The organism is uncultured Aquimonas sp., from assembly GCF_937888285.1.
In the GTDB taxonomy this organism is placed as follows: domain Bacteria; phylum Pseudomonadota; class Gammaproteobacteria; order Xanthomonadales; family Xanthomonadaceae; genus Aquimonas.
The window spans coordinates 1-52,921 of the sequence record NZ_CALART010000105.1; the positions used below are offsets into that span (position 1 = coordinate 1).

General features: G+C 68.1%; 63 protein-coding genes and 1 tRNA gene (1 of these 64 cut by a window edge). 27 read left to right on the forward strand and 37 right to left on the reverse strand.

Annotated elements, in window-relative coordinates:
- The first annotated feature begins 174 nt into the window (after positions 1-174).
- The 3 genes from panB to pgi all read left to right on the forward strand — a co-directional run bounded on the left by panB (position 175) and on the right by pgi (position 3,763).
- A complete protein-coding gene (panB, locus tag Q0654_RS18540; RefSeq protein WP_298856480.1) occupies positions 175-1,002 on the forward strand; it encodes a 3-methyl-2-oxobutanoate hydroxymethyltransferase in 828 nt (275 codons plus the stop codon).
- On the forward strand, positions 999-1,880 hold the full coding sequence (gene panC / locus Q0654_RS18545; protein ID WP_298856482.1) for a pantoate--beta-alanine ligase: 882 nt from the start codon (positions 999-1,001) through the stop codon (positions 1,878-1,880). The genes panB and panC overlap by 4 nt, the downstream gene beginning before the upstream one ends.
- A 374-nt stretch (positions 1,881-2,254) precedes the next feature.
- Entirely contained in the window at positions 2,255-3,763 is a 1,509-nt protein-coding gene (gene pgi, locus Q0654_RS18550; protein WP_298856483.1) for a glucose-6-phosphate isomerase, read from the forward strand.
- Here pgi and queG read toward each other — a convergent pair.
- Positions 3,744-4,844 carry a tRNA epoxyqueuosine(34) reductase QueG gene (gene queG, locus Q0654_RS18555; protein ID WP_298856484.1) on the reverse strand — a complete coding sequence of 367 codons (1,101 nt, stop codon included), beginning with the start codon at positions 4,842-4,844 and terminating at the stop codon, positions 3,744-3,746. The two genes, pgi and queG, sit on opposite strands and share 20 nt — an antisense overlap.
- A gap of 156 nt (positions 4,845-5,000) precedes the next feature.
- Between queG and ccoN the strand changes: the two genes are divergently transcribed.
- From ccoN to Q0654_RS18585, 6 genes are all read left to right on the forward strand, one after another.
- On the forward strand, positions 5,001-6,449 hold the full coding sequence (ccoN, locus tag Q0654_RS18560; protein WP_298856485.1) for a cytochrome-c oxidase, cbb3-type subunit I: 1,449 nt from the start codon (positions 5,001-5,003) through the stop codon (positions 6,447-6,449).
- 11 nt (positions 6,450-6,460) lie between these two features.
- Entirely contained in the window at positions 6,461-7,108 is a 648-nt protein-coding gene (ccoO, locus tag Q0654_RS18565) for a cytochrome-c oxidase, cbb3-type subunit II (RefSeq protein ID WP_298856486.1), read from the forward strand.
- Positions 7,105-7,287 (forward strand): cbb3-type cytochrome c oxidase subunit 3, encoded by a 183-nt coding sequence (locus Q0654_RS18570; RefSeq protein ID WP_298856487.1) that lies wholly within the window; start codon positions 7,105-7,107, stop codon positions 7,285-7,287. Before ccoO ends, Q0654_RS18570 begins: the two co-directional genes overlap by 4 nt.
- Positions 7,284-8,198: a cytochrome-c oxidase, cbb3-type subunit III gene (gene ccoP / locus Q0654_RS18575; RefSeq protein ID WP_298856488.1), complete on the forward strand. Its 915-nt coding sequence runs from the start codon at positions 7,284-7,286 to the stop codon at positions 8,196-8,198. The genes Q0654_RS18570 and ccoP overlap by 4 nt, the downstream gene beginning before the upstream one ends.
- Before the next feature lie 143 nt (positions 8,199-8,341).
- Positions 8,342-8,641, forward strand: a complete 300-nt coding sequence (locus Q0654_RS18580; RefSeq protein WP_298856489.1) for a hypothetical protein — start codon at positions 8,342-8,344, stop codon at positions 8,639-8,641.
- 3 nt (positions 8,642-8,644) lie between these two features.
- Positions 8,645-10,198 carry a 4Fe-4S dicluster domain-containing protein gene (locus Q0654_RS18585; RefSeq protein ID WP_298856490.1) on the forward strand — a complete coding sequence of 518 codons (1,554 nt, stop codon included), beginning with the start codon at positions 8,645-8,647 and terminating at the stop codon, positions 10,196-10,198.
- Positions 10,199-10,467: 269 nt separating this feature from the next.
- Here Q0654_RS18585 and Q0654_RS18590 read toward each other — a convergent pair whose 3' ends face one another.
- From Q0654_RS18590 to Q0654_RS18670, 17 genes are all read right to left on the reverse strand, one after another.
- Positions 10,468-11,640, reverse strand: coding sequence for a S8 family peptidase (locus Q0654_RS18590; RefSeq protein ID WP_298856491.1), 1,173 nt, complete (start codon positions 11,638-11,640; stop codon positions 10,468-10,470).
- A 750-nt stretch (positions 11,641-12,390) separates the two neighbouring features.
- Positions 12,391-12,660, reverse strand: a complete 270-nt coding sequence (locus Q0654_RS18595; protein ID WP_298856492.1) for a hypothetical protein — start codon at positions 12,658-12,660, stop codon at positions 12,391-12,393.
- A 265-nt stretch (positions 12,661-12,925) separates the two neighbouring features.
- Positions 12,926-14,062: a phage major capsid protein gene (locus Q0654_RS18600; RefSeq protein ID WP_298856493.1), complete on the reverse strand. Its 1,137-nt coding sequence runs from the start codon at positions 14,060-14,062 to the stop codon at positions 12,926-12,928.
- Positions 14,063-14,314: 252 nt separating this feature from the next.
- Complete coding sequence (locus Q0654_RS18605) at positions 14,315-14,761, reverse strand: hypothetical protein (protein ID WP_298856494.1); 447 nt, start codon at positions 14,759-14,761, stop codon at positions 14,315-14,317.
- Positions 14,758-15,309 (reverse strand): hypothetical protein, encoded by a 552-nt coding sequence (locus Q0654_RS18610; RefSeq protein WP_298856495.1) that lies wholly within the window; start codon positions 15,307-15,309, stop codon positions 14,758-14,760. The genes Q0654_RS18605 and Q0654_RS18610 overlap by 4 nt, the downstream gene beginning before the upstream one ends.
- A 256-nt stretch (positions 15,310-15,565) precedes the next feature.
- Positions 15,566-17,089, reverse strand: a complete 1,524-nt coding sequence (locus tag Q0654_RS18615) for a phage/plasmid primase, P4 family (RefSeq protein ID WP_298856496.1) — start codon at positions 17,087-17,089, stop codon at positions 15,566-15,568.
- A complete protein-coding gene (locus tag Q0654_RS18620) occupies positions 17,086-17,517 on the reverse strand; it encodes a hypothetical protein (protein WP_298856497.1) in 432 nt (143 codons plus the stop codon). The genes Q0654_RS18615 and Q0654_RS18620 overlap by 4 nt, the downstream gene beginning before the upstream one ends.
- Positions 17,514-17,738 carry a hypothetical protein gene (locus Q0654_RS18625; RefSeq protein WP_298856498.1) on the reverse strand — a complete coding sequence of 75 codons (225 nt, stop codon included), beginning with the start codon at positions 17,736-17,738 and terminating at the stop codon, positions 17,514-17,516. Before Q0654_RS18625 ends, Q0654_RS18620 begins: the two co-directional genes overlap by 4 nt.
- Positions 17,738-18,007, reverse strand: coding sequence for a hypothetical protein (locus tag Q0654_RS18630; RefSeq protein WP_298856499.1), 270 nt, complete (start codon positions 18,005-18,007; stop codon positions 17,738-17,740). Before Q0654_RS18630 ends, Q0654_RS18625 begins: the two co-directional genes overlap by 1 nt.
- Positions 18,004-18,261 carry a hypothetical protein gene (locus tag Q0654_RS18635; RefSeq protein WP_298856500.1) on the reverse strand — a complete coding sequence of 86 codons (258 nt, stop codon included), beginning with the start codon at positions 18,259-18,261 and terminating at the stop codon, positions 18,004-18,006. Before Q0654_RS18635 ends, Q0654_RS18630 begins: the two co-directional genes overlap by 4 nt.
- A complete protein-coding gene (locus Q0654_RS18640; protein ID WP_298856501.1) occupies positions 18,258-18,476 on the reverse strand; it encodes a hypothetical protein in 219 nt (72 codons plus the stop codon). The genes Q0654_RS18635 and Q0654_RS18640 overlap by 4 nt, the downstream gene beginning before the upstream one ends.
- Entirely contained in the window at positions 18,473-18,712 is a 240-nt protein-coding gene (locus tag Q0654_RS18645; RefSeq protein ID WP_298856502.1) for a hypothetical protein, read from the reverse strand. The genes Q0654_RS18640 and Q0654_RS18645 overlap by 4 nt, the downstream gene beginning before the upstream one ends.
- A complete protein-coding gene (locus tag Q0654_RS18650; RefSeq protein ID WP_298856503.1) occupies positions 18,709-19,143 on the reverse strand; it encodes a hypothetical protein in 435 nt (144 codons plus the stop codon). The genes Q0654_RS18645 and Q0654_RS18650 overlap by 4 nt, the downstream gene beginning before the upstream one ends.
- On the reverse strand, positions 19,140-19,325 hold the full coding sequence (locus tag Q0654_RS18655) for a hypothetical protein (RefSeq protein ID WP_298856504.1): 186 nt from the start codon (positions 19,323-19,325) through the stop codon (positions 19,140-19,142). The genes Q0654_RS18650 and Q0654_RS18655 overlap by 4 nt, the downstream gene beginning before the upstream one ends.
- A 338-nt stretch (positions 19,326-19,663) precedes the next feature.
- Positions 19,664-19,876 (reverse strand): AlpA family phage regulatory protein, encoded by a 213-nt coding sequence (locus Q0654_RS18660; RefSeq protein ID WP_298856505.1) that lies wholly within the window; start codon positions 19,874-19,876, stop codon positions 19,664-19,666.
- Between the two features lie 226 nt (positions 19,877-20,102).
- The gene (locus Q0654_RS18665; protein WP_298856506.1) at positions 20,103-21,287 is read right to left on the reverse strand and encodes an integrase arm-type DNA-binding domain-containing protein; all 1,185 of its coding nucleotides are present in this window, start codon (positions 21,285-21,287) and stop codon (positions 20,103-20,105) included.
- Between the two features lie 174 nt (positions 21,288-21,461).
- A tRNA-Phe gene (locus tag Q0654_RS18670) sits at positions 21,462-21,537 on the reverse strand.
- A 234-nt stretch (positions 21,538-21,771) separates the two neighbouring features.
- Here Q0654_RS18670 and Q0654_RS18675 point away from each other — a divergent pair.
- From Q0654_RS18675 to Q0654_RS18715, 9 genes are all read left to right on the forward strand, one after another.
- Positions 21,772-22,194 carry a DUF6491 family protein gene (locus tag Q0654_RS18675; protein ID WP_298856507.1) on the forward strand — a complete coding sequence of 141 codons (423 nt, stop codon included), beginning with the start codon at positions 21,772-21,774 and terminating at the stop codon, positions 22,192-22,194.
- A gap of 84 nt (positions 22,195-22,278) precedes the next feature.
- Positions 22,279-23,187, forward strand: a complete 909-nt coding sequence (rfbD, locus tag Q0654_RS18680) for a dTDP-4-dehydrorhamnose reductase (RefSeq protein WP_298856508.1) — start codon at positions 22,279-22,281, stop codon at positions 23,185-23,187.
- 192 nt (positions 23,188-23,379) lie between these two features.
- Positions 23,380-23,838 carry an SUF system Fe-S cluster assembly regulator gene (locus Q0654_RS18685; RefSeq protein WP_298856509.1) on the forward strand — a complete coding sequence of 153 codons (459 nt, stop codon included), beginning with the start codon at positions 23,380-23,382 and terminating at the stop codon, positions 23,836-23,838.
- 40 nt (positions 23,839-23,878) lie between these two features.
- Positions 23,879-25,318, forward strand: coding sequence for a Fe-S cluster assembly protein SufB (gene sufB / locus Q0654_RS18690; RefSeq protein ID WP_298856510.1), 1,440 nt, complete (start codon positions 23,879-23,881; stop codon positions 25,316-25,318).
- A complete protein-coding gene (locus tag Q0654_RS18695; RefSeq protein WP_298856511.1) occupies positions 25,315-25,701 on the forward strand; it encodes a hypothetical protein in 387 nt (128 codons plus the stop codon). The genes sufB and Q0654_RS18695 overlap by 4 nt, the downstream gene beginning before the upstream one ends.
- 8 nt (positions 25,702-25,709) lie before the next feature.
- Complete coding sequence (sufC, locus tag Q0654_RS18700; protein WP_298856512.1) at positions 25,710-26,471, forward strand: Fe-S cluster assembly ATPase SufC; 762 nt, start codon at positions 25,710-25,712, stop codon at positions 26,469-26,471.
- Positions 26,471-27,763, forward strand: coding sequence for a Fe-S cluster assembly protein SufD (gene sufD, locus Q0654_RS18705; RefSeq protein WP_298856513.1), 1,293 nt, complete (start codon positions 26,471-26,473; stop codon positions 27,761-27,763). The genes sufC and sufD overlap by 1 nt, the downstream gene beginning before the upstream one ends.
- Entirely contained in the window at positions 27,760-29,001 is a 1,242-nt protein-coding gene (locus Q0654_RS18710) for a cysteine desulfurase (RefSeq protein WP_298856514.1), read from the forward strand. Before sufD ends, Q0654_RS18710 begins: the two co-directional genes overlap by 4 nt.
- A 98-nt stretch (positions 29,002-29,099) precedes the next feature.
- Entirely contained in the window at positions 29,100-29,549 is a 450-nt protein-coding gene (locus Q0654_RS18715; protein WP_298856515.1) for an iron-sulfur cluster assembly scaffold protein, read from the forward strand.
- Positions 29,550-30,098: 549 nt separating this feature from the next.
- Here Q0654_RS18715 and Q0654_RS18720 read toward each other — a convergent pair.
- Together Q0654_RS18720 and Q0654_RS18725 are read right to left on the reverse strand one after the other, a co-directional pair.
- On the reverse strand, positions 30,099-30,557 hold the full coding sequence (locus Q0654_RS18720) for a hypothetical protein (RefSeq protein ID WP_298856516.1): 459 nt from the start codon (positions 30,555-30,557) through the stop codon (positions 30,099-30,101).
- The gene (locus Q0654_RS18725; RefSeq protein WP_298856517.1) at positions 30,554-31,126 is read right to left on the reverse strand and encodes a sigma-70 family RNA polymerase sigma factor; all 573 of its coding nucleotides are present in this window, start codon (positions 31,124-31,126) and stop codon (positions 30,554-30,556) included. The genes Q0654_RS18720 and Q0654_RS18725 overlap by 4 nt, the downstream gene beginning before the upstream one ends.
- 143 nt (positions 31,127-31,269) lie before the next feature.
- Here Q0654_RS18725 and Q0654_RS18730 point away from each other — a divergent pair, with 143 nt between their 5' ends.
- Both Q0654_RS18730 and Q0654_RS18735 read left to right on the forward strand, forming a co-directional pair.
- The gene (locus tag Q0654_RS18730; RefSeq protein WP_298856518.1) at positions 31,270-31,602 is read left to right on the forward strand and encodes a DUF6249 domain-containing protein; all 333 of its coding nucleotides are present in this window, start codon (positions 31,270-31,272) and stop codon (positions 31,600-31,602) included.
- A 3-nt stretch (positions 31,603-31,605) separates the two neighbouring features.
- Complete coding sequence (locus tag Q0654_RS18735; protein ID WP_298856519.1) at positions 31,606-31,746, forward strand: hypothetical protein; 141 nt, start codon at positions 31,606-31,608, stop codon at positions 31,744-31,746.
- 33 nt (positions 31,747-31,779) lie between these two features.
- On the opposite strand, the gene ptsP is transcribed toward Q0654_RS18735, so the two are convergent.
- From ptsP to Q0654_RS18800, 13 genes are all read right to left on the reverse strand, one after another.
- Positions 31,780-33,498: a phosphoenolpyruvate--protein phosphotransferase gene (gene ptsP, locus Q0654_RS18740; RefSeq protein WP_298856520.1), complete on the reverse strand. Its 1,719-nt coding sequence runs from the start codon at positions 33,496-33,498 to the stop codon at positions 31,780-31,782.
- Positions 33,498-33,767, reverse strand: coding sequence for an HPr family phosphocarrier protein (locus Q0654_RS18745; protein WP_298856521.1), 270 nt, complete (start codon positions 33,765-33,767; stop codon positions 33,498-33,500). Before Q0654_RS18745 ends, ptsP begins: the two co-directional genes overlap by 1 nt.
- Positions 33,760-34,152, reverse strand: coding sequence for a PTS sugar transporter subunit IIA (locus Q0654_RS18750; RefSeq protein WP_298856522.1), 393 nt, complete (start codon positions 34,150-34,152; stop codon positions 33,760-33,762). The genes Q0654_RS18745 and Q0654_RS18750 overlap by 8 nt, the downstream gene beginning before the upstream one ends.
- 91 nt (positions 34,153-34,243) lie before the next feature.
- A complete protein-coding gene (rapZ, locus tag Q0654_RS18755) occupies positions 34,244-35,143 on the reverse strand; it encodes an RNase adapter RapZ (RefSeq protein ID WP_298856524.1) in 900 nt (299 codons plus the stop codon).
- The gene (hprK, locus tag Q0654_RS18760; RefSeq protein ID WP_298856525.1) at positions 35,140-36,090 is read right to left on the reverse strand and encodes an HPr(Ser) kinase/phosphatase; all 951 of its coding nucleotides are present in this window, start codon (positions 36,088-36,090) and stop codon (positions 35,140-35,142) included. Before hprK ends, rapZ begins: the two co-directional genes overlap by 4 nt.
- A 16-nt stretch (positions 36,091-36,106) precedes the next feature.
- Complete coding sequence (locus Q0654_RS18765) at positions 36,107-36,577, reverse strand: PTS sugar transporter subunit IIA (RefSeq protein ID WP_298856526.1); 471 nt, start codon at positions 36,575-36,577, stop codon at positions 36,107-36,109.
- 61 nt (positions 36,578-36,638) lie between these two features.
- Positions 36,639-36,965, reverse strand: a complete 327-nt coding sequence (gene raiA / locus Q0654_RS18770) for a ribosome-associated translation inhibitor RaiA (protein ID WP_298856527.1) — start codon at positions 36,963-36,965, stop codon at positions 36,639-36,641.
- A 276-nt stretch (positions 36,966-37,241) separates the two neighbouring features.
- Positions 37,242-38,699 carry an RNA polymerase factor sigma-54 gene (locus tag Q0654_RS18775; protein ID WP_298856528.1) on the reverse strand — a complete coding sequence of 486 codons (1,458 nt, stop codon included), beginning with the start codon at positions 38,697-38,699 and terminating at the stop codon, positions 37,242-37,244.
- Complete coding sequence (lptB, locus tag Q0654_RS18780) at positions 38,699-39,418, reverse strand: LPS export ABC transporter ATP-binding protein (RefSeq protein WP_298856529.1); 720 nt, start codon at positions 39,416-39,418, stop codon at positions 38,699-38,701. Before lptB ends, Q0654_RS18775 begins: the two co-directional genes overlap by 1 nt.
- Positions 39,418-39,957, reverse strand: coding sequence for a lipopolysaccharide transport periplasmic protein LptA (gene lptA / locus Q0654_RS18785; RefSeq protein WP_298856530.1), 540 nt, complete (start codon positions 39,955-39,957; stop codon positions 39,418-39,420). Before lptA ends, lptB begins: the two co-directional genes overlap by 1 nt.
- A complete protein-coding gene (gene lptC, locus Q0654_RS18790) occupies positions 39,938-40,504 on the reverse strand; it encodes an LPS export ABC transporter periplasmic protein LptC (protein ID WP_298856531.1) in 567 nt (188 codons plus the stop codon). The genes lptA and lptC overlap by 20 nt, the downstream gene beginning before the upstream one ends.
- 8 nt (positions 40,505-40,512) lie before the next feature.
- Entirely contained in the window at positions 40,513-41,067 is a 555-nt protein-coding gene (locus Q0654_RS18795) for an HAD hydrolase family protein (protein WP_298856532.1), read from the reverse strand.
- On the reverse strand, positions 41,057-42,079 hold the full coding sequence (locus Q0654_RS18800; protein WP_298856533.1) for a KpsF/GutQ family sugar-phosphate isomerase: 1,023 nt from the start codon (positions 42,077-42,079) through the stop codon (positions 41,057-41,059). Before Q0654_RS18800 ends, Q0654_RS18795 begins: the two co-directional genes overlap by 11 nt.
- A gap of 215 nt (positions 42,080-42,294) precedes the next feature.
- Between Q0654_RS18800 and Q0654_RS18805 the strand changes: the two genes are divergently transcribed.
- Positions 42,295-42,531, forward strand: a complete 237-nt coding sequence (locus Q0654_RS18805) for a BolA family protein (RefSeq protein WP_298856534.1) — start codon at positions 42,295-42,297, stop codon at positions 42,529-42,531.
- 4 nt (positions 42,532-42,535) lie between these two features.
- Positions 42,536-43,792, forward strand: coding sequence for a UDP-N-acetylglucosamine 1-carboxyvinyltransferase (murA, locus tag Q0654_RS18810; RefSeq protein WP_298856536.1), 1,257 nt, complete (start codon positions 42,536-42,538; stop codon positions 43,790-43,792).
- A gap of 451 nt (positions 43,793-44,243) precedes the next feature.
- Here murA and Q0654_RS18815 read toward each other — a convergent pair whose 3' ends face one another.
- Both Q0654_RS18815 and Q0654_RS18820 read right to left on the reverse strand, forming a co-directional pair.
- A complete protein-coding gene (locus tag Q0654_RS18815; RefSeq protein WP_298856537.1) occupies positions 44,244-45,002 on the reverse strand; it encodes a hypothetical protein in 759 nt (252 codons plus the stop codon).
- Between the two features lie 2 nt (positions 45,003-45,004).
- Positions 45,005-46,603 (reverse strand): electron transfer flavoprotein-ubiquinone oxidoreductase, encoded by a 1,599-nt coding sequence (locus Q0654_RS18820; RefSeq protein WP_298856538.1) that lies wholly within the window; start codon positions 46,601-46,603, stop codon positions 45,005-45,007.
- A 154-nt stretch (positions 46,604-46,757) separates the two neighbouring features.
- Here Q0654_RS18820 and Q0654_RS18825 point away from each other — a divergent pair, with 154 nt between their 5' ends.
- Both Q0654_RS18825 and Q0654_RS18830 read left to right on the forward strand, forming a co-directional pair.
- Positions 46,758-47,357, forward strand: a complete 600-nt coding sequence (locus Q0654_RS18825) for an alpha-ketoglutarate-dependent dioxygenase AlkB (RefSeq protein ID WP_298856539.1) — start codon at positions 46,758-46,760, stop codon at positions 47,355-47,357.
- Between the two features lie 147 nt (positions 47,358-47,504).
- On the forward strand, positions 47,505-48,347 hold the full coding sequence (locus tag Q0654_RS18830; protein ID WP_298856540.1) for a hypothetical protein: 843 nt from the start codon (positions 47,505-47,507) through the stop codon (positions 48,345-48,347).
- 146 nt (positions 48,348-48,493) lie between these two features.
- On the opposite strand, the gene Q0654_RS18835 is transcribed toward Q0654_RS18830, so the two are convergent.
- A complete protein-coding gene (locus Q0654_RS18835; RefSeq protein ID WP_298856541.1) occupies positions 48,494-49,378 on the reverse strand; it encodes a DMT family transporter in 885 nt (294 codons plus the stop codon).
- A 115-nt stretch (positions 49,379-49,493) separates the two neighbouring features.
- Between Q0654_RS18835 and Q0654_RS18840 the strand changes: the two genes are divergently transcribed.
- Positions 49,494-50,738: a threonine/serine exporter family protein gene (locus Q0654_RS18840; RefSeq protein WP_298856542.1), complete on the forward strand. Its 1,245-nt coding sequence runs from the start codon at positions 49,494-49,496 to the stop codon at positions 50,736-50,738.
- A 161-nt stretch (positions 50,739-50,899) separates the two neighbouring features.
- On the opposite strand, the gene Q0654_RS18845 is transcribed toward Q0654_RS18840, so the two are convergent.
- Positions 50,900-51,280, reverse strand: coding sequence for an H-NS histone family protein (locus tag Q0654_RS18845; protein WP_298856543.1), 381 nt, complete (start codon positions 51,278-51,280; stop codon positions 50,900-50,902).
- Positions 51,281-51,677: 397 nt separating this feature from the next.
- Between Q0654_RS18845 and Q0654_RS18850 the strand changes: the two genes are divergently transcribed.
- Entirely contained in the window at positions 51,678-52,493 is an 816-nt protein-coding gene (locus tag Q0654_RS18850) for an SDR family oxidoreductase (protein ID WP_298856544.1), read from the forward strand.
- On the forward strand, positions 52,493-52,921 hold the beginning of the coding sequence (locus Q0654_RS18855; RefSeq protein WP_298856545.1) for a phosphotransferase. It continues 636 nt past the right edge of the window; 429 of the gene's 1,065 nt are visible here — the first part of the coding sequence; its start codon is at positions 52,493-52,495; its stop codon lies off the right edge, out of view. Before Q0654_RS18850 ends, Q0654_RS18855 begins: the two co-directional genes overlap by 1 nt.

Sequence of the window (52,921 nt, forward strand, 5' to 3'; positions counted from 1 at the left end):
ACGGCCTGCTGCGCTCATGTGCTGCCACTTCACGGACGGTGCCGCAAGTGTAGCCGATTATGTAGACACACTCTGAGACCTGCGATCAAGCTGCGCGCGACCAAGCGCTGTGCTCGTCACCTCGGGCGAGTGGGCTCCGGTAGCATGGCGGCCCGATGTCTTCGAGGTTGAACCATGTACAGCTCGGAACCCGGTGCGCCGACCGCGAGCCCTTTGTCCGTCCCCAGCTTTCGCCGGATGAAGTCGCAGGCGCAGCGAATCGTCTGCCTGACCGCCTATGACGCCAGTTTCGCTTCGGCGATGGATGCCGCAGGCATCGACCTGGTGCTGGTGGGCGACTCGCTGGGCATGGTCGTGCAAGGGCATGCGAGTACCCTGCCGGTGACCGTCGACCAGATGGTCTATCACAGCGCGGCCGTTGCCCGCGGCCTGCGCCGGGCCGTGCTGATGGCCGATCTGCCCTACCAGAGCTACGCCACGCCGCAGCGGGCCCTGGACTCGGCCGCGCGCCTGCAGGCCGAGGGCCAGGCGGCCATCATCAAGCTGGAGGGTGCGGGACACGTGCTCGACAGCATCGAGTTCCTGACCGCGCGCGACATTCCGGTGTGCGCGCATCTCGGGCTCACGCCGCAGTCGGTGCTCAAGCTGGGCGGCTATCGCGTGCAGGGACGCGACGCGGAAGCAGCCCAGCGACTGCGCGAGGACGCGCGACGGGTGGCCGAGGCAGGCGCAGAACTGCTGGTGCTCGAATGTGTTCCTGCCGGGCTCGCGGCGGAGATCACCCGTGACATCGCGATTCCCACCATTGGCATCGGTGCAGGGCCGGACTGTGACGGCCAGGTGCTGGTGATGCACGACCTGCTCGGAGTCACGCCCGGTCGGCGGCCGCGCTTCGTCAAGGATTTCCTCGCCGGCGCAGGCACCGTGGAGGCGGCCTTCCTTGCCTACGCGGAAGCCGTGCGCTCAGGCAGCTTTCCCGCACCGGAGCACTGCTTCCAATGAGTCTTGAGCGCATCGAGGATGTCGCCGCCTTGCGTGAGCGGGTCGCCGGCTGGCGCCGGCAGGGGCAAAGCATTGGCTTCGTGCCCACCATGGGCAACCTGCACCGCGGCCATCTGGCGCTGATCGCGCAGGCTCGCGAACAGGCTGACCGCGTGGTCTGCAGCATCTTCGTCAACCCGACCCAGTTCGGCCCGAACGAGGACTACGCTCGCTATCCGCGCACGCTGGAAGCGGATGCCGCGGCGCTGGCTGCAGGCGGCTGCGACCTGCTGTTCCTGCCTTCGGTGCAGGCGATGTATCCGCTGGGCGTGGAGCGGACCGTGCGCGTCGAGGTGCCCGGGCTGTCCGACGTGCTGTGCGGGGCGTTCCGGCCGGGCCATTTCGCGGGTGTGGCCACCGTCGTTGCGCGCCTGTTCAACCAGGTGCAGCCCGATCTCGCCGTGTTCGGTCGCAAGGACTATCAACAGCTTGCCGTGATCCGTCACTTGGCCGCCGATCTCGCGTTTCCGATCCGCATCCTTGCCGGCGCAACAGTGCGTGAGCCGGATGGACTGGCGATGAGCTCGCGCAACCAGTACCTGCAGCCGGCCGAGCGAGCGACGGCGGCGCGCATCCACGCCATCCTGCTGGGCATGCGTGAGCGTCTTGCCGCGGGAGCCACCGTCGCCGGGATCGAGGCCTGGGCGAGTGGCGAGCTCGCGAGCGCCGGTTTCCGGGTCGACTACGCGGTGCTGCGCCGACCCGACCAGCTCGCTGAGGTCGCAGTGGCCGGGGAAGGCGAGTGGGTGGCCTTGATCGCCGCCCGACTCGGCGGCACACGCCTGATCGACAACATCGAGTTCTCGCTGCCGAATGGTGGAGCTGGCCCGGAGTTGTAAAAAAACATCGGGCCTGTTGTTTTTTCTCTTCGACGGGGGTAATCTCACACCCGTCTCCGAAGACAGACGCGACTGAAAGGCGCTGGAGTCCAAGGAGCAGCAGGGCGTATCGCTAGGTAATCGTCACTCCGTTTCCACCCTCGCAGGCCATCCCGCGAGGGTTTTTTTTGCCCTGAAGAAGGCGGCTCTCAATAGAATCAGTGGCTTGCGTTTGCCGCAGCATGTGCCTTGGCGCCAAGTTGCCTGGCCCCGGTTTCAGCTCTGTTGCGTGGGCGCAACGATATTCGGGCGCCGGGACGATCCAGTAGCAGACCGCATCGCCTGAAATCGGCTGCTAGGCTGTTGGCCTCGTCCGACATACACGCGCATCGCCCATGTCCATCGACCAGTCGCTGCTGGCTTCCCACGCGCACCGCCTGCAGGCGACTCCGCTGGCCCAACTCTTCGCTGACCCGGGCCGCGCCGAGCGTCTGCTGCTCCAGGCCGACGGGCTCAGCCTTGACCTCGGTCGCCAGCGCCTCGACGCGTCTGCGCTCGATGCCTTGCTGGCCGAGGCGCAGCGGCTGGATCTGCCCTCCCGGATGCGCGCCCTGATCGAGGGTGAAACCGTCAACCCCACGGAGGCGCGGCCCGCCCTGCACACCGCGCTGCGCTCCGATCTCGGCACCAGCGCAGCAGCGCGCGCCGCACATGCCGAAGCGCTGGCGGCACGTGAGCGCGTGGAAGCCCTGAGCGCCGAATTGGAGCAAGGCACCGTCACTGACATCGTCAGCGTTGGCATCGGCGGTTCCGATCTCGGGCCCCGGCTGGTGGTCGATGCGCTGGCCGAGCAGGGCTCGGGGCGTTTCCGGGTCCACTTCCTCGCCAACGTCGACGGCCACGCTGCGGCGCGGCTGCTGCGCGGTCTGGATCCATCGCGTACCGCCGTGCTGCTGGTGTCCAAGAGCTTCGGTACCCAGGAAACGCTGTTGAACGGCCGGCTGCTGAGGGCCTGGCTGGGCGACGATGCGCGCCTTTATGCGATTACCGCGAATACCGCGCGGGCGACCGAATTCGGCATCCCGCGCGATCGCGTGCTGCCGATGTGGGACTGGGTCGGCGGACGCTACTCGCTGTGGTCCGCCGTGGGGTGGCCGATTCGCCTGGCGCTGGGGCGCGCCGGCTTCGAGTCCCTGCTCGCCGGTGCCGCGGCCATCGATGCGCACGCGCTGGCAGCACCGCCAGAGCGCAACGTCGCGCTTCTGCATGCCCTGCTTGCGGTGTGGAACCGCAATGCGCTGGCCATTCCGTCATTCGCCGTGCTGCCCTATGACGATCGTCTCGGCCTGCTGCCGGCCTACCTGCAGCAGCTGGTGATGGAAAGCCTGGGCAAACGTGTCCGCCTGGATGGCAGCAGCGTGGACGCCGACACCGTTCCGGTGGTCTGGGGTGGGGTGGGCAGCAACAGCCAGCATTCCTTCTTCCAGGCCCTGCATCAGGGAACCCAGGTCGTCGCCTGCGACTTCATCGGGGTGATCGCACCCGATCACGCGCACGCCGACAATCACCGTGCGCTGCTGTCCAACCTGCTTGCGCAGAGCGAAGCGCTGGCCTGCGGCCATCCAAGTGCGGATCCGCATCGGCATTACCCCGGCGGCCGACCGAGCAGCCTGATCCTGCTGGATCGACTGCAGGCGCGAAGCCTGGGCGCCCTGCTGGCCCTGTACGAGCACTCGGTCTACCTGCAGTCGGTGCTGTGGGGTGTGAATGCCTTCGATCAATGGGGCGTGGAGCTGGGCAAGCAGCTGGCCGACCAGCTGCTGCCGGCGCTCTCAGGCAACACCGTGGCCGGTGACGCGCTGACCCGGGCCGTGCTGCAGCGGATCAGGCGGGCGCAGCGCTGAGCGTCTGCTGGCGGTCCAGCGCCCAGGCCACGTGTTCGCGCACGAGTTCGGACGGGTGTGAGGCCCGTGCCAGCAGCGCGGCTCGCACCTCAGGTGAGGGCGGCGCATTGCCCAGGGCGATGGCGATGTTGCGCAGCCACCGCTCGTAGCCGATACGTCGTATGGCCGAGCCTTCGGTCCGCTGAAAGAACGCTTCCTCGCTCCAGCCGAACAGCTCGATCAGGCTGGCGGCGTCCAGCGCATGGCGCGCGCGGAAGTCCGGCTCGGCGGTGAGCCTTGCGAACTTGTTCCAGGGGCAGGCCAGCTGGCAGTCGTCGCAGCCGTAGATGCGGTTGCCCATGGCGGTACGGAACTCCAGCGGAATCGCTCCGTGCAGCTCGATGGTCAGGTAGGAGATGCAGCGGCGGGCGTCGACCCGGTAGGGTGCGACGATGGCCGCGGTCGGACAGGCGGCCAGGCAGCGGGTACAGGTGCCGCAGTGGTTCCTCGCGGGCACATCGATCGCCAGCGGCAGGTCGGTGAGGATCTCGCCCAGGAAGAACCACGAGCCCGACTTCGAGTCGATCAGGTTGCTGTGCTTGCCGATCCAGCCGAGGCCCGCATTGCGTGCCAGCGCCTTCTCCAGCACGGGCGCGGAGTCGGTGAACACCCGGTAGCCGAACGGGCCCACGCTCGCGGCGATGCGGTCGGCCAGTTTCTGCAGTCGGTTGCGCATCAGCTTGTGGTAATCGCGGCCCAGCGCATAGCGCGAGATGTAGCCGAGCTGCGGGTCGGCCAGCACGGCTTCGGCGTCGGCCTGGCCTTCGGGCAGGTAGTCCATGCGCACCGAGATCACGCGCAGGGTGCCGGGCACCAGCTCCTGCGGCCGCGAGCGCAGCGTGCCGTGGCGCTGCATGTAGTCCATCTCGCCGTGGCAGCCAGCCTGCAGCCAGTCGAGCAGGTGGCGCTCGTCTTCGCCAAGGTCGATGCCGCTCACCCCGACCGCGTTGAAGCCCAGCGCGCGCGCCCAGCAATCGAGCTCTGCGCGCTCGACCAAGGTCGGCTTGCCGCGGTCCGCGAAGTCATGAATGGGGGCTTCCATCGCGCCAGTATAGGGCCGCAAAACGCAGTCGCATCAGTCGCTTGCCAGACGCTGCAGGCAGCGGCGCCGCGCCGTCCGAAACCAGTTGACTCTGATCAACCGCGACCGAATGTCGCACCGCCACACTTCGCCCGACTCAACACAGGGGCCGCCCCCATGGCGATGGCGATAGACAAGACCGCGTACTACAACGACAAGGTGGTGCGCCAGTTCGCGGTGATGACCGTGATCTGGGGCATCGTGGGCATGCTGGTGGGCGTGATCATCGCCGCCCAGCTCTACTGGCCGGATCTCACCGCCGGCATCGAGTGGCTGTCCTACGGCCGCCTGCGCCCGCTGCACACCAATGCGGTGATCTTCGCCTTCGGTGGCTCGGCGCTGTTCGCGACCAGCTACTACATCGTGCAGCGCACCTGCCATGTGCGCCTGTTCGCGGAGAAGCTCGCGGCATTCACTTTCTGGGGCTGGCAGCTGGTCATCGTGCTGGCTGCCATCACCCTGCCGCTGGGCCTGACCCAGGGCAAGGAGTACGCCGAGCTCGAGTGGCCGATCGACTGGCTGATCACGGTGATCTGGGTGGCCTACGGCATCAGCTTCTTCGGCACCATCGTCAAGCGCCGCGTCAAGCACATCTACGTGGCCAACTGGTTCTTCGCGGCCTACATCATCACGATCGCGGTGCTGCACATCGGCAACAACCTCGCGCTGCCGGCCGGGCCCTTCAAGAGCTACGGCATCCTCAGTGGCTCGGTCGATGCCATGACCCAGTGGTGGTACGGCCACAACGCGGTGGGCTTCTTCCTGACCGCGGCTTTCCTCGGAATGATGTACTACTTCATTCCAAAGCAGGTCGGCCGCCCGGTGTTCTCCTACCGGCTGTCGATCGTGCACTTCTGGGCCCTGATCGCGATCTACATGTGGGCCGGCCCGCACCATCTGCAGTACACGGCGCTGCCGGATTGGGCGCAGAGCCTTGGCATGGTGTTCTCGCTGGTGCTGCTGGCGCCGTCCTGGGGCGGCATGATCAACGGCATGATGACCCTCTCGGGTGCCTGGCATAAGTTGCGCACCGATCCAATCATCAAGTTCCTCATCGTGGCCCTGTCGTTCTACGGCATGAGCACCTTCGAGGGCCCCATGATGTCGATCAAGACGGTCAACTCGCTGAGCCACTACACCGACTGGACGATCGGCCACGTGCATTCCGGCGCGCTGGGCTGGGTGGCGATGATCACGGTCGGCTCGCTGTATGCGCTGCTGCCGCGCCTGCTCGGCCTGACCTCGATGTACTCGGTCAAGCTGATCGACACCCACTTCTGGGTGCACACCATCGGCGTGGTGTTCTACATCGCCTCGATGTGGATCGCCGGCGTCATGCAGGGCCTGATGTGGCGCGCCACCAACGAGGACGGCACGCTGACCTACACCTTCGTGGAATCGCTGGTGGCGACCTATCCGTACTACCTGATCCGCCTGCTGGGTGGCCTGCTGGTGCTGGGCGGCATGCTGATCATGGCCTGGAACGTCTACAAGACCTATCAGCTGGCAAAGAGGGTCGAGGACCAGCCGGTCATCGAGCCCGCCGCCGAACCCGCCCACGCCTGAGGCCGACCGACATGAGCAACAATTTCCACGAGAAGGTCGAGAAGAACGTCGGCCTGATGGGCATCCTGATCGCGGTGGCGATCTCCTTCGGCGGCCTGTCACAGATCATCCCGCTGATGTTCCAGGCCGAAGCGGTCGAGCCATTGCCGGGGGTCAAGCCCTATCCCGCGCTGGAGCTGGCCGGTCGTGACGTCTATGTCCGCGAGGGCTGCTACAACTGCCATTCGCAGATGATCCGCACCTTGCGCTACGAGACCGAACGCTATGGCCACTACTCGCTGGCCGGCGAGTCGGTCTACGACCGACCCTTCCAATGGGGCAGCAAGCGCACCGGTCCTGACCTGGCCCGCGTCGGCGGTCGCTACAGCGACGACTGGCATCGTGTGCACCTGATCAACCCGCGCGACGTGGTTCCCGAGTCGAACATGCCGGCCTATCCCTGGCTGGCCGAGCGGGCAGTGAACCCGCAGACCCTGGTCAGGCACATGCGTACGCTGCAGACCATCGGCGATCCGTACACCGACGAGGAGATCGAGGGCGCCACTGCGGCCGTCGCCGGCAAGACCGAGCTGGATGCCGTGGTCGCGTACCTGCAGGGCCTTGGCAAGCATGCGCCGCGACCGGGTGCGGCAGTGGCGCAGCAGGCGGGTGCGCCATGAGCCAGGGCACCTTCTCCGGCCTGCTGACGGTGTTCCTGTTCGCGGCCTTCATCGTCGGCGTCCTCTGGGCCTATAGCGGCAAACGCAAGGCCGAGTTCGATGCCGCTGCACAGCTTCCGCTGGAGGACGGCGAGCCGCCGGTCCGCCACGCACAACGCAAGAGCGAGAACGCCCAATGAGCGCTTTCTGGACGTGGTACATCGCAGCCCTGGTGGTCATCAACCTGGTCGGCTGCGTCCTCTTGATCTACTACACCGGCCGTCGCCAGCCGGGCGACGCCAAGCCCGAGGACACCAGCCATGTCTGGGACGGTGACCTCACCGAGTACAACAAGCCGATGCCGAAGTGGTGGGTGAACCTCTTCTACATCACCATCGTGTTCAGCGTCGGCTATCTCATCTACTACCCCGGCATCGGCAGCTTCCAAGGCACCAGCGGCTGGTCGTCGGCGGGTGCGCATGACGAGGAGAAAGCCGAGTTCGAAGCCCGGCTGGCGCCGCTGTTCGCACAGTTCGCGAATACGCCGATCCCGCAGCTCGCCGCCGACCCGAAGGCCCTGTCGCTCGGGCAGTCCGTCTACGCCAACAACTGCGCGATGTGCCACGGGGCGGATGCCCGCGGCAGCCGTGGCTTTCCCAACCTGACCGATGCCAGCTGGAACTGGGGCGGCAGTCCGGAGGCGATCCTGCACACGGTGCTGAACGGCCGGCAGGCGGCGATGCCTCCTTTCGCTGCCGTGCTCGGCTCCGAGCAGGCCGTCACCGAAACCGCGGTCTATGTGCAGAGCCTGTCGGGCATGAAGGTGGACCCGGCGCTTGCCGCCGCCGGCAAGCCGCGCTTCGAGGGCGTCTGCGCTGCCTGCCATGGCGTCGAGGGCAAGGGCAACGAGATGCTGGGCGCGCCCAACCTGACCGATGGCGTCTGGCTGTACGGCAGTGATCTGGCAAGCATCCGCGAGGGCATCGTCAATGGGCGCAACGGCATGATGCCGCCACATGAGCCGATCATCGGCCTGGATCGCGCCCGCCTGGTGTCGGCTTACGTCTATTCGCTGAGCCAGGGCCAGGGCGCGCAGCTCAGCGAGCGCTGATCGAACGCCATCTGTTGCGCGCGCACAACGCCCGGGTCCGCCCGGGCGTTGTGCTTTCTGCGTGCAAATTGATCCAACCGGGGGCGCCGCGAAAACCTGCATGGGATGCTGGCCGCCATTCCCGCAAGCCTTGGAATCGGCGCATGAGTGTCCCCGACCCCAACCTGTTCGATCATCCGCCGCGCCCCTTGGCGCAGCGCTTGGGCGCAATCCTGTGGCCGAGCTTCTTCGCGGCTGGAGTGGCGACCATGGTCTTTTTCGCCTTCGTCGATCCGCACGCACTGCGCGACCTGACCTTCCCCGACCTCGACCTGTCGCGCGAGCTCGGCTACACGCTCGGCTTTTTCATGTTCTGGGCCTGTACGGCGAGCTCAAGCCTGTTCACCTGGGTCCTGCTGCGCCCGGCGAGTCGCTTCAATCGCCCGCTCAAGGATGAGGGCTGAGCCATGGCTCGCGAGATCCCGTCCGTCCTGAGCGAAGGCGGCAATGCGCTCTACAAGTCCGAAGGCAAGGTCTATCCGCGCGAGGTCATGGGCCGCTTCACGCGGCTGCGCTTCATCGCCGTGTGGGTGTTGCTCGGCATCTACTACGTGTTTCCCTGGCTGAGCTGGGACGGTCGCCAGGCCGTCCTGTTCGATCTGCCGGCGCGCAAGTTCTACATCTTCGGGCTGAACTTCTGGCCGCAGGACTTCATTTTCCTCGCCCTGCTGCTGATCCTCGCCGGCCTGGCCCTGTTCTTCTTCACCGCCCTCGCAGGGCGTCTCTGGTGCGGCTATGCCTGCCCGCAGACGGTGTGGACGGAGGTCTTCGTCTGGATCGAGCGCTACTTCGAAGGCGATCGCGCCAAGCGGATGAAGCTCGATGCCGCGCCCTGGAGTCGCGACAAGCTGCTGCGCAAGGGCGGCAAGCACGCGGTGTGGCTTATCTTTGCGCTGTGGACCGGCTTCACCTTCGTCGGCTTCTTCACCCCGATCACCGACCTCGGCGCGCGCCTGTTCGAGTTGTCGTGGGGGCCGTGGGAGACGTTCTGGGTGCTGTTCTATGCCCTGGCTACCTGGGGCAATGCCGGTGTGCTGCGCGAGCAGGTGTGCAAGTACATGTGCCCGTACGCGCGCTTCCAGAGCGCCATGTTCGATCGCAACACCCTGATCATCAGCTACGACCCGATGCGCGGTGAGCCGCGCGGTGCGCGCAAGCGCGGGCTTGGCAGCGTGCTGGAACGGGCGCGCGGGTTGCTCGACGTGCGCTCAGCGACGGCTGCCGTGATCGTCGCTGCCCACGCTGCGTTGCGCGGCGACAGCAAAGTCCAGGCGCGAGCCACGACGGCGCTCGCCGTCGATGCGCTCGACATCACGGACGCGCCCCGCGTGCAAACACCGGAGGACCTTGGCGACTGCATCGACTGCACGATCTGCGTGCAGGTCTGTCCCACTGGCATCGACATCCGCAACGGACTGCAGTACGAGTGCATCGCCTGCGGCGCCTGTATCGATGCCTGCGACACCGTGATGGACAAGATGGGCTACCCGCGAGGACTGATCCGCTACACCACCCAGAACGCGGTGGACAACCGGGCGACGCGCGTGCTGCGCCCGCGGGTGCTGATCTACGGTCTGCTGCTGTCGGCGATTTTCGGCGGCTGGCTGTGGGGTGTCATGCACCGTCAGCCCCTGAACGTCGATGTGCTGCGCGATCGCAACGCGCTCTATCGCGTGGCTGGCGACGGCAGCGTCGAGAACGCCTACACGCTGAAGCTGATCAACAAGCAGCCGGTGGCCCACCGTTTCCGCGTCACGGTCCAGGCTGGGGATGTGGTGCTGGTCGAGGCGCCGCTTGAGATCGCCACCAGCGCCGAGCAGGTGGTGACGCTGCCATTCACCCTGCGCGCCGAGGCCGGCGCGGTACAGGGGCGTCGCGACGTGGTGCTGGATGTCGAGAGCCTGGAGGATCCCGAAGTCAGGCTGCAGCACACAACCCGCTTCTTCGGACCCGCCCAGTAGTGGAGTGCCTTCGGTAGGACGCCCGCGGGCTCCCCGTCCGTGCGGCAAGGCTGAAGGCTGCGCAAGCGCCCAGCTGCACGCATGGGTGCGCCGCCCCTGCGTCGGCACGCGGGCGTGCGCAGCAAGGCGGGGCGCAAAAAGAAAAAGGCGGCGACCGCAAGGTCGCCGCCAAAAAGTACCCATCGGTTGCTGCGTCAACAGCCACAAGGCTGCAGCCCGGATTTTGCCGCAGCCTTGTCGCTTTGGCGCCTGTCAGATCTGACAGGGTGTCACTGCGAGTAGAGCATGCGGTTCGGCGAGCCCGTCCCGATGCCGGTCAGCACATTGGTGGTGGCGCGGTTGTAGATGTAGCTGCGCACGGTGGCCGGCGTGGCGGAGGGCGCTCCGGCCAGGTACAGCGCGGCGACGCCCGCGACGTGCGGCGACGCCATCGAGGTGCCGCTGATGCTGTTGGTGGCCGTGTTGCTGGTGTACCAGGCCGAGGTGATGGAGCTGCCCGGCGCGAAGATGTTCACGCAGGTTCCGAAGTTCGAGAACGAGGAGCGTGCATCGGTGCTGGTGGTCGAGCCCACGGTGATCGCGTTGGCAACGCGCGCCGGCGAGTAGTTGCAGGCATTCGCATTGCTGTTGCCGGCTGCGACCACCACGGTCACGCCGGCATTGATCAGGTTGTTGGTCGCGGTGTCGGTGGCGCTGGACGCGCCGCCGCCCAGGCTCATGTTGGCGACCGCCGGCTTGACGTGGTTGGCGCGCACCCAGTCGATGCCCGCGATGATCGTCGAGTTGGAGCTGCCGCCGGTGCAGCCGAACACGCGGACCGGAACGATGCGCGCGCCCTTGGCCACGCCATGCACCGAGCCGGCCACCGTGCCGGCCACATGCGTGCCATGGCCATTGCAGTCGCTGGTGCCGCGACCATCGCTGATGTAGCTCGCGCCGCCGCTGACGCGGCCGCCGAACTGGTTGTGCGAGGCCAGCACGCCGCTGTCGATGATGTAGGCGCGGACGTTGGTCGCGGTGGTGTTGTAGATGTAGGTGCCGTTGAGCGGGCGATTGCGCTGGTCGATGCGGTCGAGGCCCCAGGTGGCGCCGCTCTGCGTCGGATTGAGGAAGACCATGCCGTCTTCTTCGACGAAGGCGACGCGGTCATCCCAGAGCAGGCGCTCGATGTCCTTCTCGCCGGCATTCTTCACCACGAAGCCCTTCAGCGCGTGCTCGTAGACGCGCTCGACTTCAAGGTTGTAGGACACGGCCATCTCGGCCGCCATGCCCACCGAATCGACGGACTGGACGCGGCCGTCACGGCTGCCTTCGAAGGCAGCGTCCTTTAGCACTACGATGTACTGGCCCTTGATCGGCGCTTCCACGCGCTTGAGTTCGCTTGCCGCCGCCGGAAGGGAGGCGGCAATCATCGCGCAGAGCACTGCAAGATTCGTTTTCATCTGAACATTCCCCGTTGAATGTGAGGGGGCTGATCGCCCCCGGAGTCGTCGCTGTGGTCGGGCGCTTGCGGCGTCGTCATGACGCTGCCGGTGCGGCCATCCCCCGATGGCCGGCACCACGCCCGAGGCGAGTATTTGCAGCTCGTGGCGAGCCTGTCAATGTTCAGCAGGCGGCCAAATCGGCTGCGTTGCGTCAATACGCCAGCGGCTCGCAAGTGACTGAACTGCGTAGGAAAAGGGCCAGAGTCTGGCCTTGCCCGCCTGTCGATCTCCATCACGAACTGCCCTGGTCGCCACCGTATCGACCCGTATGTTCCACCGGAGGGAACAGCCGACACGGCAAGTGCCCGCCACTGCGCGACTTTGTCGCAGCGCGCTGCTACGTTGGCGCAAGTTGCCGAGGCGTGCGCAGACCCGGGTCGCCGGCCTCGTTGAGTGCGATCAGAGCCGGGACGCCGCGTTGCGATGGCTGCACAGTTCCGCGAGGCGGCATCGGCCTGAGAGACGCAGCGCAACACGCCGCCTTCGATTGATGCCGGCCGACGGAACTCAGCGCGTGGTGGCGACGGCGAAGCCAGTGGCAACGCCAGTGCCAGCGCCATAAAGCAAAAGGCCCCGCCGGAGCGGGGCCTTCGAATATGGTGGCCAAGGACGCTACCACAATGTTCGTTGAAAGCGTTTCTGCGCTTGGCTTGTCGCGATGATTCCCCAAGCCGATGCCCCCAAGGATGCCCCCGGATCGCGTCGATGCTACACGCGCTCGATCCGCACCACGCGCCCGCCCTGCACCGTGAACAGCGCCAGACCGGTGTCGCGTTCGAACTCCCAACGTTCGGCGACAGCTGCGCCGTGCTCGTTTACCAGAGTGACGATGCGCCAGGGCGTGCCACAGGCGCGCAGCTTCGTCATGGGCGAACCCACGGTGATGACGGACTGCCCGCAGCGTTCGGAGTGCCACGACGTGGCGCTGGCCAGCGCGGGCAGCAGTAACGCGAGGGAGAGAATCAGGGCGCGGTGCATGGCAGGCTCCGGTGGCGGATGCGCTGCCAAGCCTGCCACGGCTGGCGGAACGGCGCCTGAAAAGCGAAAGCCCGCCCCCTTCCGAGGGGCGGGCCTTCATGCCCGGTAGTGGGAGAGGCTCCGGGGCTTTGGGGCGCCGTCCGACGGACGCCCGTTTCACGCTCACGCTCGAACCCTTTGCGCGCGTGCCGCTGCGGGTTTTTCGGGTCCGGACACTCCGCAGCTTGTCCGGGCGGGCCAATCATGGAAGCCCGCGGGTCTTCGCTCAGTCAGTCGTCACCAGGTCACGACAGACCGCGAAGGCTTTGGCATGGCGCAGGCCGATGCCGACATCCGCATAGACGTGAACGTCCACGCTGCCATCAGTCTTAGGCGGCAGCACCAGCACGTCGAGTGCGGCCGGTCCCCAGAGCCCGACCAACAGCTGGGAGAAGTCGCCCAGAACGGCCGAGGAAAGCCCGGTGCCGGTACCCTTCTCGCCGCTGCTCGGCAGGTGCGTGGTGGCGTTCGCGGCGTAGCCCAGGACACGATTTGCGTCATCCCACAGCGGCGAAGTCTGCGTGGCGCTGCGCGCGGTCTTCCGCATCTTGCGGCGGGCCTGCGGCGTGGTGAAAAGGGCGTTCGGCGTGCGCCCGCTTGCAAGGCCCAGCGCTTCCTCCAGGTCGCACAGCAGATCCAGCGAAGGAGCGGCGCCGTTCGTTCCGGCGCCAATGTCCAGGATGCCGTCGCTTGCGAGGATGCCGGCCGGCTCGTTGCCGATGCCCGATCCCGACAGCGCGACCCGATCGACTTCGGCCCAGATCGCCGTCATCAGTTCGTCCGTGATGACGGCCTCGATACGGTTCGACAGGCTGGAAAGCTTGGTCATGCGGCGCGACACCTTGACCCGCGCCGACACGGTGTGTGGCTGGATGATGACCTGATCCACCGAAGGATCGGCCTCGGGCGGATTCTCAAACTCGCCGACCCAAGCGACGCCCGCGCCTTGGCTGGCGCGTGGCATGACCAGCTTTTCCATGCCCTGCAGCCCTGCGATCAGCTGCGCGCCAGCCTGCAGGGTGCCGCTGAAGGGTCGCAGGGCCTCGATCAGCTGGCCGTCGTGCTTGCCGGTGATGAGTTCCTTGCCCTGTCCGGGCGTGGTGATGTTCAGGGCGCGTTCCATCGGTAGCCAGAAGCCGCGCGGCGGCTTGCCGGAGGCCTCGGTGATGCGCCGGGACACTTCGCCCACTGCGTCGGCGCTGCGCTGCTTGGCGGCGTCCAGGTGGACGCCTGCCACGTCCGCCAGCAAGCGGTGAACGTAGTTCTCAATGGTCACGCCGGCCGAAGCCAAGCGGGTCTGCTGGATCGCTCGCGTGTGCAGCTGCTCCAGCTGCCGGGTCATGCCGATTCGATTCTGCTGCATGTCATTGCCTCCAGGACCAAAGCCAGCCGCGTGCGGGCCCAAGGGCGGTGCGCAGATCGGTGGGCTTCGTGGGTTTGAGCGCGTCGCGCGCGCCGTCTGTGATTGCCTGCTCAGGGTCCAGGCGACTTTGACCAGGGCGCAGCCGGCGCTTGGGGTTGTGCTTCTTCGGCGGTCGGCTCACTGCTGGCTCCCGTTGCGGGTGTTGCCAGTCTCCGGGGCTCGCGCCCAAGTTGCGCCGGGGTTTCGCTTGGGTCAGGCCGCGTCGGCCTCGTCGGTGTCAGGCCAGCCGCGCAGCACGTTGTGCAGTGCCTGCGCAGTGCCGGGCATCGCCCCCTTGCAGCAGTCCAGCGCCAGCGCCAGGGCTTCGATGGCGGGTGAGGGCGGCGCGGCGTCGGGCTGCATGCGGCGACGTTCGCGGTAGCGCCGGGCATGGCCTAGCAGGCGCAGCAGCTCCCGCGCTTGTGTCCAGGTGCCGGACTCGGGCAATCGCTGCGCGGCCTCGCGCAGCCAGTAATCCCGGCCCTGCCTGCGGCCGTCCGCTGCGGAGCGCAGCCCAAGGTAGACATGCGCGGCCTGCGGGCCGGCTGCGTCGGCGCCCGCGTGCAGCAGCCAAGCGCGGATGCGTTCGCAGGCCCACGCGGCGGCCTCGGGGTCGGGCACGCCCGCCGCGATGCAGCCCAGCGCGCGGGCGCGGTTCAATCCTCACTCCCGTAGAAGGCGACGCTCGCCAGCGCGTCGAGTTCGACCTCGGCCGTCTCACGGTCCAGTGCCGCCAGACGGGGCAAGTCGGCGGCCAGCAGGTCCAGGAAGTGCGCCAGCGAGGCGGCTTGCTCGTCGGTCCAGGTGTTGCGGACGCGGCTCAGGGCGTCTTCAAGCTCCGCGACGCGGGCGCGCAGGGCTTCGCGCTCGTCGGCGGCGGGCTGGCTGCCAGCAGCGCCGGCATAGCGCCGGATCAAGTCGGCGATTCGATCCAGCGTGCCGCCGTTGCGCTGCGTGCCCTTTCGGCCGCCTCGGCCAGGGTCCAGCGAGTTCGACAGCCGAACCAGTGAGCCCGGCACGTCGATGTTTCCGCGCGCGTCGGTGCAGAGCCGGCCCTCGGACCGCCAGCGGCTCACCAGGGGCTGCGACACGTTCAGCAGGCGGGCGAACTCTTGGCCCGAGGCCAGCGCGGGCAGGCTGTCGGGTGGCGCGAGGCTCAGACCGGGCTGCGGCGATGCGGCTTGTAGGTCATATCCCGCTGATTTCATTACCGATTCCCTCAATTCACCAATTCTCTTTACCGCTGACTACAAGGCAAATGCGGCCTCGCTACCCGCATCCCCGAAGGTTCGGGAAGGACCCGCCACCCTCGGCTGCCCCCGGCTCTTTCCGGTGTTGGCGTCAGGGTGTCAGGGTGCGTCAGGGTCAATTCCCATTGCGGGACAACGCGGGCGCGTGGGTGAGAGCGCAGTGCGACGTCACCGTGACGTGCCCTGACACCCTGACGCAGGCGGTCGGCTGTCATCAGTCAGGGTCAGCCAGGGACCGCAGGCGGATGCCGGTATGCAGTTGCACGCGGGCGCCGTCGCCGCCGCCGCGCTTGGCTCCAATGCTTGGCACGGCTGCCCGTAGCCGCTTGCTGAAGGTGGCCTCTGTGCCCGGCTCCTTGATCCCATGCGCCAAGCACCAGTCACGCCACGCGCCGAACAGCGCTAGCTTTTCGATGCTGGCCCACGGATCGACAACGCATTGGTCGGCGATGAAGGAGGACACAGGACTGCTCAGGTTCTCAAGCGCGTTGGCCAGCTCTCGGCCCGTCTCCGGCTGCAGCAGGCGGCCGCGGGCACGCAGCCTGTCCAGGCCCTGCAGCGACCACAGCAGGATGCCCGGCAGTTCCTCCAGCAGCCTGTCAGTGAGCCCCGGATCTTCCTTCCCGTAGAAGCTGTGCCGCATGGCGAGCACCACGAAGCGCGAGGACAGCGCGGCGCTTGCATCTGCCAGCGTGGGCAGTTCGTTCGATGCGATGACAAAGCGGGTCGGCAGCTTGCCGGTCCAGTCCTCGCGGTGCTTCCGTTGCACCGTTACGGCATCCTCGCCGCTGATTCGCAGGATGGCTTCGGCGATGGCTGCCACGTCAGCACGGCCGGAGAGCCGGGCATCGGAGACGATGGCAAGCCGCTTTCCGATCAAGGGTTGCAGGCCGAAGCGTTCGCCCAGTTCGCCCAGGGTGGGGGCGACGGTGTTGGCAGGGCCGGCGAGTTCGCGCAGCACGCGCAGGATGGTGCCCTTTCCGCTGCGCTTGGGGCCGCAGATCAGCAGGGCCTTTTGGTAGCGCGTGACCTCGGTCAGCGCGACCAGGCCGAACCATTCCTGCAGGGCTTCGATGGTCTGCGGATCGTCCGGCCAGATGCTGGCGAGAAAGCCCAGCCACTCGATAGGCTCGGGGGCGTGGACGTAGTAGGCGACCGGAAGCGCGCTGGTCGCGAACAGTCGCGGCTCGGGCGGGTCGAGTGCCCGCGTTCGGGTGTTCAGCAGCCCGTTTGACACGGCGACAAGCTCGGCCGGATCGGCCCCGTTGAAGCCAGGCAGCCAGCCGGGCGCCTCGATGCTCTCGGGCAGGAAACAAGCGGAGCGCAGCGCGTCGATCAAGTCGCCGATGTGGCGGCGGTTCGGCTTGTCGCCCTGATCCTGCAGCCCCCGGTAGAACTCGGCGCGATAGGTGGCCTCGCTGGTGACCTCGTAGTGCGTGCCCGCCCAGGCGAGGAAGTCACCGCGCCAGTGATGCAGGCCGGGCACTCCGTCAACGGCGTAGCGCAGCCGGAAGCGGCAGGCGGCGGCGAAAGGTTCCTTCGGGTCCAGGCGGTGGCGCAGTTGCGAGACGTTGCCGGGTGCGCGCCCGCTGGCGGGCTTGGCTGCGCGTGGTGGTAGCGGCGGTGCTCTCTCGGGGGTGGCGTAGCGGGGCGGGGGTGATGCGCCGCCAAGGGCCGCGCGTGGCGGCTCTTGGGGCGCATGCTCGGGCTGGCCGCTGTCGTGGTCGGGCGGCATCATGCGTCGCCGTCCTCGACGTACACAGGCGGCAGCTGCGGCAGATTGGGTCGCGTGCTGTCGTGCTGGGGATAGGGGCGAACGCGCTTGCCCTGCAGGGCTGCCGTCACCGTCAACAGATCATAGCGGGCGTGTTCCTGCAGTCGCTGAAGGTGGTAGGGGTTGGACAGGTCGGTATTCGATGCCAGATGCGCCAACAATTCGTGCCGCTGGGCTAGCGCGCGGAGTTGGGTGGCATGGGCCAGCAGTTCGGCCAGTTCAAGCGCCTCCTCGGCGGTTTCGCCCCAGACCACGGCGCACGGTGGGCCGGCTTCCTTGAATGGCCAGTGCAGAGCGACGCGATAGCCGCCGGTCGGCTTGTCTGAAGCGCCCAGCGGCTGCAGGCGCAGTGGCGTGGGTGATGTGAACATCAGCTTGTGGAGCGGCTTCATGTGGGCCTGTCTCCACCGTCGTTTGTCGGCCACTTCGGGCACGCGCAGACCTCGGGGAAGGCCGCTTGATCCTCGCGGCCGATGAAAGCCACAGTGCCATCCGCGAAGCGGTACAGATGCCCGCCCAGGTGCGGCACCGCGCGATGTTCGACTGCGTGGCGGGCTGCGCGCCGAAGGGCGTGGGTGAAGTCTTTGGCGCCATCCAGGATGCGAGCGGCCATCATCCGTGCGCCTCCCGCCGCGCGCGCTGCTCTGCGGCTGCTCGGTCGGCTTCGGCTTGCCTGACCATGGCCGTTACCAGTTCGATGTCATGCATCGCGAGCCGCTCGGCGGCCCCTGCAAGCGTGTGTGCATCGGAGCCCTCCGGCGCGACGCGGTAGATTGCCGATAGCAGCGCCTGCAGCTCCAACAGGTGCGCGCGGTGCAGCGTGGTGGCGTCGATTCGCGCGATAGCGGCCCACACGGGGCTGTCTGGAGTCTGGGTTGTCATGCCCGGCCCTCCTTCGCTGCGCGGATGCGATCGCGCAGCGCCAATTGGCGCTCGAACAGGTCGCCCAAGCCGTCCTCGACGGTCTTGCGGGCCATCGTCGCCAGATGGTGGGCGGTTTCGACGCCTTCGGCGCCTTTCGTCTCGCCGGCGATGACTTCCAGGGCTGCACCGGCCTGATTCAGCAGCGCGAGCGCGATTTCGACGGCATCAAGCTGCGCCTGCGCTTCGCGGGGGCTCAAATCGTTCGGTTTCATGCGCGATTCCCCCCGCAGCGCGCCACGGCGGTGGCGTACGTGCTCAGCGACGCCCGGAGCGCGCGGTATTCGCCCGATTCCTCGGGATTTCGCACGTTGCGAAGCTCGCCGGAGCGCCAGAGGGTCAGCACGCGCTGCGCTTGGGCGGCGAGCATGTCGGCGGCCATCACGCGGGCCGCGACATTGCCAGGCAGCAGGACCGGGGCCGGATTCATGCGGCACCTCCGGCGCGGTTCGGGCTCGCGAGTCGGCCGGCCAGCGAATTGGCGGCGTGCAGGGCGGCGTGAGCCGATCCGCCATTGGTCAGAGTGCGGACTGCGACCGCCACGCAGGCGGCGCGCTGCCGATTGCTCAGGCGCAGTCCGTTGCAGCGGTCAATGACCGCCTTTCGGACGACGCCAGCCCGATAGAAGCCGGTCGGGCCGAGTGAAACCACGTTGCTGGCGTTCATGCCGTCACCTCCATGCGCAGGGCTTCCATGTCATGCTCGGCCAGCTGCAAAAGGCCATCGGCGCCGGTTGCGATTCTGCTAAACGCTGATTGTTCCGATCCCTCTGTTTCTTGCAGGTGTCTAGCAAGAATTAGTCGCGCGTTCCTTACGCGGTCAGCGATGTCTGATGCGATCGTGGCAAGTTTCGCCACAGTGGCAGGCTTGAGTTCGGGAGATCGATTCAGTGTCGCTAGGAACTTTTGCTTGCAGCTGCAGGCGATGGCCATTTCATCGTCGGCCTCAGCTATCACTCGCCAGTGCGGGTTCTCAATTTCCCCCAGGCGATCGCGGTAAAGCGTGATAACCAATGCGGCAGCGACGAAGCTCTCATCGAGGGCATTGGCTCGGTGCCAGACCCGATTCCTGTCTGCGCTCATCGTGCCCGCGTTCATGCCGTCACCTCCGCGCGCAGGGCGGCGGCGATGGCGCGAAGTTCGGCGCCAAGTGTTTCGCTGTCGAAGATCGCGCGGCCTTCGATGGCGAGCGCGGCGTGATCCAGTAGGCCGGCCCATTGCGGGCGCGGAACGGACAGGGCGGGGAGGGTGGCCGATGCGGCCGGGGTGTGAGTGTTCATGCGATGGACTCCGTAGGTGTTGGGAGTCCGCCATCGCGACGCCAGGCGCGGGGTGGCGGACGGTGCGGGATTGGCGTACCGGCCTACGGACCGGCGGGCCTTGCGGCCCTCCCGCACCGCCCACCATTGAACAGGTGAGCACGCGCCTTGCCCTTCCGCGGGCAAGAAAAAAGCGCCGCTGCGAGGCAAGGGGCGCTTATGCGCCGTAGGTTGCGGGACGCCAATCCCGTTCGCTGATTTTGCAGCGACCCGGTTAGGATGCGACGCGACGCGATGCGCCGTCAATAGGCGGCCCACGATTACGCCCTTGCCGGCAAAGAAGCTCATGGGCGCGAAGCTCACGCGGCGGCCTGCTGGCGACTGGCTTCGATGCGCTTTGCCGCCCAGGCGTCTACGTCCTCAGCCAGCCAAGCGGCGCAGTTCGGGCCGATGGATACAGGCTTGGGGAAGCCGTTGTGTTCGATCCAGCGATAGACGGTCGAGCGGCAGACGCCCAGACGCCGGGTGACTGCCGCCATGCGAAGAAACTGAATGTCGGTGGGCTGCTTCATGTGCGCTTCCTCGTGCGTGCTTGCCCTGCGGCGGATGCCACAGGGCGCCGGTAAACGGCCGGCGACACATGGAAGCGATTTGCTCGGACATGGGTAAGGCAAACCATGTCCGACGCTTCCTGCGCCGCCGTGTCTCGGCGTGCTCAGATCAGCACGAAAAAGCGCGCCCGTTAGGCGCGCTCAGGTTCGCTTGAAGCCTTGACGCGCAAGACTTTCGGCGCTCTCTCTAGGTTCTGCTGGCGCGCAGGTTTTCCAGGTAGTCCGCCCACGCCTGCATCATTCGGCGCCGTTCCGATAGGTGCGTGGTCCGGTTGTAGCTGCGGCCCATCGCGTCGCGTACTTCGTGCGCCAATTGGTGCTCTATCAGGTGCGCCGGAAAGTGCAGCGCCTCATCCAACAGCGTGCGCGCGGTGGCCCGGAAGCCGTGCGCGCTCTGCCTGTCTCGATAGCCCAGCGTGGCCAGCGCAGCGGCCAAGGTGTTCTCGCTCATCGGTCGATCCTTGCCCCGGTTCGCGGGGAAGGCGAGGGCGCCCCCGCCGGTCACGGCGTGCAGCTCGCGCAGGATCTCCACGGCCTGCCGCGACAGGGGCACAAGATGATCGTGGCGGGTCTTCATGCGCTCGGCGGGGATAGTCCACAGTGCGCCCTCAAGGTCGAACTCGGACCAGGGCGCTTGCCGAAGCTCACCAGGGCGGACGAATACCAGCGGCTGCAGTCGGAGCGCACAGGCGACGACGGCGCTACCCGGATACGCCCAGAGCGCCCGCAGCAGGGTGCCCAGCTGGGCCGGGTCGGTGATGGCGGGGAAGCTCTGCGGCTTGGGCGGGGTCAGCGCGCCCGCCAGATCGCGCGAGGGGTCGCGCTCGGCGAGGCCGCAGGCGATGGCGTAGCGGAAGACGCGGCCGGCCACGCTGCGGGCGCGCTTCGCCGTCTCCAGGGTGCCGGCCGCTTCGCTCTTGCGCAGGGCGGCCAGCAGTTCGGGCGGCTCGATCGCGCCCACGGGTCGGGCGCCGATGTGCGGGAACAGCTTGCGCTCAAGAACCCAGGTCACGGCCACGCGGGTGGACTCGGCCAGGCGCTGGCGCTTCAGCCAGTCGCGGCCGACGATCTCGAACGTCTGGCTGCCGGCGAACTCTGCGGCGTGGCGGGCGGCCTTGCGGACTTCGCCGGGGTCTTGCCCTTGCGCCAGTTGCGCGCGGGCTTCGTCGCGGCGCTCTCGGGCTTGCGCGAGGGAGACAGCGGGATATGCCCCCAGCGCGAGCCGTTTTTCCTTGCCCCCGAATCGGTACTTCAGCCGCCACAGCTTGCTGCCTGCTGGGGATAGCTCCAGGTAGAGCCCGCCGCCGTCGAACAAGCGTTGCGGCTTGTCTGCGGGCTTGGCCTTGCGGATGGCGGCATCGCTCAGGGGCATGGGGGCATCCTCGCGGCGGGTCGGGGGCACTGCCCCCAATGATGCCCCCTCATGCCCCAAGATTGGGCGCGACGCGATGCGACGGCATGAAACAGCCGTTTCTCCCGGAAGCCTTGAAAACGCTGGCTTCGGGCAAGAAAAAACCCCGCTTTCGGCGGGGTTTTTTGTGAATCATGGTGGCCAAGGACGGAATCGAACCGCCGACACGGGGATTTTCAATCCCCTGCTCTACCAACTGAGCTACTTGGCCTGGATGCGCCTGCCGGGCTTCGGGCCCGACAGAGCGCGCTATTAAAGCGGCTGTCTTCCGGCTCGTCAAGCGCCCGGCAGGCGATGGCGACGAGCTGCATGAGGGGCCACGCTGGATTCATCTCCGCTTCCACTCCCTGGGGCATGCTGGAGCGCCGCGCGTGTCCTGTTGCGCGCGATGGGCTGATCCGCTGCCGCCCGGCCAGCATGCAGCGATGACAAGGAGGAGAATTCCATGGCGCTGCCTTCCCCGCTTCTTCGCAAGCTCCTGCTGGTCCTGTCGTCCTGCGCCCTGCTGCTGGCGGGCTGCGCATCCACCACGCCGCGCGAGCGCGAAGAGGCTGCGCTGGCGCGCTACAGCGCGCACGCTGGCGAACCGGTTTCCAGTTTCCACCTCCGCCTCATGCGGGAGTGGGTGTCGTTGGGGCGCACCCATCTCGCGGTCTACACCTCGGTCAATGAGGCCTGGCTGCTGGAGATCGAGCAGCCCTGCCATGGGCTCGATTTCGCGCGAGCCGTGCGGCTGACGTCCACTGGGTCGCGCGTGTATTCGAAGTTCGACACGGTGCGCTTCGATCAGCAGATCTGCCGCATCCGCGAGATCCGCAAGGTCGATGTGCGGGCCATGAAGGCCGAGCGCCGGGCCCAGGCAGGCTGAGGCGGCGGGCGACCCTGCGCTGGCCGAGATTGCTCGGCGCCGTAGCGGCGATAATCGCGGCCTGCCAATTCCCTGGAACTTCCCATGCAGATCCTCGTGCTTGGCGCCAATGGCCAGGTCGGCTTCGAACTCGTGCGTTCGCTGGCACCGCTGGGTGTACTGCAGGCGACAACGCGCAGCGGTCGCCTGCCTGGCGGCGGCGCCTGCCACGCTCTGGACATCGCGGAAGCCGATGCCGTCACCGCGCTGATCGAGCGGATCGCGCCGGATGTCGTGGTCAACGCTGCGGCCTACACCGCGGTCGATCGGGCAGAAGACGAGCCGGAGATGGCTTTCAGGATCAATGCCGATGCCGTCGCGGCAGCGGCACAGGCCTGTGCCCGACAGCGCGCGCTGTTCGTGCACTACTCGACCGACTACGTATTCGGCGGGGAGTCCGACCGGCCGTGGCGGGAAGATGACGCGACCTCGCCGCTCGGCATCTACGGCGCCAGCAAGCGCGCCGGCGAGTTGGCCGTGCAGGAAGCCGACGGCGGCCATCTGATCCTGCGTACGGCTTGGGTGTACGCCGCGCGCGGGCAGAACTTCCTGCGCACCATGCTGCGCCTGGGGGCAGAGCGACCGCAGCTGTCCATCGTCGCCGACCAGCGCGGCGCGCCGACGCCGGCGCGCTGGATCGCTGCGGCGACCGCGGCTCTGCTGGCGCGCATGGATCGCAGCTCGCTGCCGCGCGAGCTGCTGCACCTGAGCGCGGGTGGCGAGTGCAGCTGGCATGGATTCGCCGAGGCGATCTTCGAGGACGCGCGCGCCGCGGGACTGGCCAGCGCCTTGCCCGACCTGCGCCCGATTCCCACGGCGGAATACCCCACCCGGGCGAAGCGGCCGGCCTATTCACGTCTGGACAATGCGCGACTGCTGAGCAGGCATGGGCTGGCCTTGCCGGACTGGCGGATTGGCCTGCAGCAGGTGATCGCCGAACTGGCCGGCACCTGAAGTGGCAGCGACCGTCGGTGTGGGCTGAGCTAGCGCTGGCGGAAACTGCATCCACGGGGTTTGCGGCCGCTCGCGGGCACATGTGCTGAAGGGCCCGGGCTGCGCGGGCTCCGTCTTCATTTCGCCTGCATTGAGGCGCGCCCGCTCAAAGCGTACAATTTCGGTCCTGTTTGACCGAACCGGCTGCCGCGCATGCTCCGCGTCACCAAGCTCACCGACTACGCCACCCTCGTGCTGACCGTGATGGCAGCCGACGGCGAGGCCGTGCACAGCGCGGCCGGGCTGGCCGAGAAGGCCGGGCTGGAGCTGCCGACGGTGTCCAAACTGCTGAAGCTGCTGGCACAGGCGCAGCTGGTGCAGAGCTTTCGCGGCGCGTCCGGCGGCTACCGACTGGCGCGGCCGGCCGAGGACATCCGGCTGATCCACGTGCTGGAGGCCATCGAAGGCCCGCTGGCGGTCACCGAATGCGTGGGCCAGCAGGGCCAGTGCGGCATCGAGCACCGTTGCGGCGTGCGCGCCAACTGGCGGCGCATCAACGACGTCATCGCCGAGGCCCTGCACGGGGTCAGTCTGGTCGATCTGCTGAAGCCGCCGCCGCGCGGTCCCGTCCGCAAGACCCAATCCATCCCGCTGGTCATGGCCAGCGAATGACCGCCTCCCCGGCATCACGATTCACCGCATAGGCAGCCCCATGGCCACCGAACGCAAGGACATCGAGGAAGCCCTGGCCCGACAGTATTCGGCCGGCTTCGTCACCGACATCGAGACCGAGATCGCGCCCAAGGGCCTCAGCGAGGACGTGGTGCGCATGATCTCCGCCAAGAAGGACGAGCCCGAGTGGCTCACCGAGTGGCGGCTGGCCGCCTACCGGCACTGGCTGACGATGACGCCGCCGGACTGGGCCAAGCTGAAGATCGACCCGATCGACTACCAGGACATCAGCTACTTCGCGCAGCCGAAGAAGAAGTACGCGTCGCTGGACGAGGTTGATCCCAAGCTGCTGGAAACCTACGAGAAGCTCGGCGTGCCGCTGCACGAACGCGCCAAGCTCGCGGGCGTTGCCGTCGATGCCGTGTTCGACTCGGTCTCGGTGGGCACCACCTTCAAGAAGGAGCTGGCTGCGGTCGGCGTGATCTTCTGCAGCTTCTCCGAAGCCGTGCGCGAGCACCCTGAGCTGGTGCGCCAGTACCTCGGCAGCGTGGTCCCCGTCGGCGACAACTACTTCGCCGCGCTGAACTCGGCGGTGTTCTCGGATGGCAGCTTCGTCTACATCCCCAAGGGCGTGCGCTGCCCGATGGAGCTCAGCACCTACTTCCGCATCAATGCCGCCGAGACAGGTCAGTTCGAGCGCACGCTGATCATTGCGGAGGAGGGCAGCCATGTGAGCTACCTCGAGGGCTGCACCGCGCCGCAGCGCGACGAGAACCAGCTGCACGCGGCGGTCGTCGAACTGGTCGCGCTGGAGCGCGCCGAGATCAAGTACTCGACCGTGCAGAACTGGTATCCGGGCGACGAGAACGGCGTCGGCGGCATCTACAACTTCGTGACCAAGCGCGGCGAGTGCCGCGGGGCGAAGTCGAAGATCAGCTGGACCCAAGTTGAAACCGGCTCGGCCATCACCTGGAAGTACCCGAGCTGCGTGTTGAAGGGCGACGATTCGGTGGGCGAGTTCTACTCGGTGGCGCTGACGCATCATCGCCAGCAGGCCGACACCGGTACCAAGATGATCCACCTGGGCCGCAACACCAAGAGCAAGATCATCAGCAAGGGCATCAGCGCCGGCCGCGGCCAGAACACGTACCGCGGCCTGGTGCATGTGAGCAAGGGTGCGGAGAACGCGCGCAACTACACCCAGTGCGACAGCCTGCTGATCGGCAAGCGCTGCGGCGCGCATACGTTCCCGTACATCGAGGTGCGCCGTCCCGACGCCATCGTCGAGCACGAGGCCACCACCTCGAAGATCAGCGACGACCAGCTGTTCTATTGCCGCGCCCGCGGCATCGGCGAGGAAGACGCGGTGTCGATGATTGTCGACGGCTTCTGCAAGCAGGTCTTCAAGGAGCTGCCGATGGAGTTTGCGGTGGAGGCGAAGAAGCTGCTGGAAGTCAGTCTAGAAGGAGCTGTGGGGTGATCGACTTGATCGTGAGCGTAATTGGGAGCTTGGTTGCCTTGCTGGTGATTGGCGCAGTTAGTTGGCTGAACGGCGTATATCGAGCCAAGAGTGCAGAATGGCAGGAGAGGCTCAGCCAAGATCCTTCACTTCGACTGCGCACAGCTCTGCGGTGCGTTGTATATCTGGTGATAGGCGCATCGTTCTTCGTAGTGTCGATCGTCTTCGCTTTCGGCTTCGGGATACTCGACGTCTTGGGAGTTCAGGCTGAGGTTCTAGGCTTGGCCACGCTCGAGTTGATCTACTGGACGGGAGCGATCCTCGGGGTCGCCTCAGTGCTTATGTTGGCCGCTGGAATGTTTTCGGCCGCCTCTCTTTCTTCCGTTGCCATTCGTACTCGCTGAGTAGAGTTATGCTCGACATCAAAAATCTCCACGTCCGCGCCGGCGAGCGCGAAATCCTCAAGGGTCTGTCGCTGACGCTTGAGCCCGGCAAGCTGCACGCCATCATGGGCCCCAACGGTGCGGGCAAGTCGACGCTGGGCCATGTGCTGGCCGGGCGCGAGGGCTATGAGGTCACGCAGGGCTCGGTCGAGTTCAACGGCGTCGACCTGCTGGCTCTGGAGCCCGAAGAGCGCGCGGCTGCCGGCGTGTTCCTGGCCTTCCAGTACCCGGTGGAGATTCCGGGGGTGAACAACACCTACTTCCTGCGCGCGGCGCTGAATGCGCAGCGCAAGGCGCGCGGCGAGGAAGAACTCGACGCCATGCAGTTCCTGAAGCTGGTGCGGCAGAAGCTCCAGGTGCTGCACCTGAAGGAAGAGCTGCTGCATCGCGCGGTGAATTCGGGTTTTTCGGGCGGCGAGAAGAAGCGCAACGAGATCTTCCAGATGGCGGTGCTGGAGCCCAAGCTTGCCATTCTCGACGAGACCGATTCCGGGCTCGACATCGACGCGCTGAAGGCGGTGGCCGATGGCGTCAATGCTCAGCGCGACGGCGACCGCAGCTTCCTCGTCATCACCCACTACCAGCGCCTGCTCGACTACATCGTGCCGGACGTGGTGCACGTGCTGGCGGACGGTCGCATCGTCGAGAGCGGCGGGCCCGAGCTTGCGCGCGAGCTGGAGTCGCATGGCTATGCCTGGGTCAAGGACCGGCAGAGTCCGGAGAAGGTCTGATGTCGGCCCTGCTTGAGAGCTTCGCCCAGCGCTGGGCCGAGCTGCCGGAGCCACTGCGCGCGGCCGCGGGACTGGCCGAGACGCGCAAGGCCGCACTGGATGCCCTGCTGGCCGACGGCCTGCCGGCCAATCGCGCCGAGCGCTGGCGCTACACCAGCCTGCGTGCCCTGGGCCAGCGCAGCTTCCGCGCTTCCGCCGGCGCCAGCGTCGATGCCGCGCTGATCGCGCGCATCCCGCGGCCGCGCCTGGTCTTCGTCAATGGCTGGCTGGACACCGCGCTCAGCGATCTCTCCGATCTGCCGGCAGGTCTGTCGGTGCGCGCGCTGGGACGCGTGCTGCCGGAAGCGCATGCGCGCGATGTCGTGCATCTGGGGCGTCGCTACAGCGCATCCGATGAGGTCTTCGCCCGCGCCAACGCGGCGCTGGCGGTCGAGGGCGCCGTGATCGAAGTCGAGGCCGACGCGCAGATCGAGATGCCTCTGCATCTGGTGTCGATCGGCGCGCCCGAATCGGCCGAGGCCGCCTGGCATCTGCGTCATCTGATCGATCTCGGTGCCAACGCGCGCCTCACCGTGGTCGAGCATGTGCTGGGCTTCGAGGCACACGCGCATCTCGACAATACCATCGCCCAGGTGCATCTGAAGCCCGGCGCCGAGCTGAGCCACGCCCGCCTGCAGTCGGCGGGCGAGGGCGCGCAGCTGTTCGCCCGCGTGGACGCCGCGCTGGCCGCGGGTGCGCTGTACCGCCGCGTCGATCTTGAGCTGGGCGCCACGCTGTCGCGCCTGGAGCTCAATGCCGAGCTGCAGGGCGAAGCCGCGGCCTTTGTCTCCGGCGGCGCGCAGCTGGTCGATGCCAAGCGCGCGGTCGACGTGCGCCTCGGCGTGGACCACATCGCCCGCGATACCCGCTGCGACCTGCGCTGGCGCGGGCTGGCTGCGGGCCGCGGCAAGCTCAGCTTCTACGGCGGCATCCGCATCCGCGAAGGCGCGGACGGCACTGATGCCGAGCTGTCGGATCGCAACCTGCTGCTGTCGGACACCGCCGAGGTCAACACCCAGCCGGTGCTGGTGATCGACGCCGATGAGGTGAAGGCCGCGCACGGTGCGACGGTCGGCCAGCTCGATGCCACCGCGCTGTTCTACCTGCGCTCGCGCGGCATTCCGCGCGACGAGGCCCGCGCGCTGCTGACCCGCGCCTTTCTCGTCGAGGCCATCGAGGTCGCCGAGCAGCCCGCGCTGATCGAAACCCTGAGCGACGCGCTGATCGCGCGCATCGAAGGAGCCGCCCTGTGAACGCCCTGCGCCAGCCCACGCAAGACATCGACTGGCTCGCCCTGCGCGCCGAGTTCCCGGTGCTGGCGCGTGAAGTCCACGGCAAACCGCTGGTCTATCTCGACAACGCCAACACCGGGCAGAAGCCCCGCGCGGTCATCGAGGCCATGGACGCCTACTACAGCCGCTACAACGCCAACGTGGCGCGTGCCGTGCACAGCCTGGGTGAGGAGGCGACCGCGGCCTATGAGGGCGCACGCGGCAAACTCGCGAAGTTCCTGAACGTTCGCAGCGATGAGCTGGTGTTCACCTCGGGCACCACCCAAGCCATCAACCTCGTCGCCTACAGCTACCTGCTGCCCAAGCTGCAGGCCGGCGACGTGATCCTCGCCAGCCGCATGGAGCATCACGCCAATCTGGTGCCTTGGCAGCTGATCGCCGAGCGCGCGGGTGCCACGGTGCAGCCGGTCGAGATCCTGCAGAACGGCGAGCTTGATCTCGTCGACCTTGAAAAGAAGCTTGATGGCCGGGTCAGGCTGCTGGCTGTCACCCACGTCAGCAACGTGCTCGGCACGGTGACGCCGATCCGCGAGATCTGCGCCATGGCGCGTCGCCACGGCGTGCCGGTGCTGGTCGACGGCTCGCAGGCGGTGCCGCACATGGCGGTCGACATCGCCGCGATCGGCTGCGATTTCTATGCCTTCACCGGCCACAAGATGGCCGGCCCCACCGGCACCGGCGCGCTGTGGGCGAAGCGCGAGCACCTGCAGGCGATGCCGCCCTTCTTCGGCGGCGGCGAGATGATCCGCACGGTCAGCTTCGAGGGCACCACCTTCAACGAGCCGCCGCACAAGTTCGAGGCCGGCACCCCCAACATTTCGGGCTTCATCGGCCTTGGGGCGGCGGTGGATTTCCTCTCCGGCATCGGCATGCCGGCGATCGCCGCGCGCGAGCAGTACCTGCTGGGTGTCGCCACCGAGGCGCTGCGCGCCGTACCCGGCCTGCGCATCTTCGGCGAGGCGCGCGAGAAGGCGGCGGTGATCTCCTTCCTCGTCGAAGGCGCGCATGCGCATGATCTTGCGACCCTGCTGGATCTTGAAGGCATCGCCGTGCGTTCGGGCCACCACTGCGCGCACCCGCTGATGAGCTTCTTCGGCGTGCCGGCGACGCTGCGCGCGAGCCTGGCCTTCTTCAACACCGAGGCGGAGATCGAAGCCCTGGTGCGCGGCATCGACAAGGCGCGGCGCCTGTTGGGGTGAGAGCCGCGCGGGGAGTCCGCTGTGGGTGCGCGCTCTTCGATTTCCGACTCTCCATTCCCGATTCCCGATTCCCGATTTCCGATTCCCGGCCCTGGCGCATGTCCAATCCCTACCACTCCGCAGTTCTCGACCACAGCCGCGCCCCGCATCGGCGCGGCGTGCTGGCGCAGCCGACCCACCGCGGCTGTGGCGAGAACGCGTTGTGTGGCGACAGCCTCAGCGTGCAGCTGCGCGTCGAGGCCGGATGCATCGTCGACTATGCCTTCGAAGCCGAGGCCTGCGCGATCGTGGTCGCTACGGCCTCGATGCTCGGAGACGCGCTGGTGGGCCATGCGCCGACCCGGCTGGAAGCGATTGAAGCGGATCTGCGGCGCCTGTTGGGCCAGACCCAGCCAGAACCTGACGAGGCCCTGGCCGTTCGCCTGGGCGCGCTCGCCGACCTTGCGGAAATGCGTGCGCTGCCGCGCCGCCATCGCTGCGTGACACTGGCGCTCGAAGCCGTCGGTGCGGCGCTGATCGGGTCCGGTGCGGCGAACCGCACGACGTGATGCAGGGCGCTGAACACGTCGAGGCTGCGGGGAACCCCTGCGCGTCGCCTGCATAGGGTGCGCCCGCGGTACACCGTGTCTCGTCGAGTCGCGCGATTGAGCGCCTTCTTGAAGCCGCGCCCAGGCGCTTTCGGTTTCGTTCCCTGCAAGCCACCACTCGCAGGCGTAGGTGCGCGACACGCGCACCCTACAACGTCTGATCGGGTCCGGTGCGGCGAACCGCACGACGTGATGCAGGGCGCTGAACACGTCGAGGCTGCGGGGAACCCCTGCGCGTCGCCTGCATAGGGTGCGCCCGCGGTACACCGTGTCTCGTCGAGTCGCGCGATTGAGCGCCTTCTTGAAGCCGCGCCCAGGCGCTTTCGGTTTCGTTCCCTGCAAGCCACCACTCGCAGGCGTAGGTGCGCGACACGCGCACCCTACAACGTCTGATCGGGTCCGGTGCGGCGAACCGCACGACGTGATGCAGGGCACTGAACACCTCGAGGCTGCAGCGAATCGCTGCGCGTCGCCTGCATAGGGTGCGCCTGCGGCGCACCAGGCCCATGCTCAGGCAGGCCCGTTTCGCCGCCGCTCGATCAGCCCACTTACCAGCCCACTCAAGGCCAGCGTCGCCGCGCCCATCAGCGCCCAGTGCAGGCCGATGTCCGAGGCCGCGGGCAGCTGCCACTGCAGCGGCTGCAGCAGCTCGGCCAGCACCGGCAGGCCGAACCACAGGGCGAGCAGGCCACCGAGCGTCAGCACGCCGCCGAGCAGGGCGATCTCGAAGCGATCGCCGGCATCCGCGCGTCGCGCGCGGCGCTGCAGACGTTCGGCGAAGCCGGCGGGCAGGGCAGGGGCGGGCAGCGCGGCCGCACGCGCCAGTGCCCGGTACAGCGGATCGGGCCTGGCCCCCGAGGCCTCACCGGCGGCGGACCCTCGCGCGGCTTCCTGGCGGCGCCATTCGGCTTCGATGCGGGGATCGATCGCCGTGCTGCCGGGGGCGGGTGAATCGGATTGGTGGTTCATGCGGGTTCTCCGATCGCTTCCTTCAGCGCCGCACGCAGGCGCAGGCGGATGCGGAACAGCAGGTTCTTGATCGTGCCCTCGGGCCGCTCGGTGATGCGGGCGATCTCGGAGATGCCCAGCTCCTCGGCATGGTAGAGGCTGAGCACGGTGCGCTGCAGCGGAGGCAGCGCTTCGATCAGACGCAGCGCGTGCGCATGCAGCTCCGCCTCGGCCAGCTCGCCCTCCACATCGGCCTGGTCGGCGATGTGGTCGAGCGGGTCGAAGGCTTCGCCGTCCTCGAACACGCCGCCGCGCTCGATCGGCAGCGACTTGCGCTCCAGATGCCGGCTGCCGAGGCTGAAGGCGATGCGGCCGATCCAGCTCGACAAGGCGCAGTCGAAGCGGAACTGGTCGAGCTTGCGGAACACGCGCAGGAAGCACTCCTGCGACAGGTCTTCGGCGTCCTGCGGCGAACGCACCATGCGCAGCAGGATGTGCCAGACCAGGCGCTGGTGCGCCTCGACCAGGCGCGCGAAGGCGCCGGGCCGCTCGCGCAGTACATCGTCCACCAGGGTGCGGTCATCGCTCATGTGGGCATCAGATACACCCTCGGCGTCGCCGGTTGCAGTGCCGGCTGCGAAAAAATCCCATGGGCTCGTGCAACCGCTGGCGCGCTCGCCGTCTCTGATCCTCCCAGGCAGGCATGGAGCCTGCCGCGCAAAGGAGAGACACCATGGACTTCACCATCCTGATTCCGATCACCCTGTTCATCGTGATCGCCTACATCGTCAAGGTCATCCTGGACGGACGCGTGCGGCGCCGGCTGGTTGAATCCAGCGCTTCGGAGTCGCTGGTGCGCTCCCTGATCGAAGCCGACGAACTCGCGCGCCGCACCGCCGCCTTGAAGTGGGGCATGGTGCTGACCTCGCTGGGCGCAGCCTTCGGCCTGATCGAATGGCTGGACCTGCGCGCCGACAGCCCGGGCACCATCGGCCTGCTGTTCGTCGCCGCCGGCGTCGGCATGCTGGGCTACCACCTGCTGGCGCAGCGCGGCCGCGGCGGATAAGCCATGGACGGCGGCGTCGATTCGCAGGCGCGGATCGAGCAGGGCCTGTCCTCGCTGGTGCTGGGCCTGCTGCTGTGGGGCCCGGTGCCACCGGAGACGCTGATTCGCTTCGTCTGGGAATGGCTTCGAGGCGTGGCGTCCTGAGCTCGCCGGGGCGCGTTGTCGCCCTCGCTGGGCTCAGACGTTCGCCTTCAGCAGCCGCTCGATGCCGGCGCGGTCGCTGGCCCGCAGCAGGCGGCTGCCCAGCTTGCGCAGCTCGGCCAGATGGCTGTCGCGGATGATCGCGCGCACTTCCAGCAGGGTGTTGGGATGCAGGCTGAACTCGGTCAGGCCCAGCGCCAGCAGCAGGCGCGTATGGGCAGGGTCACCCGCCATCTCGCCGCAGACCGAGGTCGACAGGCCACGGCGCTGGCCGAACTGCAGGATCTCGCGCAGCACCCGCAGCACCGCCGGATGCAGCGGGCTGCTGTGCGCGGCGACCGCATCGTTGCCGCGGTCGATGGCCAGCAGGTACTGCACGAGATCGTTGGTGCCGATGCTGAGGAAGTCGACTTCGCGCCCGAAGGAGGCCAGCGCCAGCGCTGCCGCCGGCACCTCGATCATCACTCCGAGCGCGACCTTCTTGGCGACCGCGTGGCCCTCGGCTTCCAACTCGCGCGCGCACTGGTCGAGCAGCGCGCGCACTGCGCGCACCTCCTCGCGGAAGCCCACCATCGGCACCAGGATGTTGACCTTGCCGTAGGCGGAGGCACGCAGCAGGGCGCGCAGCTGGCTGCGGAACAGCCCGGGCTGGGCCAGCGACAGGCGCACGCCGCGCAGGCCGAGCGCGGGGTTGGGCTCATGGCTGAGCGCGATGCCGGCGCGGTCGGCCTTGTCGGCGCCGAGGTCCAGCGTGCGCAGGGTGACCGGCCGGCCGCGCATGCCCATCACGAGGTCGCGGTAGACGAGGAACTGGGCGTCCTCGTCGGGTGCGCCGCGGCCCTGCATGAACAGGAACTCGGTGCGGTAGAGACCGATGCCGGAGGCGCCCAGCGCATAGGCCTGGTGCACGTCCTCGCGCGATTCGGCATTGGCCAGCAGGCGGATCTCGACGCCGTCGCGGGTCACCGTCTCGGCGTCGCGCAGCTTCTGCAGGGCGCGACGGTCGCGCGCGTTCTCGCGCTGCTGACGCTTGAAGCGGCGCAGGTCCTCGGCGTCGGGCTCGATGATGACCTCGCCGCTGTGGCCGTCGACCAGCAGGGCATCGCCGTCGTTGATCTGGGCGACCGCTTCGTGGGCGCCGACGATCAGCGGCAGGTGCAGGCTGCGCGCGAGAATGGCGCTATGCGAGAGCGCGCTGCCGGCGCCGGTGATGATCGCCACCACGCCGCGCTCGGTCAGCTGCGACAGTTCCGCGGGCGCGACGTTGTCGGTCACCAGCACTTCGCCGGACACGCCGGGCGTCTGGCTCGCCGGGCTGCGGTGCAGGGCGGCCCAGACCCGGCCGATGACGTGCTCCAGATCCTCGCGGCGCGAGCGCATGTAGGGGTCGTCGATCGCGTCGAACACCGCCACCAGGCGGTCGCGCTGCAGCTTGAGCGCGAAATCGGCGGAGTAGCGCGCGGTGCGGATGAGGTCGTCGAGACCCAGTACCAGCTCGGGGTCATCGAGGATCAGCTGGTGGATGTCGAGGAACTCGCCCAGCTCATGCGCCAGCGCGCCCTGCAGACGTTCGCGCATCTGCTGCAGTTCGGCGCGCGCGGTGTCCAGCGCGGCGTGCAGGCGCTCGATCTCGGCCTCGACCGCGCCCTCGGGAATGCGCTCCTCGCGCACTTCGTGCATCTGCGGCTCCCGCACGTGCGCGCGGCCGAGCGCGAGACCGCGCGAGGCCGGCTGTCCGTGCAGGACGAGGCGCATCAGCTGTCCTCGTCGAAGCCGCGGGCGAACAGGTCGACGGCGGCCGCCATCGCCGCCTCTTCGTCGGGGCCATCCACCCGCAGCACGACGCTGCTGCCCTGGGCGGCGGCGAGCAGCATCACGCCCATGATGCTCTTGGCATTGACCTCGCGGCCGCGGCCGACCAGGAAGGCATTGGACTTGTAGCCGCCGAGCAGCTGCACCAGCTTGGCCGAGGCGCGCGCGTGCAGGCCGAGCTTGTTCACCACCAGAAGTTCGCGCTCAAGCATGGCCGTTGACGACTCCGCTGCGGGCGCCGGTGACCGCGGTCTGGGCCAGCGCCTCCAGATTCTGTTCGGGATAGTTCAGCACGCGCAGCAGCATCGGCAGGCTCAGCCCCGACACCCGCCGCACCACCACTGGCGTCGACTCCAGGCGCGCCGCGAGATTGCTGGGCGAGGCGCCGTACAGGTCGGTCAGGATCAGCACGCCCTCGCCGCCGTCGAGGCGGCCCAGGGCGCCGCGCGCCTGCATCGACAGCTCGTCGAGCGGTGCATCGAAGGGCACCTCCAGCACCTCGACCGGCAGGGTCGGGTTGCCCAGCACCTTCTGCACGACAGCCCGCAAGGCGGTGCCGATCCCCGGATGCGTCAGCAGCAGGACGCCGACGGCCATCAGCGTCGCGCTCCTTGCTGCCACGCGCACGCGGTAGGGCTGGGGAGCCCGCGTCCCAGCGAATCCCGAATCCCGAATCCCCAATCCCTATTCATTCGATCTCCCTGTGGAAGGTCACCACCTGCTCGCGGCCGTGCGCACGCAGATGCGCGGCCACCGTCTCGGCGCAGTAGACCGAGCGATGGCGTCCGCCAGTGCAGCCGAAGGCCACGGTGACATAGCTGCGGCTGTCGTTCTCGAAGCGCGGCAGGAAGCTGTCGAGGAAGCCGATGACCTGGTCGAGGTAGTCGCGCACCAGCGGCTGCTCGTCCAGGTGTTCCCGCACCGCCTGGTCACGTCCCGACAGTGGACGCAGCGCCGGCAGCCAGTGCGGGTTGGGCAGGCAGCGCACGTCGAACACGAAGTCGGCGTCGGCCGGCAGGCCGTTCTTGTAGGCGAAGGACTCCAGCAGGATCGAGAGCCCACCCTCGCCACCGCTGGCGATCTCGGTGGCGATCTTGCGGCGCAGCTGGTGGACGTTGAGCTCGCTGCTGTCGATGACGACATCGGCCAGCGCAGCCAGCGGCCGCATCAGCTCACGCTCGCGGGCGATCGCCTCGGCCAGCGGCAGACCGTTGCGCGAAAGCGGATGCCGGCGCCGGGTCTCGTTGAAGCGCTTGATCAGCACTTCGTCGCGGGTGTCGAGGAACACCAGCCGGTAGCCGAAGCCGGCGCTGCCGAGCGCGGCCAGCGAGCGCGGCAGGTCGGCAAGATCCTGCGGTCGGTTGCGCACGTCGATGCCGACCGCGATGCGATGGGCGTCCTGCGCGCCGTCGACCACGCTCTCGACGAACTGCGGCAACAGCTCGGCCGGCAGATTGTCGGCGCAGTAGTAGTCGAGGTCTTCCAGGGTGCGCAGGGCGACCGACTTGCCCGAGCCGGAAAGCCCGCTCACCACCAGCACCTGCACGGGACTCGAGCTTGACGTTGGGACCACGCTGTCGCTGGTCATGGGTTGAGCTTGCGCATCTGGTGGGCCTGCCGGTCCATGAAGGTCTGCGCCGGATCGGCGCCCTTGGATTTCAGGATATGCGAGCGCACCGCGGCCTCCACCAGCACGGCGAGGTTGCGGCCCGGCGCGACCGGCAGGGTGATCTGCGGGATGTCGAGTTCGAGTATGCGGCGGCTGCTGCGGTCGCCGTGCAGCCGATCCAGCGTCGCCGGCGGGGCCGAAGGGTCGTAGCGCTCCAGATGCACGATCAGGCGCAGGTACTTGTTCTGCTTCACCGAGGTGTCGCCGAACATCTCGCGCACGTTGAGGATGCCCAGGCCGCGCACCTCGATCAGGTCCTGCAGCAGCTCGGGGCAGGTGCCGTCGAGCACGTCGGGAGCGATCTGGGTGAACTCGGGCGCGTCATCCGCCACCAGGCGGTGGCCGCGGGTGATCAGCTCCAGCGCGAGCTCGCTCTTGCCCGAGCCGGAGTCGCCGGTGATCAGCACCCCGATCGAGTAGACCTCCATGAACACGCCGTGCAGGGTGGCACGCCGCGCCAGCGCGCGCGCCAGGTGGTACTGCAGGTAGGTCAGCAGCTCGTGGCCGCGGCGCGGCGAGCTCCACAGCGGCGTATCGGATTCATTGCAGGCGTCGCGCAGGTCGGGCGGCGCCGGCTGATCGCGGCTGACCAGCAGGGCCAGCGGCCGCGCATTCATGATCTTGGCGAGGGTTTCCCAGCGCTGGCGCGAGTCGAGGCCGTCGAGATAGGCCAGCTCCTCGGCGCCGATGATCTGCACCTTGTTGGCGTGGATCGTGTTGAGGTAGCCGGCCAGCGAAGGCCGCCTCGCCAGGTGCTCGCCGGGCTCGATCTCGCGGCGCTCGCCGCGCTGCCCTGCGATCCAGCGCAGGCCGAGGCGCTCCTGCAGCTGCTCGTAGAGCTCGCGGGCGCTGATGCGGGCGTCCATGCGTCCGCGCGCGGGCTCAGGCGGCCGCGTGGGTCAGCTGCCAGTCCGCCAGCAGGGCGTACAGGCTGGCGCTGTCGGGCGCGCCGCGCAGGCGCTGGCAGAAGGCCGCGTCGCCGAACATCTCGGCCAGCTGGGAGAGCAGCACCAGGTGCTGGTGGCTGAAGTGCTCCGGCACGGCCATGGCGAACACCAGATCCACCGGCGCATTGTCGATGGCGCCAAAGTCGATGCCCTCCGACAGCCGCACGAAGGCGCCGATCGCGGTGCTGAGTCCGGGCGTACGGCCGTGCGGAATGGCCACGCCGTGACCCAGCCCGGTCGAGCCCAGCTTCTCGCGGGCGAACAGGCTGTCGAAAATCGCCCGTTCGCAGGCATCGCCGTGGCCATCGGCCAAGGTGGCGGCAAGCGATTCAAGCAGGCGTTTCTTGCTGGTGGCGCTGACGCCCACGGAGGTGCGGGCGGGCGTCAGGAGGTCGATCAGGAGCATGGTCTGGGCCTGGGGAAGGCGGGCCCCCGGGCTGCCGAAGCAGCCCGGGGGCACTGGGTAACTAGCCGAAGCTGCCGTTGCGGGAAGGCGCGTCACCGCGATGGTGGTCGGTCAGCTTTTCCTTGTGCTTCAACACCTGGCGGTCGAGCTTGTCTGCCATCAGGTCGATCGAGGCGTACATCGACTCGGCCACCGACTCCGCGTGGATATTGCGGCCGGCGGCATGCAGCGTGGCTTCGGCCTTGTGGTCGAGCTTGTCGACCGACAGGATCACGTGGACATCGAGCAGGTGGTCGAAGTGGCGCTCAAGGCGCGCCAGCTTGGTTTCGACGTATTCGCGCAGGGCGGCAGTGACGTCGATCTGGTGACCACTGATTTCGATCCGCATGGCTTGAACCTCCTAGGTGAACGTCGGGGGTGGAACTCGGGGCCGGCACGTTCCAGCCGGGCCGAGCGCGCTGGCTGGCAGCCACGCGCTTGTCGAGCAGCATGCAAGGGCCGCTCCAGAAGAGGTTGGGATGGCGGAGCTGGACTCAAGTTCCGGCCGGGCTGCGGCGGCGCTCCGCGCTTGACGGGGCCCGTTTCGCGCCACCGCGAAGACACCCGCGGGCGATCGGGAGGGCCAGGTCTTGGCACCGGGAGCGGCTGAACTGCGCATTCAGGCTCAGCTTACCCGCTGGCGCTCGTTGGAGGACGGAATATTCATCGCTTCCCGGTACTTTGCCACCGTCCGCCGCGCGACGGTAATGCCCTCGGCCTGCAGCAGCTCGGTCAGGCGCGCGTCCGACAGCGGCTTGCGCGGCGATTCGGCATCGATCAGGCGCTTGATCATGGCCTGGATGGCGGTGCTCGACGCGCTGCCGCCATCGACCGTCGACACGCCCGACGAGAAGAAGTGTTTGAATTCAAAGGTGCCGCGTGGCGTGTGCAGGTATTTGCGGGTGGTCACGCGCGAGATCGTCGACTCGTGCAGGTCGAGCTCCTCTGCGATCTCGCGCAGCACCAGGGGGCGCATGGCCTCGGGGCCGTGCTCCAGGAAGGCGCTCTGCTGGCGGACGATGCATTCGGCCACCCGCAGGATGGTGTCGGCACGGGTTTCCAGCGAGCGGATCAACCAGCGCGCTTCCTGCAGCTGGCCGCGCAGATAGCTGGCGTCGCCGCGTGCCGCGACGCCGATCATCGCTTCGTACTGCCGGTTGATGCCCACCCGCGGCAGGCAGCCCGGCGCCAGGCTGACGCGCCAGGCGCCGCCCTGGCGCCAGGCATAGGCATCGGGGGCGACATAGTCGACGCGCTCGCTGCTCAGACCCGCCCCGGGCTTGGGGTCGAGCCGGCGCAGCAGGGCCACGGCCGCGGCCACGCATTCGGGATCCTGCTTGAGCTGCTGGGCCAGCTTGGCGACGCCCATCCGCGCCAGCTCTTCCAGGTGGGCGGTCGCGATCTGCTGGGCCAGCGCCCATTCCGGGCTGTCGTCCTGCTGGGCCCGCAGCTGCACGCACAGGCATTCCGACAGCGAGCGCGCGCCCACGCCCAGCGGGTCGAAGTGCTGGATGTGGGTGAGCACGGCCTGCAGTTCGTCGTGTCCGGCCTCGATCTCGGGGCGCAGAGTGGCGCAGATCGCCTCGAAGTCCTCCTGCAGGTAGCCGTCCTCGCCGATCGCGTCGATCAGGGCGCGGCCGATCGCCTGGTCGCGTGCCGACAGGTGCGAGAGGTTGAGCTGCCACAGCAGGTGGTCGTGCAGGCTTTCGGTGACCGTGCCCTGCAGGCTTTCCAGGCGCTCGTCGCTGTCGCCACCGCTTGAGCTGCTGGCGCCGAGGCCGGTTTCCAGGTCCCAGTCGGGCTCGTAGTCGAGCGGGCTCTCCAGCAGCTCGGGCTGGGCGTCCTCGCTGGCCGCATCGGCGCTGGCTTCGGCGGCATCACCGGGGGCCGCCGTGCCTTCCTCGCCGCTGCCTGGCATCGGCTCGGCATCTTCGGCGCGTTCCAGCAGCGGATTGCTCTCGATGGCCAGGCTCAGCTCGGTTTCCAGCTCCACGGTCGACATCTGCAGCAGGCGGATCGCCTGCCGCAGCTGCGGGGTCAGCGTCAGCTGCTGACCCATCCGCAGTTGCAGGGTCGGCTTCATCACATCCGGAATCCGTCGCCCAGGTACACGCGGCGCACGTCGGGGTTGTCCAGCACCTCGGCCGGGCTGCCCTCGGCCAGCACGCCGCCGTCGTTGAGGATGTAGGCGCGGTCGCAGATGCCCAGGGTTTCGCGCACGTTGTGGTCGGTGATCAGCACGCCGATGCCGCGCGACTTCAGGTGCCGCACGATGCGCTGGATCTCGCCGACCGAGATCGGATCGACGCCGGCGAAGGGCTCGTCCAGCAGCATCAGGCGTGGCTTGCCGGCCAGCGCGCGGGCGATTTCGACGCGCCGGCGTTCACCGCCGGACAGGCTGGCGCCGAGGCTGTCGGCGACGTGGCCGATCTGCAGCTCGTCGAGCAGGGCCTGCAGCTCGCGCTGGCGCTCGGCCTCGCCCAGGTCATCGCGGAGTTCGAGCACGGCGAGGATGTTGTCGGCGACCGACAGACGCCGGAACACGGACGCCTCCTGCGGCAGGTAGCCGACGCCGAGGCGCGCGCGCGCATGCATGGGCAGCTCGGTGATGTCCTGCGTGTCGAGCTGGATCTGGCCGCCGTCCGCCGGTACCAGGCCGACGATCATGTAGAAGCAGGTGGTCTTGCCGGCACCGTTCGGGCCGAGCAGGCCGACCACTTCGCCGCGATCGAGCTTCAGCGAGAAATCGCGGACCACCTCACGATCGCGATAGCGCTTGCGCAGGTTGCGGGCCGTCAGCATCAGCCGCCGTCCGTCGCGGGGGCAGGGGCGGGCGCAGGCGCATTCTGGCGCGGCTGGAAGCGCATGCGGATGCGGTCCTCGCTGCCGGCGCCGCGGGCGTTGAGTCGACCATTGGCCATGTCGTAGGTGATGACCTCGCCCTGCAGATTGCCCTCGGGGCGGTCGACCTCGACCGCGCCTTCGAGCAGCACCTCATTCGAGGTGGGCCGGTAGGTGATCTTGCGGGCACGAACGCTGACCGGCTGGCCCTGGTCGTCGATCTGCTTGAGCGAAGCCGGCTGCCCTTGGAACACGACCTGACTGAGTTCGCCGGCGCTGCGGGTCAGCGTGGCCTTGTCGGCGCGGATGTCCAGGCTGCCCTGGGTGATCACCACGTCACCGCTGAGGATGGAGTCGCCGTCGGCCAGCGTGGCATCGCCGGAGCGGGCGGCCATGTCGACCGGCTGCTGGCGATCGGCGCTGGCCGCCAGCGCCTGCGCGCCGACGATCAGCGAAAGCACGGCGGCCAGCAGGCGGCCGTCAGCGCGAAGGGGGCTCATAGCGGGCGCTCACCTGGTCGAGAAGTCGGAAACGGCGGGTGTCGAGCTCGGCCTCCAGGCCGACCCCGCGGAGTATAAAACCGGGCCCGGAGGCGGTCACCGGCTCGGCGCTGCGCATCTGGCGCGCGCGCGGGAACAGGTCGAGGCGCTCGGTCTGCAGCGTGGACGGCGCTTCGGCAGCGGCCGGCGCCGTCACCTGCACCGCGCGCAGCAGGCGCAGCTCGCTGGCGTCGGCACTGACCCAGGCGGTCTCCGAGCGCGCCAGCCAGCGGCCGCCTTCGGCGTCGGGCAGGGTGAACTCGGGCTCGCTCACCTCCAGCGTCCCCGCCTGCGGATGCCGGGCCAGGCGCGGGCCGCGGGCGGCGAAGGCTTCGCGGCCTTCGGCATTGAGCGCGACCATCGAAAAGTCGGTGAGGAAATAGTCCGAGCGCGGCGGCCCGACCAGGACCGGCGCGGGCGCGGGCTCGCGCAGCAGCCAGACCAGCCAGCCGCTGACTGCGGCCGCCAGCAGCAGCCCGATCAGCACGGGGATCTGGCGCGCCTGCATGGCCTGCCTCAGCCCGGCACGAAGCGCGACAGCACGTCGGCGCTGCGGCCCTGGGCCTCGATGATCAGGTCGCAGAGCTCGCGCACCGCGCCATGGCCGCCGGCCGCGCGGGTCTGCCAGTCGACGCGTGCGGCGACCCAGGCGTGGGCGTTCGACGGCGCCACGCTGAAGCCGGCGACGGCCATCGCCGCAAGATCGGGCAGGTCATCGCCCATAAAGGCCGCGGCCGCGGTCTCGATGCGCAGGCTGGCGCACAGCGCCGACAGCGCCGCGCCCTTGTCGTGGCTGCCCTGAATCAGGTGGCGGATGCCCAGGTCGGCCGCGCGCCGCGCCACCAGCGGGCTGGTGCGGGCGGTGATCAGGGCGATCTCGACGCCGATGCCGGCCAGCAGCTTCAGGCCCTGGCCGTCGTGCACGTCGAAGCTCTTGAGCTCGCGGCCGTCGTCGCTGAAGAACAGGCGGCCGTCGGTGAGAGTGCCGTCGACGTCGAAGGCGGCCAGGCGCACGCCCGCGGCGCGGGCGCGGGCTTCGCTCGTGGAGAGATGACGCAGCTCAGACGACACGGGCGCGCAGCAGGTCGTGGATGTTGAGGGCGCCGACCGCGTGCTGCTCGGCGTCGACCACCACCAGCGCGCTGATCTTGTGCGACTCCATCAGGCGGGCGGCTTCCACCGCCAGCTTGTCGGCGGTAATGGTTTTCGGCGCGCGGGTCATCACGCTCTCGACGATCGTGGCGCGCAGGTCGAAGCCGGGGTCGTCCATCGCCCGGCGCAGGTCGCCGTCGGTGAACACGCCGACCAGGCGGTTGTCGGCATCGACCACCGCGGTCATGCCGAGGCGCTTGCGGCTGATTTCGAGCACCGCCTCGCTGATCGAGGCCGAGGCCGCAACCCGCGGCACCTCTTCGCCGCTGTGCATGATGTCGCCGATATGCAGCAGCAGGCGGCGGCCCAGGCTGCCGGCCGGATGCGAGCGGGCGAAGTCGTCGGCGGTGAAGCCGCGTGCTTCCAGCAGGGCAACGGCCAGGGCATCGCCCATGACCAGTGCGGCGGTCGTGCTGGAGGTCGGCGCCAGGCCAAGCGGGCAGGCCTCGGCCGGCACGCTGACGTCGAGATGCACGTCCGAAAGGCGCGCCAGCGTCGACTCGGGCTTGCCGGTCATCGCGATCAGCGGATTGCCCTGCCGGCGCAGCACCGGAAGGATGGTCAGCAGCTCGTCGGTCTCGCCCGAGTTCGACACCGCGATCACCACGTCGGCATCGGTGATCATGCCGAGGTCGCCGTGGCTGGCCTCGCCCGGATGCACGTAGAAGGCCGGGGTGCCGGTCGAGGCCAGGGTCGCCGCGATCTTGCGTGCGATGTGGCCCGACTTGCCCATGCCGCTGCAGACCACCCGGCCGGCGCAGGCGAACATCAGCCGGCAGGCGGCGACGAAGTGCTGGTCGATGCGCGCGCGCAGGGCCTCGATGGCGTCGCGCTCCACGTCGATGACCTCGCGCCCGCTGTGGATCAGCGACTCGGCCGAGAGGCCGCTGGCATCGCGAAGAGAGGGCAGGGGCTGCACTTGGGCGCTCATGGCGGGATTCAGGGCTTCCGAAGGAACGGCGGTCGGGCGGCGCTCGGCCGCGGGGCAGCAGCAGAACGCCGGCGGATTCTGACGAGTTGTGGCAGGGGCCGGGTCGGCCGGCGGGGATGCTTTAGAATCGCTGGCCATTCTACCCCGCCCCGCATCGGGGCCGCCCGCGACCGGCGCGCTGCATGCCCGGCCGCGAGGCGTCGCCAAGCCTGCCCATGACCCCTGAAACCATCCGTGAACTGATCGAAGCCGGCCTGCCCGGCGCCCGCGCCCATGTGCAGGGCGACGACGGCGTGCACTTCGAAGCCCTCGTCATCTGCGACGCCTTCGCCGGCAAGCTGCCGCTGGCCCGCCACCGCATGGTCTACGCGACCTTGGGCGACCTGATGGGCGGCGCCATCCACGCGCTGTCGCTGAAGACCCAGACCCCCGCCGAAGCCGGCGAGGGCTGATCCCATGGCGAAAATCCAGATCACCGGCAACGGCCCGCTGAACGGCGAGGTGTGGATCTCCGGCGCCAAGAACGCGGTCCTGCCCATCCTCTGCGCAGGCCTGCTGGCCGACGGGCCGATGGACATCGGCAACGTGCCGCACCTGCACGACGTCACCACCACCCTGGAGCTGCTCGGCCAGATGGGCGTGACCCTGGGCATCGAAGACCGCATGCGCATCACCCTGGATGCCAGCCGCGCCGACCGCTATGTGGCGCCCTACGAGCTGGTCAAGACCATGCGCGCCTCGATCCTGGTGCTGGGCCCGTTGGTGGCGCGCTTCGGCCAGGCCGAGGTCAGCCTGCCCGGCGGCTGCGCGATCGGCTCGCGCCCGGTCGACCAGCACATCCGGGGGCTGGAGGCCATGGGGGCCGAGATCACCGTCGAGGGCGGCAACATCCGCGCCCGCGCCAAGCGTCTCAAGGGCACCCGCTTCGTGTTCGACATGGTGACCGTCACCGGCACCGAGAACATCCTGATGGCGGCGACGCTGGCCGAAGGCACCACCATCATCGAGAACGCCGCGCAGGAGCCCGAGGTCACCGACCTCGCCCACTGCCTGCAGGCGATGGGCGCGCAGATCGAGGGGATCGGCACCAGCACCTTGATCGTGCACGGCGTCGAACGCCTGCACGGCTGCCGCTACGACGTCATCGCCGACCGCATCGAGACGGGCACCTTCCTCGTCGCGGGCGCCATCACCCGCGGCCGCGTGCTGTGCAAGCACACCCGCGCCGACACCCTGGACGCGGTGCTGCAGAAGCTCGAGAAGGCCGGCGCCCACATCAACACCGGTGCGGACTACATCGAGCTCGACATGCAGGGCCGCCGCCCGCGTGCGGTTGACCTCACCACCGCGCCCTATCCGGCGTTCCCGACCGACATGCAGGCGCAGTTCGTCGCCTTGAACGCGGTCGCCGAGGGTGTCGGCATCGTCACCGAGACGGTGTTCGAGAACCGCTTCATGCACATCGAGGAGCTGCGCCGCCTGGGGGCGGATATCCGCGTCGAGGGCAATTCCGCGATCATCCGCGGCGTCAACGAACTCACCGCCGCCCCGATCATGGCCACCGACCTGCGCGCCTCGGCCAGCCTGGTGCTGGCGGGCCTTGTCGCCCGCGGCGACACCGTCGTCGACCGCATCTACCACATCGATCGCGGCTACGAGTGCATCGAGGAGAAGCTGGGCGGGCTGGGGGCCTTGATCCGGCGATTGCCGTGAGCGCGCGCTGAGCGCGCGCTCGGGATGACGGCCGCTGCGCGGCCTTGGGATTGGGGATTCGGGATTCGTAAGAGCGCGCTTCGATCTGCGTCGCGCGCTGATCGGACTGCGCTGGGCTGTATCGTCCGCCCTGTGGCTCCGATCATTTTCGCGCTTCTGTCGGACTTGCTGGTGGATGCGCTGCGCTTATCCACCCTACAAGGGCGAGTGACGCACTGTCCCGATCGAAGCCCAAGCCGCACTACGCGCTTCAGCTTTGCATCAGCGAACGACGCCTTGCCCCGAGCGAAGCCCAGGCCGCCCTACGCGTAGGGCGGATAAGCGAAGCGCATCCGCCGTTCGACGCGGTTCGGGGGAGGCTTGGAGGGGAGAGGTGTATGGAGGGTCAACCGTTCGCCCGGCGTTCCGAGGCGCGCACCGCATCCATCCTTCGGCAACCCAACTATCGCGATCAGGGTGTTTCAGCGGCTTCCAGCAGAGCGTCAAGCGGCCTGAGCAACCGGTCGATTGCTGCGTCCTCGGCATCCAGGCATTGGTGGAGTCGGATTTCCAGTTCGCCAGAAACGCAGGAGGCCAGCACAACGTGCCTCCCATCAAGACACCCCAAATGAAGGGTCTGTGCGTTAGGAACCTTCCACAAGGACGGACTGCTCCAAGCAGATCGAAGAGCTTCCAGCTCGACCAAGGGGATTCGGCTCAAGGTGCGCTGCGATCCGCGGGCGAGAGTTTCTGACTCTCCAGCCGCGTGTTCCGCGGGGGCATCTTCCTGTGTCGGAGGTGGTGCTGGCCTCTGGACGAGTACGTGTTCGTCCAGGTGCGCTTCATCGCGACCGATGCGTAGCTGCAGCCATCGGGTATCCGCCCAAGCTTCAGCGATCCAGAGCTGGTGGCGCTCGCGCTCCACTTCCACGATGCGGGAGTCACAGCGGCTGAGCTCAGAGAACTGAATGTCAAAAGGCGGTGCAGAGCGGTCGTGGAAATCTCGCTCGAATAGGGTCAACGCGACTGCTGCCATGCGCGTGGCTTCAGCTCGAATTGGCGTGGGTTCACCCTGCAACTCCAGCCACGGCTTGGGCAGCAAACTCCCCCCATCGCCCGCTTCCGCCGGCGGCCGGAACTCCCGCTCCAGATACAGCGCCGCCGCAACAGGCGCCGCTAGCGCCAAGCTCAGCGCCAGCGTCCGCAACAACGAGATTCGCGGCTTCGCCACGGCTACAGGTTCTGGTAATTCGGCCCCGCCGCCCCTTCAGGCGTCACCCAGTTGATGATCTGGTAGGGGTCCTTGATGTCGCAGGTCTTGCAGTGCACGCAGTTGGCGGCGTTGATCTGCAGTCGCTTGCCCGCCTCGTCCTCGACCATTTCGTAAACCCCCGCGGGGCAGAAGCGGGTGCAGGGGTTGCCGTATTCCTCGGCGCACTTCGTCACGCAGACATCGGTGTTCTCGACGCGCAAGTGCACGGGCTGGTCTTCGTCGTGCTCGGTCGCGGCGTAGTAGACGCCGGCCAGGCGGTCGCGCGGGGCGAGGCTGCGGTCGACGTAGTCGCGCTTCGGCGTCTCGGCTTCGCTGAGTTTCTGCAGGCTGGCGTGGTCGGATTTGACCTTCAGCGTCCACGGCGAGGCGCCGCCGGTCACCGTCTCCCAGCCCGAGTTGATCAGGCCGAACCACAGGCCCTTCTTGAAGCCAGGCTTGAAGTTGCGGACCTTCTTGAGCTCCGAGTACACCACCGAACCGCGCAGCTTGGCGTCCCAGCCTTCGACGGCGTCGGTGCTGGCGATGTGTTCGGCGGCGAGCATGCCGGAGCGCATCGCCTGGTGGACGCCCTTGATCTTGGGCACGTTGACGAGACCCGCATCACAGCCGATCAGGATCGCGCCCGGCATCTCCGTCTTGGGCAGGCTCTGGTAGCCGCCGGTGACGATGGCGCGTGCGCCGGCGGACAGAATGCTGCCGCCGTCCAGCAGCGGCTTCACGGTCGGGTGGTGCTTCCACTGCTGGAAGGCTTCATAGGGCTGGTAGTTCGGGTCGCGGTAGTCAAGGCCCGAGACATAACCGAGCGCGATGCGGCCGCCGGTCAGGTGGTACAGGAAGCTGCCGCCGTAGGTGCGCGAGTCGGCCGGCCAGCCGAGGCTGTGCACGATCTTGCCGGGATTGACGCGGTCTTCCGGCACCTGCCACAGCTCCTTGATGCCGATCGAATAGCTCTGCGGATCGCTGCCGGCGTCGAGGCCGTACTGCTTGATCAGCGGCTTGGCCAAGTGCCCGCGCGCGCCTTCGGCGAGCACGGTGATGCGGGCGCGGATGTCGATGCCCTGCGTGTAGCCGGGCTTGTGCGAGCCGTCCTTCGCCACGCCCATGTCGCCGATGCGCACGCCGACCACGCGGCCCTGTTCGATCAGGGTTTCGGCGGCGGCGAAGCCGGGGTAGATCTCGACGCCCAGCGCTTCGGCCTGCGGCGCCAGCCAGGCGCAGGTGGCGCCCAGGCTGACGATGAAGTTGCCGTGGTTGTTCATCTGCGGCGGCACGATCGGGAACTTGAAGCCGCCGGTCCGGGTGAGGAACCAGAACTCGTCCTCGGTGGCGGGCACGCAGATCGGCGGCGGGTTGTCCCGCCAGCCCGGCAGCAGCTCGTCCAGCGGGCCGGGCTCGATCACCGCACCGGAGAGAATCTGTGCGCCGATGGTGGAGGCCTTCTCGATCACGCAGACCGACAGGTCCGGCTTGAGCTGTTTCAGTCGAATGGCGAAGGCGAGGCCGGCAGGGCCTGCACCCACCGTGACCACGTCGTATTCCATGACATCGCGCTCGCTCATGGCTGGCTCCTGGCTGTGTGCGTAAAGGGCGGCATTATCGGGGGCGGGGCGTGCAGGCGACAGCGTCTTGACCGCGTGGCCCGCAGAGTGCGCGGGGCGCAGGGTCTGCATCGGGCAGGCCTGGCCGGCAGGGGTGGCAAGCATACTTCAGCGTATGGAATGGATCGAGATTGCCCTGACCGGTGCCGAACTGCGCATCGCGCCGGCCTTCCTGCAGGCCGAGGAAGCCGATGCGCTGCTGGCGGCACTCAGCGCCGAAATCCCCTGGGAGCAGCACCGCATCCGCCTCTACGGCCGCGAGCACGCCTCGCCGCGGCTGTCGTGCTGGATGGGTGACCCGGGTGCCGTCTACACCTATTCGCGCACGCGCTTCGAGCCGCGGCCGTGGACGCCGGCACTGGCCGCGCTAAGGCCGCGGATCGAGCACGCCTGCGGGGCGCGCTTCAACAGCGTGCTCGCGAACCTCTACCGCGACGGCGCCGACGGCATGGGCTGGCACGCCGACGACGAGCCCGAGTTGGGTCCCGAGCCGGTGATCGCCTCGCTCAGTCTGGGCGCGGTGCGCGGCTTCGCCTTTCGCGACCTCGCCGAGCGCCGCCAGCGGTTGAAGCTCGATCTGCCGCACGGCAGCCTGCTGGTCATGGCCGGGCGCACCCAGGCCCTGTACCAGCACGCCATTGCCAAGAGCGCGCGGGCGCTGCCGCCGCGGCTGAACCTGACATTCCGCTGGATACGCTGCGGCCCCGCGGCATGAAACTCGTGAAATTGTGTGGCATGCTCGCGCGGTCCGTTCTGCGGCTGGACAAACCCACGGCCCCATCCGCGCGTCAGCACGCGACGGTGCCGGACGGTTGGGGATGAACAGCGCGACGGGTGTGGTTTCTTTTCCAAGGAGCAGACCATGAACACGATCCTCAAGCTCGCGGCGCCTGTGTGCCTGGGCCTTTCCCTGTCCCTCGCCGCCAAGGCCGAGACGGTCTGGTTCGAAGTGGCCGAGATCGAGTCGGAGCGCAACCAGAGTTTCGTCGTCGCGCTGAGCGACCCGGAGCACATCGCCCAGGCGCGCGCGATCATCGCCAACGGCGGCCGCCCCGATGACGACACCCCGGGCATCCTGCTCGCCCGCATCGGTTTGGGCGGTGACGGCTTCAATCGCGACCTGCGTGATCCCGACCAGCGGCTCTGGCGCTGGCACATCGATCAGGTTGATGGCTTTGGCGGCCTTGCCATCGAGCTCTGCGACGGCTGGCCCGGCTTCGTCGAGGAAAACCCCAAGGCCTTCATCCAGAACACCGGCGGGCAGATCTGCTTCTGGGGCTATACGGTCAAGTCCGAGCTGCCCAATGCGCCGCAGTTCGAGATCGGCGAGGGCCTGGACGGCGCCTGGTACAACCCTGAGCGGCCGGGCCAGGGCGTTTACCTGGATGTGCTGGAGGAGCAGAACAAGCTCGCCTTCGCCTGGTTCACCTGGGCCGAAAACGCGCCCGGCGTGATCCGCGCCTCCGAGCATCTGTGGTACTCGGGGCTGACCGATATCGCCGGCGAGGCCGCACAGGGACCGATCTACCGAACGACTGGCGGAACCTTCGTTGGCGAGCAGCTGCTAGACACGCGTGCTGCGGGTCAGGCGACCCTGATCTTCAAGGACTGCAACACCGCCAGCTTCACCTACAGCTTCGGCACCGGCGAGACCGCGGAGATTCCGCTGCGTCGCGCGGTGCCGACCAAGGGCTGCAGGCGCTGAGGCCGGGATTAGGGATTAGGGATTAGGGATTAGGGATTAGGGATTGGCTGGGGCTGGCTGTGCTCGCCATGTCTCCGCGAAGGGCCTGGCTTCGGAAATCTCTGCAGCGGATCGCAACGCACACGGCGCGCGGTCCGCTGCCCTCTTCACAGCACCATGCAGCCGACGCCGGCGATCGCCAGCGCGATGCCGCCGGCGCGGCGGCGGTCCATGGGCTCGCGCAGCCACAGCCAGGCCAGCAGCACGATGAAGGCCGATGAGCTTTCATTGAGGATGGCCGCGACCATGGCGTCGGTGTATTTGTAGCCGCCCAGCCAGAACAGGGTCGACAGGAACTGACCGACAAAGGCGGCGATCACCAGGGTCGGCCAGTGCACCCGCATGCGCCAGGGGTTCAGGGTGCGCAGCTCGCCGCGCAGGCCGACGATCAGCAGCAGCCCGACCAGGGCGCCGCCCATGCGGATCAGGCTGATCCAGACCAGCGGCTGCGCCTCAAGCACACGCTTGACCATGACAATGGCGACCGCCATCAGCAGGATCGCCAGCACGCCCAGCAGCACTCCGGACAGCACGCTGGGGCCGCCCGCCTGGCGCTCGCGTTTGCCGCTGACCAGCAGCACGCCTGAACCCACCAGCACGAAGCCGACGATCTGCAGTGGACCGAGGCGCTCGCCCAGGAACACGAAGGACAGGGCGATCACGAAGGGGCTGTAGAGATTGCCGATGATGCCCATGCGGCCGGCGCCGAGCTGGTTCAGCGCTTTGAGGTAGAGCGTGTCGGCAAGGGCCAGCCCGATCACGCCGCTGGTGATCGCGATGGAGATTTCGGCCGCGCTGATGTCCGGCAGGGCCAGGCCGTGTACCAGCGGCAGGGCCACGGCCAGCATGCCCAGCACCAGCGTGTTCTTGATGAAGTTGAGCTGCAGCGGCGGCAGCCAGGTGCCGAGCTTGCTGTACAGGATCACGCCCACGGCCCAGGCCATGGCGCTCAACAGCGCGAAGGCCTCGCCGAGGCCAAAGCTGAGTGACATGAGGGAGCCGTCCTTGGGGGCGCGCAGTATGACCAGCCAGCATCGCGCTGGGGAGGCGTCGGTCGCCTGTACCCGCCGGCCCGGTATTCTGGGCGGCCCTGCGAATCCCTCCATCATGACCCGCCAGCCCAGCTACGCCGATCGCATCGAATTCCTGCTGCAGCTGGCGGCCAGCCTGCACACCTACGGCACCACCGCGCAGCGCCTGGAGCTCGCCATCTCGAAGGTGGCCGCGCGCCTGCGCCTGCGCTGCCAGGCCATGGCCAATCCGACCGGGCTGATCCTCTCGGTGGTGGATGCCGATGCCGAGGTGGAAGAAGGCGCACCGGCGGCCGAGACCACCCGCGTGGTGCGCCTGGAGCCTGGCGACGTCGACTTGGCGCGCCTGTGCCAGGCCGACGCCATTGCCGAGCAGGTGCTGGCGGGCGAAATGAGCCTGAGCGAGGGCTCGCGCGCACTGCGCGCCCTGAAGGCGCCCTCCGGGGTGGCGGCGCAGGCGCTCACCGCTTTCAGCTTCGGCCTGGCCTCGGCCAGCGTCGCCGGTCTGCTGGGCACTGCCTGGGCGGACATCGCAACGGCGGCCGGCATCGGCTGGGTGATCGGTGCGATGTACGTGCTCGGCGCCGGTCGGCCCCGGCTGTCCGAGGGCCTGGACGCCATTGCGGCCCTGCTTGCGACCCTGCTGGCGACGGCGGTCGCGTACTGGCTGGTGCCGGTCAATCTGAAAACTGTGGTGGTGGCGAGCCTGATCGTGCTGCTTCCGGGCCTGACCTTGGCGAATGCGGTATCCGAGCTGTCCAGCCAGCATCTGATGGCCGGCACCGCGCGTTTCGCTGGTGCGGTTTCGACCCTGCTCAAGCTCACCTTCGGCACCGTTGCCGCCACCCAGTTCGCTCGTTTGCTGGGCTGGGTGCCGACCGAGCCTCCCTCGCCAATGCCGCCGGAATGGCTGGAGTGGGTGGCCCTGCTGGTGGCCGCCTATTCGTTCGCGGTGCTGTTCCGCGCCGATCGTCGCGACTATCCGGTGGTGATGGCCTCGGCCATCCTCGGGTATCTGTGCAGCCGTTATGGCGGCGCCGCGCTGGGCAATGAAGTGGGCGTGTTCATGGCCGGCCTGGTGGTGAGTGCCGCGAGCAATGTCTACGCCCGGACCTTTCGCCGGCCGGGCGCGGTGGTGCGTGTGCCGGGCATGATTCTGCTGGTGCCGGGAAGTGTCGGGTTCCGCAGCCTGTCATTCGTATTCGAGCGTGATGTGTTTCTCGGTTTGGATGCGGGATTCACCGTCATCACGGTCCTGATATCGCTGGTGGCGGGCCTGCTCTTCGGCAATCTGCTGGTGCCGCCGCGGCGCAGTCTTTGAAAGCGCCTCAAGGGCTCCTGCCGCCATGCTCATGCCGCCAGCGGCGGCGCCTCTCTGACCCTGGCGCCGGCTCCTTCCCGCCCTGCCGTCCGTAACTCGGCCCCCCAGAACGCACAACGCCGGCGCGTGGCCGGCGTCGTGTGCTTGCCTGCAATCCTTGCTCAGCCGACGCGCAGCGAATCCTGCGAAGCGCCCGACGCCAGTGCATCCTTGAACCAGTTCGGGCGCTTGCCGCGGCCGCTCCAGGTCTGCGAGGGGTCAGCCGGATTCGCGAATTTGGCGCCCGCGCTGCCCTTGCCGCCTTTGCCGCCCTTGCCGAACAGCTCTTCGATGCTGTAGCCCTCGTCCTTGGCCAGCTGGCTCAGCTTCTTGCGGACGTCATTGATGCGCTGCTTGTGCAGGTTGCGCTTGGCTTCCGCCGCTTTGGCGATCAGCTCATCCAACTGCTGCGGGGAAAGACCTGCCAGATCGATTGCCATTTGAATCTCCTTTGGACGGATTCGAGTTCTTGTGGGGCTGCGCAGTGCCGAGGGTTCGCGCATTCGTGCGAACGCCAAGGCTTATAGCGCAAGCCACCGAATCTGACAATGTTTCGGGGTGGCGCATGCCAGCGTCGGGTGAGGGCCTGGTACAGCTGACTGGAAGCTTCACTCCCTATCTGACTGGCAGGCCGCGCTGTGTGCTCCGATTGCCGGAGATTGCGAATGACCCGCTAATCGGCGTTTGCGCCGCCTGCGCGCGATCGAGCTCGGCGATCTGCGCGGGAAGCACTCATTGCGCGTGCCAGTCCATTCGCCAGCTCGGCCAGTGCGACTTCACCCCCTCCACGCGTGGCGTGCCCTCCTCGACGCAGCAGGCGGTGCACGCGATTCGGCTGCGCTGTCTCGTGCTCGCTGCGCGGGCTATCATCAGACGTCGCCTCGCAGAATCAAGTGCTGCATGGCGGAACAAACAAGCATCTTCTCCGGAGTGTTCACCATGGGCGTACGCCAACTCTTTGAACTCAGCGGCCGTGTGGCCGTTGTCACCGGCGGCTCGCGCGGGCTGGGTCTGCAGATCGCCGAAGGCCTGGCCGAGATGGGCGCCAAGCTCGTCATCACTGCGCGCAAGGTCGAGGAGCTGGCGCAGGCCCAGGCCCACCTGGAGGGGCAGGGCGCCGAGGTGCTGGCCATTCCCATGGACATCGCCAAGCCGGCCGCCGCCGCCGCCCTGGTCGACGCCGCGCTGGCGCGCTTCGGCCACATCGACATCCTGGTCAACAATGCCGGCGCCACTTGGGGCGCGCGGGCCGAAGAGCACCCGCCGGAAGCCTGGGCCAAGGTCATCGATCTGAACTTGAACGCGCTGTTTGCGCTGACCCAGGAGGTCGCGCGCCGCTGCCTGCTGCCGCAGGGCAAGGGCCGCATCATCAATGTCTCGTCGGTCGCCGGGCTGGGCGCTTCGCCGCCGGAGGTGCTGTGCGCCGCGGCCTACCACGCCAGCAAGGGCGCGGTGGTCAATCTCACGCGCGCGCTGGCCGCCGAATGGGGCGGCCGCGGCATCACCGTCAACGGCATCTGCCCCGGCTTCTTCAGCAGCAAGATGGCCGACAAGATCATCGAGCGCTCGCACGAGCTGCTGACCCGGCTGACGCCGCGCGGCCAGATGGGCGGCGAGGAGGATCTCAAGGGCTTGGCGGTGCTGCTGGCCTCGGATGCGTCGGCGCATATCAATGGCCAGAACATCGCCGTCGACGGCGGCATGAGCGTGCTCTGATGGCCTTGCCCGCAGGAGTGACCGCGGTGCGCGAGGCGCATCGTGTCGATGAGGCCGCGCTCGCCTTCTGGTTGAAGCAGACGCTGCGCTTCGAGGGCGCGCTGAAGCTCTGGCAGTTCGAGGGCGGGCAGAGCAACCCGACCTACTACCTCGAAGTCGGCGACGAGCGGCTGGTGCTGCGGCGCAAGCCGCCGGGCAAGCTGCTGCCGTCCGCGCATGCGGTCGACCGCGAGTACCGGGTGATCCGCGCGCTGCGCGACAGTGCCGTACCCGTGGCCGAAGCCCTGGCCCTGTGCGAGGACGAGGCCGTCATCGGCACCGCCTTCTACGTGATGCGCCACGTGCCGGGCCGGGTGTTCTGGGACCCGAAGCTGCCCGAGCTCGAACCCTCGCAGCGGCGCGAGTCCTTTCTGTCAATGGCGCGCACC

Bases quoted from the DNA above. Each gene is read 5' to 3' on its own strand.
- Q0654_RS18745 (WP_298856521.1), bottom strand. From the start codon at position 33,767: ATGCTTGAGCGCGAACTTCTGGTGGTGAACAAGCTCGGCCTGCACGCG.
- Q0654_RS18765 (WP_298856526.1), bottom strand. From the start codon at position 36,577: ATGCTCCTGATCGACCTCCTGACGCCCGCCCGCACCTCCGTGGGCGTC.
- Q0654_RS18725 (WP_298856517.1), bottom strand. From the start codon at position 31,126: ATGAGCGATGACCGCACCCTGGTGGACGATGTACTGCGCGAGCGGCCC.
- Q0654_RS18675 (WP_298856507.1), top strand. From the start codon at position 21,772: ATGGCGCTGCCTTCCCCGCTTCTTCGCAAGCTCCTGCTGGTCCTGTCG.
- Q0654_RS18720 (WP_298856516.1), bottom strand. From the start codon at position 30,557: ATGAACCACCAATCCGATTCACCCGCCCCCGGCAGCACGGCGATCGAT.
- hprK (WP_298856525.1), bottom strand. From the start codon at position 36,090: ATGGACGCCCGCATCAGCGCCCGCGAGCTCTACGAGCAGCTGCAGGAG.
- ccoP (WP_298856488.1), top strand. From the start codon at position 7,284: ATGAGCGCTTTCTGGACGTGGTACATCGCAGCCCTGGTGGTCATCAAC.
- Q0654_RS18665 (WP_298856506.1), bottom strand. From the start codon at position 21,287: ATGCCCCTGAGCGATGCCGCCATCCGCAAGGCCAAGCCCGCAGACAAG.
- Q0654_RS18645 (WP_298856502.1), bottom strand. From the start codon at position 18,712: ATGAACGCCAGCAACGTGGTTTCACTCGGCCCGACCGGCTTCTATCGG.
- Q0654_RS18585 (WP_298856490.1), top strand. From the start codon at position 8,645: ATGGCTCGCGAGATCCCGTCCGTCCTGAGCGAAGGCGGCAATGCGCTC.
- panC (WP_298856482.1), top strand. From the start codon at position 999: ATGAGTCTTGAGCGCATCGAGGATGTCGCCGCCTTGCGTGAGCGGGTC.
- sufB (WP_298856510.1), top strand. From the start codon at position 23,879: ATGGCCACCGAACGCAAGGACATCGAGGAAGCCCTGGCCCGACAGTAT.
- Q0654_RS18630 (WP_298856499.1), bottom strand. From the start codon at position 18,007: ATGACAACCCAGACTCCAGACAGCCCCGTGTGGGCCGCTATCGCGCGA.
- Q0654_RS18615 (WP_298856496.1), bottom strand. From the start codon at position 17,089: ATGATGCCGCCCGACCACGACAGCGGCCAGCCCGAGCATGCGCCCCAA.
- Q0654_RS18775 (WP_298856528.1), bottom strand. From the start codon at position 38,699: ATGAAGCCGACCCTGCAACTGCGGATGGGTCAGCAGCTGACGCTGACC.
- Q0654_RS18610 (WP_298856495.1), bottom strand. From the start codon at position 15,309: ATGAAATCAGCGGGATATGACCTACAAGCCGCATCGCCGCAGCCCGGT.
- Q0654_RS18600 (WP_298856493.1), bottom strand. From the start codon at position 14,062: ATGCAGCAGAATCGAATCGGCATGACCCGGCAGCTGGAGCAGCTGCAC.
- lptC (WP_298856531.1), bottom strand. From the start codon at position 40,504: ATGCAGGCGCGCCAGATCCCCGTGCTGATCGGGCTGCTGCTGGCGGCC.
- Q0654_RS18685 (WP_298856509.1), top strand. From the start codon at position 23,380: ATGCTCCGCGTCACCAAGCTCACCGACTACGCCACCCTCGTGCTGACC.
- sufD (WP_298856513.1), top strand. From the start codon at position 26,471: ATGTCGGCCCTGCTTGAGAGCTTCGCCCAGCGCTGGGCCGAGCTGCCG.
- Q0654_RS18635 (WP_298856500.1), bottom strand. From the start codon at position 18,261: ATGAAACCGAACGATTTGAGCCCCCGCGAAGCGCAGGCGCAGCTTGAT.
- Q0654_RS18840 (WP_298856542.1), top strand. From the start codon at position 49,494: ATGACCCGCCAGCCCAGCTACGCCGATCGCATCGAATTCCTGCTGCAG.
- Q0654_RS18595 (WP_298856492.1), bottom strand. From the start codon at position 12,660: ATGCACCGCGCCCTGATTCTCTCCCTCGCGTTACTGCTGCCCGCGCTG.
- Q0654_RS18735 (WP_298856519.1), top strand. From the start codon at position 31,606: ATGGACGGCGGCGTCGATTCGCAGGCGCGGATCGAGCAGGGCCTGTCC.
- Q0654_RS18625 (WP_298856498.1), bottom strand. From the start codon at position 17,738: ATGGCCGCTCGCATCCTGGATGGCGCCAAAGACTTCACCCACGCCCTT.
- panB (WP_298856480.1), top strand. From the start codon at position 175: ATGTACAGCTCGGAACCCGGTGCGCCGACCGCGAGCCCTTTGTCCGTC.
- ptsP (WP_298856520.1), bottom strand. From the start codon at position 33,498: ATGCGCCTCGTCCTGCACGGACAGCCGGCCTCGCGCGGTCTCGCGCTC.
- Q0654_RS18850 (WP_298856544.1), top strand. From the start codon at position 51,678: ATGGCGGAACAAACAAGCATCTTCTCCGGAGTGTTCACCATGGGCGTA.
- Q0654_RS18655 (WP_298856504.1), bottom strand. From the start codon at position 19,325: ATGAACACTCACACCCCGGCCGCATCGGCCACCCTCCCCGCCCTGTCC.
- pgi (WP_298856483.1), top strand. From the start codon at position 2,255: ATGTCCATCGACCAGTCGCTGCTGGCTTCCCACGCGCACCGCCTGCAG.
- Q0654_RS18640 (WP_298856501.1), bottom strand. From the start codon at position 18,476: ATGAATCCGGCCCCGGTCCTGCTGCCTGGCAATGTCGCGGCCCGCGTG.
- sufC (WP_298856512.1), top strand. From the start codon at position 25,710: ATGCTCGACATCAAAAATCTCCACGTCCGCGCCGGCGAGCGCGAAATC.
- Q0654_RS18750 (WP_298856522.1), bottom strand. From the start codon at position 34,152: ATGGCCGTCGGCGTCCTGCTGCTGACGCATCCGGGGATCGGCACCGCC.
- queG (WP_298856484.1), bottom strand. From the start codon at position 4,844: ATGGAAGCCCCCATTCATGACTTCGCGGACCGCGGCAAGCCGACCTTG.
- Q0654_RS18650 (WP_298856503.1), bottom strand. From the start codon at position 19,143: ATGAACGCGGGCACGATGAGCGCAGACAGGAATCGGGTCTGGCACCGA.
- Q0654_RS18715 (WP_298856515.1), top strand. From the start codon at position 29,100: ATGTCCAATCCCTACCACTCCGCAGTTCTCGACCACAGCCGCGCCCCG.
- Q0654_RS18835 (WP_298856541.1), bottom strand. From the start codon at position 49,378: ATGTCACTCAGCTTTGGCCTCGGCGAGGCCTTCGCGCTGTTGAGCGCC.
- Q0654_RS18660 (WP_298856505.1), bottom strand. From the start codon at position 19,876: ATGAAGCAGCCCACCGACATTCAGTTTCTTCGCATGGCGGCAGTCACC.
- raiA (WP_298856527.1), bottom strand. From the start codon at position 36,965: ATGCGGATCGAAATCAGTGGTCACCAGATCGACGTCACTGCCGCCCTG.
- lptA (WP_298856530.1), bottom strand. From the start codon at position 39,957: ATGAGCCCCCTTCGCGCTGACGGCCGCCTGCTGGCCGCCGTGCTTTCG.
- rapZ (WP_298856524.1), bottom strand. From the start codon at position 35,143: ATGACCAGCGACAGCGTGGTCCCAACGTCAAGCTCGAGTCCCGTGCAG.
- Q0654_RS18570 (WP_298856487.1), top strand. From the start codon at position 7,105: ATGAGCCAGGGCACCTTCTCCGGCCTGCTGACGGTGTTCCTGTTCGCG.
- Q0654_RS18590 (WP_298856491.1), bottom strand. From the start codon at position 11,640: ATGAAAACGAATCTTGCAGTGCTCTGCGCGATGATTGCCGCCTCCCTT.
- Q0654_RS18730 (WP_298856518.1), top strand. From the start codon at position 31,270: ATGGACTTCACCATCCTGATTCCGATCACCCTGTTCATCGTGATCGCC.
- Q0654_RS18845 (WP_298856543.1), bottom strand. From the start codon at position 51,280: ATGCGCGAACCCTCGGCACTGCGCAGCCCCACAAGAACTCGAATCCGT.
- Q0654_RS18800 (WP_298856533.1), bottom strand. From the start codon at position 42,079: ATGAGCGCCCAAGTGCAGCCCCTGCCCTCTCTTCGCGATGCCAGCGGC.
- Q0654_RS18820 (WP_298856538.1), bottom strand. From the start codon at position 46,603: ATGAGCGAGCGCGATGTCATGGAATACGACGTGGTCACGGTGGGTGCA.
- Q0654_RS18830 (WP_298856540.1), top strand. From the start codon at position 47,505: ATGAACACGATCCTCAAGCTCGCGGCGCCTGTGTGCCTGGGCCTTTCC.
- ccoO (WP_298856486.1), top strand. From the start codon at position 6,461: ATGAGCAACAATTTCCACGAGAAGGTCGAGAAGAACGTCGGCCTGATG.
- Q0654_RS18805 (WP_298856534.1), top strand. From the start codon at position 42,295: ATGACCCCTGAAACCATCCGTGAACTGATCGAAGCCGGCCTGCCCGGC.
- Q0654_RS18620 (WP_298856497.1), bottom strand. From the start codon at position 17,517: ATGAAGCCGCTCCACAAGCTGATGTTCACATCACCCACGCCACTGCGC.
- murA (WP_298856536.1), top strand. From the start codon at position 42,536: ATGGCGAAAATCCAGATCACCGGCAACGGCCCGCTGAACGGCGAGGTG.
- Q0654_RS18825 (WP_298856539.1), top strand. From the start codon at position 46,758: ATGGAATGGATCGAGATTGCCCTGACCGGTGCCGAACTGCGCATCGCG.
- ccoN (WP_298856485.1), top strand. From the start codon at position 5,001: ATGGCGATGGCGATAGACAAGACCGCGTACTACAACGACAAGGTGGTG.
- rfbD (WP_298856508.1), top strand. From the start codon at position 22,279: ATGCAGATCCTCGTGCTTGGCGCCAATGGCCAGGTCGGCTTCGAACTC.
- lptB (WP_298856529.1), bottom strand. From the start codon at position 39,418: ATGCTGACGGCCCGCAACCTGCGCAAGCGCTATCGCGATCGTGAGGTG.
- Q0654_RS18580 (WP_298856489.1), top strand. From the start codon at position 8,342: ATGAGTGTCCCCGACCCCAACCTGTTCGATCATCCGCCGCGCCCCTTG.